Here is a 57,671-nt window from a genome sequence, read left to right on the forward strand (position 1 = left end):
CCCCGTCCGATCTTCTCGAAGTGGTCGTCGTAGGTGATGACCGTCCCCTCCGCGCTCTCGCCGATCAGGTCGATCCGTGGGTTCCACGAGTGGACGCTCACCTTCTCCTCGTACACGCCGTCCCTGACGAAGATGGAGATCCGCTCCCGGGGGAACGATTTCGCGCCGTCGATGGCCGCCTGGATACTCTCGTAGTCGCCGTCGCCGCCCGCATCGACGACGTAGTCGTAGTCGCGGTCGCCTGCGCTCATTGGACGGTAGACGACCCCCACCGATTGTAGACGCTTCGACTCCCTGTCGGAGATCCGCGGCCGCGAAGCGGTCGTTTCCGACAGCGAGCGGGACAACCAGGCAGAATGCGAGGACGATAGACCCGATCTCGGGGATCGCGTAGACGGCGTCGATGCCCGCGGCGCGCGCTCGCTCGCCCGCGGTCGTCCGGCAACGATGTGTGTGTGTGTGTTCCGCCGAGCACATCAGGCGCCGCGTTCCGCTCGTTCGGTAAGGGCCGATTATCCCCAGCGGCGCCGCTCTCCGGGCGCACCAGGGGTCTTCGCCGCTCGGTACGTACGGACTGAAGCGATCCCCGATTCCACCGGGGGGCTACACTCATAGCGTCGGTCGACACCAGGGGGGCAACAGGTATAGCAACGATCCTTACCCCCACGTAGGTCGTCCCTACAGATGAGAACTCGATGCACGAGACCGACGCCCCCCAGACACAGACCGACGCCTCTGCGCAGCGCTACATCACCACTCAGTACGGCGACGACGGCGAACAGATGACCCTCTTCCACGATACCGAGAACGAGCAGGCCTGGATCCAGTCTGACTACGCCGTCGACGTGGACCGGTAGACTCCTCCGACCCTCCAGCGAGTGACCTCTCCACAGAGTCGACGGCTTCGACCCGTGGCCGTGACTACCGTTCCCACTCCGGCCCCGGAGTCGTAACGTATTTCAATTCTACCCGGTTATCCCGATATGCCTCAATGAAGCGTGTCCGGGTTGGGGTAGTGGTTATCCTTCAGCCTTGTGGAGGCTGAGACGCGGGTTCGATTCTCGCACCCGGACTGACACTTTACCACCCTTTGTTTTCATGTTTCTTAGTGCCTTAAACGTGTAATATCTCGAAATCAGGTGTTAATTCATAAGAAGTATTATCAATTCGCGGGGCGATAGCGCCTTCATTGCTTTCGAGAATTCGCAGTTGGGAGTTGTCCAGGGCTGATTCCGATCTCTGCACAGAGTGTTTCAGTAGCGATTATGCCAAACTCTGCTTTCCGATGGCAGCTTGCGCAGAGTGAGATAACATTGTCGAGCGTATGTGCATCAGAGACCGAGTACCCGTCGGTGTCACGGAACCAACGCACTGGAACGATATGATGCACATCTGGATTTCGATCAAGTTCTTCGGCAGATACCCCGCAATATTGGCAGGTGTGAGAATCGCGCTTGAGGGCTTCACGCCGCGTCTGGTTCCACCCGGGACCGTACTCTACGTTTCCACCGCCGTTCCAGTTCGGGTGATCTTCGCCTGAGAAATTCTCTGCCAGCCACTCTTGCCGGCACGTTTCGCTGCAGACAGCGATCTCTGCCATTTCACTGGGCCATCGCTCGACTAAATCTCCACACACCGCGCAGGCGACTTTTCGTTTCCCGCCGCTCCAGTTTGGATTGGCGTCTCCAACCATACTGGGAGTCTCCTGCCATGTCTTGGCTTCAACGCACGACCCGCAGTACCGCCCTTCCTTCTCCGACGGGTAGAACTCGAATTCATCGCCGCATATCTCGCACGTCGTAGTTTGCCGTTTACCACTGTAGTTTGGATTGTCCTCGCCTTCAAACGAGACACCTTTGCTCCGGCAGGATTCTGAACAGTACTGCTTTTCATATTTTGAATAGAAATCCGTGCCACAGTTCTTACAAGACCGGTTTGGCAGCTGTTCTCCGTGAGATCGTGAATGATGAACCGCAACGCCCCGATGGGAAGCGAGGACCCGTCCGCACGTTGGGCATGCGTGCTCAGACATCGGTATCACCTGCAGTAAGCACAGAGCCTGAGTCACGGGGTCCCGAGAATTCCGTGGTCAGTTGTAACTCGATACTCCGTTCGAGACAGACTGGATAGTAGTTCATTTGTTGGAACTGCGGACTACCTGAAAGAGCCCGCACCCCTGCGGGGGCACGACAAAACGAACCGTTGCTTCAAATCTGGACTTGGAGCGCACCATCGGGCCAGGGCTGACCCCCTCTCATATTTGTATCTCAGTAGTCCCGGCCGCTGTGAGCCAATACGGAAATTCATCGTCGAGTGGCAGGTTACGACTTCGAGCCAGGACTACCGCCTCAAGGATGTCGAGGCTAACCGCAGCGGAGAGCAGAGGAAGGTAGTCTCACGGAACGACGTTGGCCACACTGAGCGGGGTGAGTATTCCGCGATCGCGGACATCGATTACTCGGGAGGGTCTTTCCTCCCTGTCCGGACACACTCCCAACATGGGAAGTCGTCGAAATACTCTGGACAGTCCTCGTCATCGGGCGCTGTGGGATCCGACTGGGAATCCGCTGGTCGAGTAGTGGTCACGGAGTCGTCTTCGTCGTCGGATTCGGCGACCGATGACGTGATCTTGCCACCGTCTACGGCGACTGGCTCTGGTTCGTCTTTGATTGCGATGGCGTCGAGAAGCGGTCGACGAATCGCCACCGCAACTCGGTGTTTGCACGCGCCTTCGTATTGTTCGTCAGCCGGGCACTCACACGCCGTCGGAAGCCCGTCTTCGACAGTGACGAGATATTCGTGCTCGGTTGGATTCGCGTGACTGCCATTCCGGACGACGACTCCTTCGGCTGAAAGGGTGAACTCGAATGCTTCGTACTGGGCGCGCTTTACGACTCGCGTCGGGAACTCGAGTTGTTGCAGTGGATGCATGGGTTACCGGAGCGCCCGATACTGAGCGCCCCGCCCATCGTGGTGCAGAAAAAACGTCCCCGCGACGCAGTTACCGGATTTCGTACGTCGCGATGGCCGACCGCCCACAGGCCGGACACGTAGTCGTCGACGCATCTACCGATGTCCCGCAGTAGCGACACTCGTGAACGCACTCGACACGCCGATCGAAACCTGGAACGCGCTCACGAAGCCAGACGAGTTTCATCGTCCCCCCTCCGTCCTGGTGGTCGCGATCGTATTGCGATGCTCGCGGACTGTCGCCGTGCTCACGTCGGCTTCAGCAGCGAGGTCGAGTTGGGTGATGTCTACGCCGTGGTCTCGACAGGCGACGGCGAGACACCCCGCTGCGAATCCCGCTGGATGCGAGCCGATGCTGGCCTCTGCTTCCCACGCCTGCTCGGCGAGCGACCGTGCATGCGACTCCGTTTCCGGTGGCACATCCATGGCCGAGGCCAGACTCGGGAGATACTCACGCGGTCGCTGTGGAGGTGCCGGCAGCCCGAGTTCGTCGTTGAGGACGTCGTAAGCGTTGGCGACACGGTCGCGGTTGACCTGTGCGACCGACGCGACTTCACCGAGTGTTCGGGTCGCGTTCGTACATCGGCAGATTGCGTAGATGACTGCTGCGGCGAACGCTTCGATCGAGCGTCCGTGGAGCAGGTTCTCGTTCTGGGCCGACCGGAATAGCGCACTGGCCTGTTCGCGGTCGTCCTGATCGAGGTCGAGCGCGCCAGTTATCCGCGCAATCTCCGTACAGCCGTGGGCGAGGTTGCGTTCGGCTTTCGACCGCCACTTCGCGCGAGTGTGTTCGCGGCGTAGCCGGCCCAGCTGCCGTCGCTTCTTTCCAGAGAGCTCGTTGCCCTGTCCGTCGGTCTTGCTTCCGATCTCCGTGGAAAGTCCCCGGTCGTGACGGGCTTCGGTGAGCGGCGCGCCTGTCCGTCTCCGATCAGTTTCGTCTTCCTCGAAGATGCGTGGGCCACGCCGGTCGAGCCGACAGGCCTCGACGACGAGCCCGCAATCCGTACACCGGGTTTCACCTCCATCTGTCGTGAGTCTGCCCTTACATTCTGGACATTCGTTGGCGAGAACGGAGCTGTCGTGCTGTTCGTCGAAGCCACACTCGTACGGATCTATGATTGCCATCAGTGATCAGCGCGAGGCGAGTCTGTGTTGCCCCCCGCACCCCTCTCGGGGGAAATAAACTCACCGTGGCAATAGACCGGTCTTCGAGCGAATCACGATGACCTATTCGACAATATGTGATCCACGGGCGATACACTCGCCCGTATACGTAACCCACTCGTCAATCTCCCACAGCAGGTCCTCAATCCCCTCGTCATGAAAGAAGACGCCGCAGTCGAGTATATCACTGTCCGTATCTTCTAGCCCACGGAGTTCACTCTGTGCATGATCGTCGCTAACTGGCTCGTCCTCGTACCACTCAACAGTTCTAAGCGTGCCGGTGACGCCGACGTTCCGTCGTCGACGATGTCGCAATAGTACTGCAAACCGAACTACTAGTTCGGCTCAATGACTCGGAAGCAGTGTTGACGATGTAGCACGCTTTGTGGTGGTGGAGATCGAGGTGTTCGCCGATGATATTGTCAATAGGGAGGCCAAGTGCCCACGGCTCGATATCGACTTGCCTAAATGAGGACGTTGGTTTCAAGGATAGGGCCGACAGTGTGACTGTTCGTCGCGTTACAGGCTCACTGGAGAACTGTTTGGAGCATCTCGTCCGGGACATTCCCACCGAGTAGTATCACTTCGAGAATGGTAGTTTAAGTCTGAGGTGCTGGGCGCCCAGTGCAGTAGTGAAATCTATATGTCTTGTCAGATAAATCACGGTATCGAATGCTCAACGTCCCATTTCAAATCCCTGAGAGTGTGCCTTGAGTCTCCCAAGTTCGAAAATCCATGGTCACAAATTTTGGGCCGTACTCAGTCGTCGGAAACGGCTTCATCAACGCCGGTGGAATCAGCCTCCACAGTCGGTGATTCTACAGCATCAACTACAGTGCTAAGCGCATTTCCGATCCGTTTTCCTGCAATGGGGGGAACCGCATTGCCGATCTGCCTGAACCAGCTCGTGAATGGACCGAGGAAAATATAGTCATCAGGGAACGACTGTAACCGAGCCGCCTCCCGGGGCGTAATGCCTCGGTTCCGCTCCGGATCGGCGCGAACAGGGTCAGGTCGGGCATGCTCGTAATAATCGGGCAGCACATAGCCATTCGCATCTTTGGCCAGATGGGCCACGATCGTCGGGGAGGGTTCTGACCATTCGAGCATCCGATATTTGTCGCCAAATCGCTGGTTCTTAGCTGTCCCAACATCATATTCAACATATTCTGCATATTCTCCATCGGAATCATATTTGACATCCCAGCCGGTATCGCCAGGGCTCAACGCTTCGTCAAACAGGATCTGATCTTTCTCCATTGGGTGTTCCCGTGCTTTGTGATTGAAGCAGAGATCGGTATTTGAATCGAGATCGTGTTCGTAGACGTAGTCACTCTTTGACCCCCTAACTGATTTCGACAGTACCCGACCACCAGCCCCACGTCGAAGGCGAAGGAGCCCGGATAGTCCCTGCTGGATGGTTCGTGCATTGTCTGCTACTGGAAGGTTAGTAAGCACCTCTTCAGCAGTCGATGAACCATCTACAAGATCTTCGCGGATCCCGACCAGAAGTACTCGTTCTCGTTTTTGCGGGATACCCAGTTCAGTCATGTCCTGTAACCGATACTCAACATCGTACCCGGGCCCCGTTTCACTGAGCAATTCAAGATCTTCGAGCACCCAGTCAATTACACGAATACCAGTATCTCCTACCTCGTTGACCATGCCCTCAACGTTCTCCATTACGATGGCTTTCGGGCGAAGCTCATCAACAGCATTTACATACTGGGTATAGAGGGTCGTCCGGTCGTCGTCGAGGATGCTATATTCATCGTCGTTTGCCCGACGTGATCGGTATCCCGCCTTCGAGAGGGACTGACATGGTGGCCCCCCGACGAGCAGGTCGGGCTCACCGGCGGCCTCCTGAATCCGTTCAGGCAGGTCGATCTCACGGACATCCTCGCAGACGACATTTTCATGGGGAATAGCTGGATGATTCAATCGGTAGGTGGCTACCGCGTCGGAGTCGATATCGATTGCCCACTGGACATTATATCCAGCTGCATCCAGCCCGCACGAGAGTCCACCAGCGCCCGCGAAGACATCCACTACTGTCGGACCTGTCTGCTCAATCTGCTGTTGTCGAAGACGATGTGTGAGCAGGAACTTTTTAATTTCACAGTCCTCCCCGCAGACGTCTGTCCCGGCAGCGACGGCGTGTGTTGCAAGTGCTCGAAACAGGGGGGCGATAAGACGGTCTATCAGCTCGTCCTCAAGGTCGTGCCGACGGTCAGCATCGTCGCGAAGATCGGCTGGTTCAATGAGGCCGAGAGAACATAGTAGCTCGTCAATCTGAGAGTCTACGGGCCATACCGGTTTGTCGAAAGCCGTCTGGAGCAACCACCAGCCGTCACCTTCCTGAATTCCCGGTATAGTGGTGAGGAATTCGACATAAGAACTGTACTGGACTCGAGAGAAGTCGCGAAGGGTAACTCCGTCCGTGTAGTGTGTTTCCTCAACAGCGTCAAGAAGATCTCGTAGCCGCGCGGCACGCACCCGTTCCTTGCCCTCGCTGCGGGTCATCTCCTGAAGGGAATCAACGAGTTGCTCATGGTCCATCAGGGCGATCTCCTCCCAGCTCCCGTGTTGATCTCGTAGCCTCCGGACGGTCTCTCGAGGATCTCGCTCGAAGAATCGCTCCGCTGGAAACTGGACATCCCCACTGAGCACAGCTGCAGCTACCGCGTCAAGTGGGTCGTCACTTTCACAGAGAGGGTCGTTGCATGGGCACGGAGAGTCACTGTCGACAGCGTATTCGCGGTCGAGCAGTGCGTAACGGCAGTTCGCTTCCTGGGTATTCCGCTTTCGTGCGAGCTCTTCCGGCGTCGCACTTGGACACCCGACCGGCGTTATCCGTTGTCTCCGCGAATGGGCAGCAGTCAGCGTATCAATAAGAAAATCGATATTCTCGAAAAGCAACTCTCGATGGAGATTCCGCTCCGTATTCGATGCTGAACGAATTAGGTGCAGTGGTAGATCGGAAGACGTGACCGGGTCTGGCATACCACCAGTTAAATCGGCACCAGGGATAAACTCCAGGGTGAGGAATTACTCGTTCCACTGGATACTACGTACAGCCACTCAATTGCCACTCTTGCAAGTATGATGGGAATGACAAACATTTTATCTCTCATTTGAGCAGATAGCTGAAGATGATGGCCGCGTAATTCGAACTCGATGGCCGATCCACTACTCCCATTCGGGCGGACACAGGTTACTTCCGAAGAAATTCGGGAGTACGTCGACGAGCACGCCGCACTCGACGTGCTTCAGGAGGTCGGCGTTGACTCGGCTCCAGAGAAGGTCGAGGAATTTCTGACGACACTACCTGCACTCCTTAGCTGGCTTGAGACCTACGGACGAGAGTATCCGTGGCGCTATACGACCGATCCCTGGCGGATTTATGCGACCGAGATACTGCTACAGCGAACCCGTGCCGACGCCGTGGAGGAGATCTACGATGAGTTTTTCTCAACTTTTTCGCGACCAGAAATAGTCCTCGAAAAGAGCGAAACAGAGCTTCGAGAGTGTGTCAGATCCCTCGGATTCATCAATCACCGTGTTCGTTCGATTCAGGAGGCTGCGGAACTCTGTGTCGTCGAACACAATGGAGCGGTCCCAGCTGACCTGGAGACGCTGCAGCAACCGTGGCGAGTCGGACCCTACACCGCTCGGGCATGCATGCTCTTTGCGTTCCAAGAACCGCTCGCACTCGTTGATGCAAACACTGCACGCATAATGGGGCGGGTGTTCGACTATCCATTACCAGATCAACCCCACAAGAGCAAGGTCGTCTACCGATTCCTCGACTCCCTTGTCCCTGCTGACGGGACCATGGCACGAGCGTTCAATCTCGCACTCCTCGATCTTGGCGCGCTTCGCTGTACACACGCGCACCCTAACTGTGAGGAATGTCCACTCAATAGTGGGTGTACGTATTCCTCGGTATAGCCGTTACCGCGGATAGTCCTGGTTTTGAAGGCCGAAACGCCCCGTGGTATTCCGCGGTTGCTGCACGCGAGCGTGCGCTCGACGCGCGCCGGCCCGCACGCGCGTAACGCGCCCGCGAGCGCGATAACCGAGATAGCCCAACCAGATGCCCGTCCGAAGTTTTATGAGGACGGGCATCTGTGTGGATAGATATGGCCACCACTCACAACGGCCACCACAGCGACGTAGAACCGCCGCACAGCCGACCGACCGACAATTCCGACTCCTACCCCGTGGGGCGAGGGGGCGCATGAGCGGGCCCGCACGCCTCTCTGGAGCCAGCTCCAAGAGGTTTGCTGAACAACTACTCACCGCAGATAGTCCAGACGAGGTCTGCGAGATCATCGCTGAGCTGGAGGACACCCTCCTCGAGCTGGGAGAATCGTACGAAATAAACTGGGTTCCTCTTGGCGAGGACGAGAACAACTACTCCGATGTCTACACGCAGGCGAGTTCGCCGATGGCGGCGTTCTCGGAACTGCCGCTGAATGCGGAGGACTCGCTTACCCTTCGCTTCTACGAGGAAGCCTGTGCTGTCGGCGACGATCCAAGTGCTTCCTCGATGAAAGAGGCCGCACAGTCGGACTGGGTTGATCTCGACGATGCCGAACTCGAAATCATCGCCGACGGCTACGCACCCCAAGAGGGGAACCAGCTCAATCTCACAGTCCGTGATAACGGAATTGGGAAGCCCCGCTCGGAGTTCGATGACTTCGTCGGGCTGCACGCACCCGGGCTGAAGAAGCAGGAGTACGACTTCCTGCAGGGACAGTACGGCATGGGGAGCACGGCCGTGATGAAGTTCGCGGGGAACATCGAAGAGGAGTACAACGAGCGTGCGTTCAAGTTCATCGCCAGTGCCTCCGTTCACGAGCCGGGCGAGTGGTCGTGGACGCTGATCCACGACAAGCCGCACAAGAGTCAGGTGGAGTACCTTACGGTGAACGGCGAGTTCCCCATCTTCGACGGGACGTTCGGCGGGGCTCTCACGGAGAAGTTCCGTGAGAGCTACCCCGAGAAGTACGACTTCGAGAAGAACACGACGACGCCAGATCCCCAGAGCCATGGTGCCTTCGTCAAGGTGTACGACTACCAGACGAACGCCTCGCGAACGATGATCAGCGGCGACGAGGGGTTCCGACACAAATTCGAGCGATCGGTCGTCGACTCGCCGTACCCCATCCAGCTGACAGACCTCCGGTACAACTCGAAGTTCCCACAGAGCTACACGCGGGGGTTCCGCCAGAAACTGGAGGATGACAACGAGCACCTCCTCGTGGACGACGAGCACCTCACCGTCGACACGGGCTCGGAGACGCTGGGCGAGCGCGACATCACCGTGTTGCTGTTCAAGGACGACGACGAGCTCGGAGAGAGCACCAGCGAAAAGCAAAAGTTTGTCTCCGGTACCTCGACACACAGGGACGCCCACGGCCGCACGGGGGTCCAGAAAGACCACGCCGTGATGCTCACGATCAACGGTCAGACCCACGCGAGCAAGGGTGAGTACTTCCTGAAGTCGCTGGGCTACTCGAAGATCGCATCTGATACCGTCGTCATCGCGGAGTTCGACGACCTCGCGAACCTCGGGATGGTGAGCATGTTCAGCCCGTCGCGAGATTCACTGGAGGACTCACCGCAGGCCAACAAGTTCCTCAGTGCGCTAGAGGATGCTCTCGAGGGAAGTGACCTGCTCACCGCGGAGGAGGAACGTCGACGAGCGCAACGTGGAAACGCCGAACCGGCGACCGACACCGAGACGTTCGCCGATTTCATCGAGCGGAATCCAGAAGTTGGGAACTTCATGGCCACTGGTGAGCGGATCCGCGCACCGCGCATCCGCCCAAGTGACGATGGGACCGAGTCTCCACCAGAGTCCACTGACGGTGACCTCTCCGACCACACGGATACCTCGGGTGGTGACGAGAGCGGAAGCGACGGCCCTCACGCGCCGAAACTCCCGACGTTCCTCACGCCGATCGAGGAGTACAACCCCGGGAGCGAGGAGCACGTCCTCTGGGACGACGACGAGCCCCTGCCCGTCGAGATACCTGTCAACGGGGCGACGACGATCCGGTTTGCGACGGATGCCCAGAGCGACTACCTTGCTCGGGACGTTCTCTCCGGCTCGCTGGAGGTCTCTAGCCCGGACCAGCGGCGTGCGGTCGAACTCCAGAACGACCTGCTCACGCTGACCGTCGATCCCGCTGAGGACGCCGACCCCGGGGACGAAACAACGCTCTCAGTCGAGCTGACCCGTCCGGACCCGCGCGACTGCCCGGAAATCGACGATCCAGCCGACGCCTATCCGAAACACACAGAGACCGACCTCGCCACCGATGGCGGCGTGGATGTCGACACCGGCGCACTCACTGCACGCTGCCAGCTCGAATACGTAGAGGCGACAGACGGTCGTCACTCTTCGACCGGAAGCGAGAGCGATGGCGACGGTGATACCGCCGACGCATCTGGTGACGATGATGGCAGTGCGAACGACCGCGATGGGGACGCAGGCGACAACGGTTCGACCGACGACTGGGGCTTCGAAATGCCCGACATCAGATACGTTCACGAAGAGAACTGGCGAACCGACGATGACGGAGATCCGATCGACCCTGAGAAGTTCAATGCAGCTGATGCGGAGCACTTCGACGAACATACGCTGATCCACCTCGACCCGAGTCAGGATGGCACGATCAGTGGCCTCTCGCTCACGATCAACATGGACGCCGCTGCGCTTCGGTCGTTCATCGTCGAGCGCAACGTCAAGGACAACTGGAAAGAATTCGTCGAACAGCACTACGAACTCGCGATGGTGTTCTACACCATCACGATGTACCGCCACTACGTCGACGAGTACGGCACGAGCTTCGAGGACACGGGCCTTATCACGGCCGAGGTTGTAGCTCGCAGCATCAACGCCCTCGCCCCCACGATCATGCCGACCATCATCCCGGATGATCAGCTCGACCGGATCACGGAGTGATCAGGATGTCAACAGAAGATACTACCGAGACTGAAACCCCGGCTGACGACGAACGTATCGCCCGGCACCTCCGCGAGACGGTGCTGAAACAGGCCCGTGGCGACATTGATGACCGGGTCCAGCGGGACTTTCCCAGCGAGCGGTTCTTCGCAGGTGCGCTGGCGCCTGAAAGTGAGGAGCAACTTGACGACCCGGACGACGACCTGCAGTCGAAAATGGAGCCGACCGGCCTCGGTGCCACCGTCCGCGTCCGGGGAGGCACCGATGACGACGCGCTGGTCCTCTCGGTTAACGCGAGCGTGTGGGTGCGCGTCAACCCCATGTACGACGAGATGGTGAACCGGGACTCCTTCGTCGCACTGGGAGACCGCGACGAGGACGACGAGGGCGACAACCTGCTCCCGGTGTTCGAGCGGATCGAACTCGACATCCCCCCGATCGAGATCCCGGCGCGAGTGCTCCAGACGCCGAGTCGGACCACCCCGGATGTCGTCCAGGAGCGTGCTCGCGACGCGTTCCAGACAGCCTTCGCTGACGCACGCGAGTACGCCCAGGAGAACTACGATCTCTACGCCGAGATAGAAGGCGACGACACTGTCCCGACGGCTGCCCTAGAGGACAAAGAGAGCTTTCGTGGTTACCTGGCTGAACGCGCTGCTGAGGGGAATCTGGCACTCCCCGACTGGCACGCCACACTGACCGTCGAGGTGATGGCTGACGAGGAGAACGATGACGACAGTACCATCGTTGATCTCGAAGTCGCGAACGAGGCGATACAGTCGCGCGACGACGCCATCTACACAATTCGCGACCCAACTCTGTTCGAGGTGGGGCTCGAACTGGAGACGACAGGGGATCTCGAGTTCGTCCCCTTCACTTTCGACCCACTTCCCGAGGACTTCCGCTATAACCGCGATCTCTGGGGCCACGGGCGTAACTGTACGGTGACTGCGCCCGAGCGCAACGATCAGCAGGTGGACAAAGACGGTGTCCCACCTGGCCGTCGCGCTCCTGCCGCAGCACCGACAGCCAATCGGCTGGAGACGCAGTTCATTCCACAGTACCGCCAGCTCGTCTACGAATCCGCAGATCGAAACGTCGACGCGGCGTTCGAGGCGCTCGCGGATCTAGAAGACGGTGGCCTTGATACCCTCGACGACATTGCCGCAGAGATGCGGCAGTACCTCCGCGAGGAGTACGACGCCGCGCTCGAACAGTATCGAGAGCGCGAAGACTGGGACGACGACCCCGAAACTGGCGATCTCGCTGACTTCAACAATGACCGTGATGCGTTCGAACGCGAAATCGAGCGCTTCGAACGCGGGATTGATTGTCTCCGTCAACACCCCGAGACAGTCGGGCGCGCGTTCGAGCTGATGAACGAGGCGATGGACCGGATGCACGAATTCCCCGGCTGGCGCCTCTTCCAGCTTGTATTCATCGTCATGGAGGTGCCCGATGTTGCAAGCCGTGAGTACGAGGAGTGGGCCGAGGTTAGCTGGCGCGATGGATCAACTGAAGACCGTGCAGAGGGCGCCGATTCACCCCTCGACGTTGTTGATGTGCTCTGGTTCCCGACAGGCGGTGGGAAGACCGAGGCGTTCCTCGGTGTCGCAGTCTGGAGCATGTTTTTCGACCGACTTCGTGGGAAGAACTTCGGGGTTACAGCCTGGACAAAGTTCCCGCTCCGGCTTCTCTCGCTCCAGCAATTCCAGCGGATGACAGAGACGGTGATGTATGCGGACCTCGTCCGCCGCGAGCAGTCCGATATCGGGACCCATCCTTCCCGCCCGTTCTCCATGGGCTACCTCGTCGGCAAGGCGAACACGCCGAACGCTCTCACCGGGTACGACAACAACAACCATCAGCGTTATCAGGGCCCATCTGGAGAGAGCCTCCGTCGCGAGGCGAAGGTCGTTCCCAGCTGCCCAGCCTGCGGCGCAGATGTTGAGGTCCGGGTCACCGAAGACGACCATCGGTTGACGCACTGCTGTACAGGCAGCAGCTTCGATTGCCCGTGGCAGTCGCGCTCGCTAGACTCCAGCGAAACCTACGCCGAGGCGGAACTCCCGGTCCACGTCGTCGACAACGAGCTCTACCGGTACGCGCCGACGATCATCGCCGGGACGATCGACAAGATCACCGCCGTCGGCTATCAGCGCAAGTTTGCCCACCTTATCACGGGCGAGATGGACCTAGAGTGTCCGATCCATGGGTTCGCTAGCCTCGGTGAATGCACCGAGAAATACGGCTGCCCGATCGACAAAGACGATTTCCCAGACATGGCGCGTCCGGTCGAGCCCTACGACCCTGCGCCGTCGCTGATGGTTCCCGACGAACTCCATTTGCTCGAAGAGAGCATGGGAAGCTTCGACGGTCACTACGAGACGGGGGTCGCCGAACTGCAGGAGCTCGTCGAGGCCGGGAAAACGAAGGTCATCGCCCCAACGGCGACGATCACCGGGTTCGAAGATCAGGTGCATAACCTGTTCATGCGGCCGGCTGAGCGTTTCCCCTCCCCCGGCCCGTACCTCCGTGAGAACTTCTACGCACAGGAGCGTGCAGAAACCCAGCGCCACTACATTGGGCTGGTTCCCCACGGGAAGACCCACATCAACTCCATCATCGATCTCCTGTTCTATTACCATCGGGAGATCCAGAACCTGTTCCGCAAGTCCCTGAACGAACCGACTCAGGTGCTGACAGGTGCTGCACTCGAAGGGACGGACACGACGGCCCCGCTCGAAGCAGACTCGATCGACGAAGTGCTGGCGCTGCTCAGCTACTACAGCACCAGCATCACCTATCTGCTGTCGAAGAAAGACGGTGACCGGCTGGATCAGTCTATCGTCTCACAGCTCGATGCCTATCTCCAGGAAGACGGACGGCCCCCGCTGGCCTCCGAGCGGATGACTGGAGGGACCGGCTTCGAGACAATCATGGAGGTGTTGGACATCGTTGAGGACCCCTGGGACGAGGAGGCCGATGAAAAAATTCTCAGCCGGTTAATTGAACGGGGAGTGCTCGAAGAGGAGGTGACAGAGTCCGTCCTCTCGCTCCGGAGCACACTCGAGAACAGCCTCGACGAGGAGAATGAGGTAGTCGACAGCGACCAGTTCGATGTCGAACGCGCCCGTGCGAGCGAGGACACGCGCGAAGCGCTTGCCTGGTTGCTTGCGAGTCGACTCAACACTATCACGGCAACGAACATGATCGCCCACGGGGTCGACGTCGACCGGTTCAACATGATGACGTTCTTCGGGATGCCCCGCGGGACCGCTGAGTACATCCAGGCGAGTTCCCGTGCAGGCCGGTCGCGCCCGGGTCTCGTGTTCAACGTGGCACACCCCATCCGGGAACGCGACCTGAGCCACTACCACTTCTTCGAGAAGTATCACGCGTTCCTCGACCGGCTAGTCGAGCCCGTCCCGATCAACCGCTGGGCGAAAAACAGCGTCAAACAGACCCATCCAGGGCTGTTCATGGGACTTCTGTTGAACCACTACATGTACCGCGAGGGTGCCGGGAACCTCTACTTCGGAGATAACGCCGAGGAGTTAGCCGACTCGATCGATGAAGGAGAACTACGCCAGCAGATGCTGGGAATGTTCGGCGATCCAGCCGACCACGAGGAGTTCCAGAGTGATATCGAGGACCTCACGAGAGAGGCGCTCTCGCAACTTCGCCTCGACGACGGCCAGTGGACGAGTGGGCGAATCAAGCGATCCCCGATGCGCAGCTTGCGGGACGTCGACGAGCAGCTTCCGATCCGAGCCGAGTACCGCTATCGAGAGATCTTCGAGACCCTGGACAACCGGTGATCAACAATGAGCATGGAACGTAGCCGCCATCAGATCCTGTATCAGTTCCTTCCCGGGAACACGTTCGACTACAGTGACAAGCGTGGCATCTGGCAGGTGAATCGCCTCGAAACAACTGACGCAAGCGGACAGGTCGACCGGGACTACATCGTCGACCGTGTGTTCGCCCGGGCAAAGAACTGGGACGGGGGTGAACAGGGCTTCACATCGAACAATCCCTCCCACTACGACTTCGCCGCGCCCGAGGAAGTTCGCGCTCGTCCATTCCCGACGACTTTCTACTGTACGAGCTGCCAGAAGGCCCACGGGTACTACTCCGCAGACGACCTCAGCGGGAAGAACCAGGCATTGAAGTGCCAGCGCTCGGGTTGCAACGGCGACCTGAAGCAGTATCAGTTCGCCAGCGTCCACAGCTGTGGTGAGATCAGGCGACTCTATACGCAGAAGTGTCCCGAGCATGGCGACCAGCACATCGTTCTCGATACGCAGGACAGCCAGCGCGCACAGAACTTCAAATGGCGCTGTAACATCTGCGGGTGGGACACCCGGGTGAGCTACTACCAGAGCTGTGGCTGTGACTACGTCCCGCCGGCCTATGAAGACAATCCGGACGATGACAACATGTACACCACCGTCCACCGCGCCGGCTCGACGTACTATCCGCACTACCTGACAACGGTGAACCTGCACACCTCAGGGATTGGGCACCTCCGAGGAAGCGAGGACGGGTCCCGGAAAGCACTCGCCAAACATCTCGGACTCACGGACTCCCCGCTCCAGGCCGTCGATATGAACGAGGGGATCGAGGGGGCTGAAATTGACGACGACCGGAAGATCGAGGTCTACCAGAGCGAACCTGAGGTCGAGTCGCTGGCTGAGGCTGAAGAGTGGCTCCGTGACCATGGCGAAATCGACAGCCAGACCATCGGCGAAGTCATCAGAGACCTGATCGACCTGGACGCTGGCGATGACGCTACAGAGATGACCAACGCTGGCGACGAGCTCCTCCAGTATGTACTCAGTCTCGAAGAACTCACCGCCCACACGATCGACGAACTGGAAGCGGACGCTCGCAAGGAGGGATTCCCACAGAAGGCCGACAAGATCTCGACCTACTTCGACGACCTCGAGCGTCTTGGATTCAGAGACGTTCGCGTCATCGAGGATTTCCCTGTCCAGACATTCGTCTACGGCTACACGCGAGGCGGGCGTGAGGAAGATGAGGCCCGGCTGAACGCTTTCTCCCAGAACGCAAGCAGCGGCGATGGAACTCCGATCTTCGTCGATACCTCGGAAACCGAGGCGACGCAGTTCGATCTCGACCCGGCCGCGGTGTTGCTCTGGCTCGCCGTCAATATCCCGGGAACCAGCGACGAAGATGCAGTTCGGGGGAGCATCACGCTTCCCGAGGTCCCGGAGAATCCGGAAGAGCCCGATATCGAGCGGGCCCAGGCTGCTATCGAAGACCTCTCAGAGGCCGAACAGTGGGCTTTCCTGCTGAATCACCTCGACCCCGTAGACCAGTATGGCCGGTTCGACACCACCACTGACGACACCGTCGAGGGGCAGGTGACGAAGTACGTCTTCGAGATGCTGCACACGCTCTCGCACATCCTGCTGAAGCAGGCAAGCACCATCAGTGGATTCGATCGGACAAATCTGAGCGAGTTCCTCTTCCCGCGTGCCCTGTCGCTGATGATCTACACCAACAACCGCGAGGAGTTCAACATCGGTGGGATGACCACCATGGTCGAACAGCAGCTGGACGATCTCCTCGGGCAGGCGAAAGCACATGGAAACGAATGCATGATGGACCCGGTGTGCTCACAGCGCGATGGGGCCTGTCTATCCTGTCTCCATGTGAGCGAGATCAGCTGTTCGTACTTCAACCAGGTCCTCTGTCGGGACTACCTCTTCGGCAGTCGGCCAAACACTGGCCGGTCTATCGAGGGCTTCTGGCGACTGTAACGAGCGGCAAGATATCCACCCCCTTTCGCACGATGGTTGAACACCGATCGACGACCGACCGACTGCTCGCAATCGCGGATATTGTCGACCAAGAGGACGAGCTCATCGATGAACTGGAGGGGCTCTTTCTCCTCGCCGCTGGTCGCTCGCAGTGGCTATCTCCCGCCGCAGTAGCACGCGATACGCGTCTGAGCCGCGAATCCGCGACTGATCTGTTCCGACAGCTGCTCGAGTGTGGCGCCGTCGAGCGGGAAAGCTATGATGCCGAAATCGTGGAAGCACGCTTCACTATCCACGGCACTCAGATGCGGGAGATATTCGACCGGACCCGTGAAGCAATCAAGATCGTGACCGCTCATCGTGACCGTGTGCCTACCACAGCGGTAACGCCGCTGGTCACGTTTCCCGACGATCCAGCGTTCAGTGATACGACAGCAGCCTCCTTCGGGATGGACGGCCTGCTCTCGACGCTCGCGACCCAAGTGAAACGCTGTGAGAGCGAGATTGTTCTGCTATCTCCGTTTTTCGAGGGCGAGGGGCTCGGTCGACTCGCGGATGTCCTGCTCGATGCCCTCGAACAAGGGATCGACCTGACGATCGTAACGCGGTACCTTACGGACACGCGTTCACATAACTACAGTGTCATCAAGTCGTTCGTCGACCGTGCTGCTGAGCGCGGTGTTTCTGCAGAAATTTCGCTCGTCGATTACACAGTCTGGGATGATAGTGTGCCAACCGAGGAGCGGAGACAGAACGGAGCGAACCCTCGATTCACCCTTCACGCGAAAGTGATGCTGTTCGATTCGGATGCAGCGTACGTCGGGAGCGCCAACGTCACCGACTACGGCTTCGACCGGTACCTCGAACTGGGCGTCTTACTGGAAGGCGCGAAAGTAGCTCCGTACCGCGATCTCTGCAGGTTCTTGCTCGAATCAGAGGGAGCGGTCTCAATCTCTCTCTGAAGCGCGATGGTCTCCAGAACCCGATAGTGCGCTAGGTGATTGGTCCTTAGAATCGCCTGAGGCGGGTCTACCCGGCATCCGGTGGGAAAGTACTAATTACGTGGAAGATACCCGGTACAGTATAGCTGTCGCACCCCGCCTGACGGGGCCCTCGCTAGCCATCAATGACGGACTCAACCATTTACCGGACGAATCGTGATCTGTTCTCGAATCATTACCTTAACGATCATCTCCGCGAAACCGAACCATGGAACGAGGTTCCTGATGCGGAGGTGAAAGCGGCCTTCAAAGAGATCAGTGGCCTCCTCGACGACAAGGGCGACCGTGTCGAGGACTACAACGAGGCCCAGCTTGAGCGAAACCTCATCCGTCCGATTTTCGATATCCTCGGCATCTCCTTCGAGATCGAGGAGACGGTCATGCGGAATGCTCGACGGCCGGATTACGGATTCTTCCCGGGAGAGGAGGCTGCCGATAAGGCGTTCGACCGTGAGAACTTCTATGAGGAGGCCATCGCGGTCGCTGACGCGAAACGATGGGGTCGAAAGCTCGACACCCGGGGTGAGGAAAAGCGAGACTTCGAAAACCCGAGCTACCAGATCCACCGCTATCTCCAGGAGACGCCGGCCCAGTGGGCAGTCCTTACGAACGGAGAGAAGTGGCGACTCTACTACGGACCAACGAGCCACCGCTTGGACTCGTTCTACGAGATCGACCTCCCGAAGCTCCTCGACGCCGTCAACGAGGATGGAGACCTTGAGGCGTTCAAGGAGTTCTACCTCTTCTTCCGGCAGGGCGCGTTCCTTCCAGACCAGTCGGGTGATTGCTTCCTCGACGATGTGTACGACGAATCGAGCGTTTTCGCCGAGGAGCTCGGTGAGGACCTGCAGGAAAATATCTACGAGGCGATTCGCGTCCTCGCAGAGGGCTTTCTCGATACCAACGACGACTTGGGCGAAGAGGATCTCGACCTGATCCATGACAGTTCGCTCATCTATCTCTACCGGCTCATCTTCGTACTCTACGCCGAGAGTGAGGGTCGGAACCTTCTCCCAACGGACAACGAGATCTACAGCGCCAGCTACAGCCTGAACGAGCTCAAACAGATCGTTGTCGAAAATCGGAGCAAGACCCAGCAGGAGTACCAGTCGTGGCAGACGAACCTCTGGGACCGGCTCGAGGAGCTGTTCGTCCTCATCGACCAGGGGAGCCAGGGCCAGGGAATCCCGAAGCAGGACCTCTACATCCCCGCGTACAACGGGGGGCTCTTCCGCACGGATCCGGACGAGGACGACAGCGTCGAATCCCAGTTCCTCTCGGAGTACGAGGTCGGTGACGCCTACATCGCGGAGGTCATCGAACTCCTCACGCGACACGAGGCCTCTGAAGGCCAGGGGAAGGTCTTCGTGGACTACTCCTCGCTGGACGAGCGGAACCTCGGCTCCATCTACGAGGGGCTGCTCGAGTACAAACTGGCCGTCGCCGACGAACCCCTGGCCGTTGATGACGGTGAGTACGTCGCTGCCGGTGAAGACGATACAGTCACCATCGAGACGGGAGAGGTCTATCTCCGTACTGACGACGGAGAACGAAAGGCGACGGGGTCGTACTACACGCCCGAATACGTCGTCGAATACATCGTCGATAAGACGCTCGGACCGCTCGTGGAGGAGATCCGGGCGGACCTCGTATCCCAGAGTGCAGATACGACTCACAGCCGTGACGGCGGATTCGCCGAGGAGTTTGCCGAGCAAATTTTCGATCTCACCGTGCTTGATCCGGCAATGGGGAGCGGTCATTTCCCGGTCAACGCTGTCGACTATCTTGCCCGCGAAATCATCGACGCCCAGGAACGCCAAGACCGACAGGCGCTCGACACCGAAGGCGAAGAAGTCCGTTCCCCGCGGACGGAGGAGGGGGAGCTGCGGGACATCAACTGGGCACGCCGGAAAGTCGCTCAGCGCTGTATCTACGGCGTCGACGTCAATCCGCTCGCGACCGAGCTGGCCAAGGTCTCTCTCTGGCTGCGGACGCTCGCGGCCGAGCAACCGCTTGCGTTTCTTGACCACCACCTCAAAACAGGTAACTCGCTCGTCGGGAGCGACATCGAGGACGTGCTGTCCAACGGTGATGACGAAACTACGGAAGACGGTCAGCTAACACTTCAGGAATCGCTCGACCACACGCGAAAGCGCGCAATGGAGCACGTCACCAATCGCTTCCAGGACCTGCTCAACATCGACAACGAGACGCTGGAGGATGCAAAGGAGATGGAGGCGGTTTACGATGACGTGCGCGATGACCCACTCTACAAGAAGCTCCTCGCGATGGCTAACGTCCACACCGCCGATACGTTCGGGCTTGATGTACCTGATGACGTTGACGAGCGAATGGCTAGAGCGCTACACAGTGAGTCGTGGGAGAACATTGAGGGGCAGGACTGGTTCAAGAGCGCGCAAGCGATGGCCGAGGAGGAACGCTTCTTCCACTGGGAACTGGAGTTCCCGATGGCGTTCTACGACCAAGACGGAGAGCGAAAATCGGATGCTGGGTTCGACGTGGTGATTGGGAATCCGCCGTATATCCGGATCCAAAATGTTCGTGAGTCGTCTCCAGAGACAGTCTCATATATTAATTCACAATATCAAACACCCCATCAAAACTATGATCTAGCAGTACCCTTTACAGAGCTTGGATATGAACTCCTGAGACCAAGCGGCCGATTCGGATATATAGAGACGAAGAAATGGCTTCAATCTGAATATGGTGAAAATCTACGAGAGTATCTTTCTGATAATAAGGCAGTCCACACCTTAGTTGACTTCGGCGACGAGCAAGTTTTCCCGGGGGTTGATACATATACTGTCATTTTATTCCTTGAAAAATCTAAAGAAGGGAATTTCAGATACACAAAGATTAACCAGCTATTGGGAAAAGTTGAACAGTTTCAGGATATTCCGCAGTCTGGGACTCTAAACCGGGAGGATATGTATAGCTATGAAGAATCCTATGACAATATCGACTCGCGTCCGTGGAAGTATGTGTTGCCAGGCGAAAGGGAAATATTAGATAAACTGAGTGAATTTCAGACAGTTGAAACCGTTGTGGACAGCACATTTGTTGGACTGCAAACGAGTGCTGACTCTGTATATATCGTGGAGGCCCTCGAAGAAGGAGACAAATATATACAAATATTTTCTGAAGAGCTGGAAGAGACGGCAAGAATAGAAAAGGAAATCACAAAGCCAGTCCTCCGAGGGAAAGATATGGAAAAATGGACGATAGCCAATTGTAAAAACCGCGTTATTTTCCCATATTCGGTGGATGCAGGGTCTGGTGATTACGAAATCTTATCAGAACATAGTATACGTTCCCAGTATCCGAAGTGCTGGGAGTACCTCCAAAAAAATAAAGAGAGATTGATGAACCGCGCTGATATAGACAGTAAGACGTGGTGGGCATACCCCTACCCCAAAAATCTTGAAAAATTCGAATCAAAGAAGCTGATGACTCAAGTTCTATCTGATTCTGCGTCATTTTCACTGGATCGTGAGGGTACTTATTCTTTTGTAGGGGGTGGCACCGCCGGGGGTTACGGGATGACTGTTGATGAAAAGAAAATACGATATGAGGCACTATTGGGCTTAATCAATAGTAACCTTCTAGACTGGATGCTCAAAAAGGAGAGCTCCCAGTTCAGAGGGGGATATTATTCATACGCAAAGAGATATCTTGAGAAACTACCTATTCTACTAGAAGGGCTGGATAACCATCCATCAAACAGCGTTAATCCGCAAATTGACCGTAGCAAAACTGTTGAAGAAATACTCTCAACAAGGGTTGCTAGTATTGTTGATAATGTCCGTGCAAGACGGAAGCTAAACCTCGATCTCCTCGAATACCTCAGCAACTACGCCAAAGGTCCCAATCTTCCCGATATCGGTCTCTTCCAGCCAACAGGCACGAACATTCTCGACGCCACCACAGAAGACTACGAGAAACTTCAAATCGAACGCGCCCACACAAAACGCGATGGACAAACCGTCACAGTCGAGGCGACAGCGCGCTACAAGCCCGAAGACGAGGACGAGTTCGAAACCGACACCTACGGCTATACGGAGACAGACTTCTTCGAAGCTTTCACACTCACAGACTTGACTGACGAGGAGGCTACACTGGTCGAGGCGTTTGTCCCCGTCGCCGTCGAAGAAGAGATCGGTGGTTTCCGGGACAACGCCACGAAGAATATCTCCCTGATCGATCGCTTGAAGCAGGTCACCCTGCCCGACCCCGACGACGTGGCCGACGATCTCCGGCGCTACATCGAGACGAAGGAGCGCGCTAACGAACTCGACGAAAAGATCGAGAAGACTGACCGGCTCATCGACGAGATCGTTTACGATCTCTATGATCTGACTGACGAGGAGATCGAGATCGTTGAGGAAGCAGTGGAATAGCAACCACCATTGAATTAATGGTTATTTGTCCAATTATTGCGAAACACTGATCAATGACTGGAGCGGAAGAAGATATCTGCGAATTGCTGTCGGAGGCACACATACCACATGAAGAGGTCGTAGAACATTCAGATCATATAGACAAACTCATCGAAATTGGGGAGCAGCTGCTAAAAGTCTCTGGTGTCGATGACGAGAAAATATATCGAAATGTAACGTACGATGTTCCTGGGCCTATCACAGCTGAGTCAGGTTGGGGAGAGATTGAAGTCGACATTGTAACTTCGAGTACAATATCCAGCGCTCCGCACGCTGCAATCTACGCTACAATAGATTCAGAATCAGATGGGATGGCACGCTACTCGGACGGGCTCGCATACGGCAATCAGCTACTACTGGGTACATGTGGTACGTCAACTGGTGCAAATATAGACGTGCTTCTTTCAAATGAGTATATTGCCGTCAGTATTGCCACGTCTGACAAGGCCAGCGCGCATGATTTGAGAATTTGCCCATTTGACGAAATTACTGAGCAATTTTATACGGAACTCGCTGAGTGGTTGTCTCCGCCGGATTCATATCCGTCTAGGGACCCAGGCCCGCTTCCTTCCACAATCGAAACGTGGAAGAATCATATTCCCAGCTATGAGAGACAGCGATACCCCGATCTTTTCGAGACATCAACGAATGAAGAATACTCCGCAGGGACTGACCCAAATCAATCAGAGATAGACGACTACTCGTCTACTCATCGTCTACCGAGCGAAATATCTACCCAGCACTACGAGCTCGATCTAGAAGAGTACAGAACGGAACTCAAGACCGCTGAAGGGGCAGAAACCTCCGCAGAAAAAGGGGGACTCGCTCGAAGAGTTCTCAACCGTCCTATTCTCTGGTCTGAACATGATCGAGGTGAGGGAAAGGAATCTCCGGACTAAAACCGGAGAAATCGACATAGTGTTGGAGCATACTGGATCCGAGACAAGGACACTATTCGACTCATATACCCGATTCATCCTCGTAGAGTGCAAAAACTGGGCAGGAAAGACGCCAGCAGAAGAGATCAGAAAACTCCAAAATAAAATGGCAGGGGTTGATTCTGACTTGGGGTTCTTCGTGACGACTAGTCAATTAACCGGTTATCAGTCAGATACTGATGCTTCTAGGCTGGCAAACAAATATTGTGGTACTCCCCGTATTGTCACGATAACGCCTGACGAACTCGATCAGATCTCTGCCGGAGTATCTCTCTACGAAATAATCGATGAAAAGCTATTCAGACAGCGCTTTGACTCTTATTAAGATGGTTTCGAGCCTGCCTCTTCTCTCGGACAGTACGTCTGTTTCCACTCGTCTGAAGCTCATTTGATTTTAACCGCGCTGTACAATGCCTATTTGATGGTATGTAGTAATATTCGGTTGGGGGATGAAGTCGTAACTGACAGGAAAGAGCGAGAATGAAACCAACTAATGAAATGATTTGAAGTTGGAGATCAGGTTCGGATCGATATTCCTGATGAAGATGATCCCGATTATGAGCGCCTGCATCGAAAACACGGGACAGTTATTGAAATATTCGAGGATGATGCCGGCCAAGAAACAGGAGATCCACGCGATTCGTATCTATTCAGGATTGAAATCGATGATGGCACAATTGAATCCCTTCGATGGAGAGATCTCCGACCAGCCGTAGACGGATAAACACAACTCGCATGGGAAATGGATCCCGTGGTACGCAGGGGATAGACTTTGGTTGCGTTGCTCTTGGTTTCAAAGGCATATACATTAAGTTCATACACCACATTTGGACTCAGCAGTGTCCGATTGCGCATGCGGCTTCGAGGTTGGTGATCGAGTAAGCTTCGCGGGCGGCGAAGGAGAACTCGTGAAGGCCACCCACCGACCGTCCGGGAATTGTCTGCTTCACATTCTGCCCGACGACGATGACTCGAAGAAACTCCCTGCTGCAGTTGTTGACCCGATAGACAGTAGCGATGCGCTGCTAGAGAAGGGGGAGTTCGACGACCCGGAGCGGTTCTACCTTCGTGCCCGGGCGGCCGAACTCGATCTCGCTCATCGGCAAGACCGATTCGTCGCACTCGAAAACAACCGAATCGACATTGCCCCTCACCAGGTAAAGGCTGCACACGAGATCCTCACCTCTTACGACCATCGCTACCTCATCGGTGACGAGGTGGGCCTTGGGAAGACGATCGAGGCAGCGATCGTCATCGAAGAACTCGCCGCCCGCGGGCAAGCTGACCGCGTACTCATCGTTGCCCCTGCGCCGCTCACAACTCAGTGGCAAGAAGAGCTCAGGGAGAAATTCGACACGAACTACGTCATCTACGACCGTGACTACGTCGAGGCGAAGAAAGACGCCTATCCTGCCGAGAACGTCTGGTCGCACGAAGACCGCATCATCACCTCCATCGACTTTGCCAAACAGGAGGACATGCTTTCGGCTCTGAAGAACGTCCAAGACGACTGGGACATCGCGCTTTTCGACGAGTCTCATCACCTCACTGCTCGCCGTGAGGGAAAACGTGGGGTTGAAAAGACCGACCGCTACCGGGTGGGTGAGGCGGTTTCCGAAACTTCCGACGGACTGCTGTTCCTCACTGGGACCCCGCACAATGGGAAGCGTGATCAGTTCTACTTCATGATCTCGCTACTCAATCCCTATCGGTTCCGCGACGAGCACGATGTCGATAAAGAGGGACTGCGAGACCTGATGATCCGTCGGTTGAAGGACGAAATGTACGAGGCCGACGGGTCGTCGATGTTTCCTGAGAAGAACATTCAGACACTCCCGGTCGAGTTTACAGAGGAGGAACGGCAACTCTACGATGATATCACGGAGTATATCACCGAACACTACAACCTCGCCAGCCAAGAGGAAAACGACGCTGCGGGGTTCGCAATGGTCCTCTACCAGAAACGCCTCGTCTCCTCGATCTACGCGATCCAGCAATCACTCAAGAATCGGATGGAGTCGATCAAGGCCGGTGGTGCCGACCCAGGCAATCTTTCTCCAGTCACGAAAAGCCTGCTCGATGAGTATCGGGAAGACTCCGAGATGCTCACGGAGGCACAGCGCGAGCACGTCGAAGAGGAGCTTGGTGGCGCCGTAGTCTCTAATGATCCGGACAAGATCGAAGAAGAGCTATCGATAGTCCGGGACCTCTACAACCAGGCAAAGGCCATCCAAGTCGACTCGAAGGCAGAACGACTGCGGGAGTACGTCGATGGGATTCTGGAAGAGGATCCTGACGAGAAAATCCTCATCTTTACTGAATATACAGACACGCTCGAATATCTCAAGGGGAGAGTGTTCGGAGACAGGGATATTGCGGAGATTTATGGCGACCTCTCCCAGTCGCAGCGCCAACAACAGTTCAAGAAGTTCGAAGGGCCTGCCAACGTGATGCTGGCAACGGACGCCGCGCGGGAAGGACTGAACCTCCAGTTCGCCCACATCATGGTGAACTACGACCTGCCCTGGAACCCGACACGGATCGACCAGCGTATCGGACGCCTCCACCGCTACGGCCAAGAGGAGACTGTCGAGATTCGAAACCTGTTCTTCAAAGATACCCGAGAGAGTATCATTCTCGAACGGCTTCTAGAGAAGATCGACGAGATCGAGGAAACCCTCGGAATGAGCTCGGATGTTCTCGGGCTCGTACTCGAAGATGTCGATCTAGAGGAGCAGATCATGTCCGCACTCGCAACTGGTGAGAATCCAGAAGCCGTCGTCGACGATCTCGAGACCATCGTGGAGGATCAAGAAGAGGCCGTCCGTCGCGTCGACGAAGAACTCCTCATTCGGGACAAGTTTGACCTGAGCGAGGAAGACCGGGATATCCTCGATATCGTCGAGGAGAGTACTACTGATACGGTCAGTGACGAAGACATCGAGTATCTCGTCAGAACCGTCTGTCGGGAGTTTGGTGGGGCCCTCGAAAACGTTCATCCCGGCCCCGCAGAAGACGGTGATGAGGTATTTGACTTAGTCGTTCCTGAGCGAGTCACTAGTGAGGATGTCGCAAGTAGATATGACGGTGCAACCTTCGACCGCAAGAACGCGCTTGTAGACGAGACGCTTGAATTCATCACACTCGACCACCCTGTAGTTCGGGCAATGATGTCATACTGTCTAGATACAGATGCTGTCGGTGGACAGACGGCTGTCCTCACTGGAGGGAAGGAACTGAAGACGCCGGGACTCCTCTGTCACTACCGAATTGGCTATCTCTCGGGCACGGGTGATACGGTGACTGAGAAACTCGTGAAGGTCTACGTCACCCCTGATGGCGCGACTCAGACTGAAAATATCCACATTACGGGTGGGCTGCCAACGTCAGCTATCGATGGACATCCTTCAATTGGCACTGTGACCGCGCAGGTTGAACAGCTCGTCTCGAAAGCAGATGATATGGCACGGGAGCTTGTTGATGACCTCGCACAGGAAGCACGCGAAGACCGAGAGCGAGAGGTTCGTATTCGTCGAGATCATGCCAAGAACTACTTCGAGTACCGGATGGAAGATCTCGAAGAGCGAATCGAGCAGTTCGAAAGCCGCGACCGTACGGGCGAGGATATGAGCGCAGTACTCGCGAAGCACCGTAGCGAGCTTGCCGAATTACGAGAGCAAAAAAATGCAGAGATGGCCCGGCTTGATGGAAAGGAACAGGTCGTTCCCGACGAACCCGACCTCGTGAATATGGCCGTCGTCGTCAACGCCTTCAAGAACTGATCACGGTTCCGAACGACTTTCGTCATTCCCGTTCTTCCGTTCGCACAATGGATTCGCGACCATCTGCGATCGATCTCTTTTGTGGGGCTGGGGGGCTCACTGAGGGACTCCGACAGGCCGGCTATGACGTACGATGGGCGATCGACGATGACGAGTCTGCGGTTGAAACCCACCGTGAAAACCACGGCGATTACGCTATTCAGGCGGATATCTGTGAAACCGACCCTGCAGAAGATGGACCCGATATCGATCCAGGAGATCTCGACCTCGTTGCCGGGGGACCACCCTGCCCATCATTCTCTACGATCGGTCGTTCAAAGCTCGGTTCTCTTGAGGATCGTTCCGTCGACGAGGACGATCGGAACGTTCTGTATCTTGATTTTCTCCGCTATGTCAAGCATTTCCAGCCACAGGCGTTCGTGATGGAAAATGTTCCCGGGATGCTGACCGACACAGTCATTGTCGAGTCAGATACAGTCCAGGAGTCTCTTCCGACTGGGGCAGGACAGGTGGTTGAACAGTTTCCGGTTGGTGAGGAGGTCCCTGTTCCGGAAATCATCCTTAAGGAAATGAGGGGGCTAGGATATACTGCAGACTGGTTCCTCGTCGACGCAGCGAAGTTCGGCGTTCCTCAGCATCGAGAACGGCTCTTCTTTATCGGCCGACGAACAGGAGAGACTCTACCGGAGTTCAGCCGGTGGTTTACCCACCGAGAGCCGACCGATCGAGAGAAAGACCAGCAGATGCAGGTTCGGGCAGAACTGAGAGATGACCATGATGAATCCCAGGAGACGCTTGAAACTGGTTCATCTTCTGTTCTCCCTTCCTTTGAGCCCGATCGGGACTACAGACATCCCTACCTCACGGTTGCAGACGCGATTATGGACTTGCCGCCGATTTCCCCCAAGGGGGAGATGCCACCGAACCAAGCGACTGAGTACACGCTTCCTCCCGTCTCCCCGTATCAGGAATGGGCTCGAGACATCGAGGATGGCGAGAAGTGGGAAGAGCAGCCTCTCCGTGACCATGAGGCCCGCTGGCACAATCATCTCGACCTCTCTATATACAAGCTGCTTGGTCACGGCGTCGGATGGAACATCGGTCAGGTAAGTACTGGGCTCCAGCCATACCGCGATGACGTTTTTTCTGATAAATATAAGAAGCAGAATCCTGCGGAACCGGCGTCGACGATCATCGCACATATTCAGAAGGATGGGCACATGTTCATCCACCCAACGGAGGCACGGTCGCTTTCTCCTCGAGAAGCGGCTCGTCTACAGTCTTTCAAAGATACATACTGGTTCCCAGAGGCCCGAACAAGCGCGTACCGTCTGATTGGAAATGCAGTACCGCCTCGGCTCGGGGAGGCAGTCGGTGTTGCGGTTCGGAAGACAATTCTTTCAGATGGACGCACACCGAATTTCGAGTGAATCGCGATGAATCACTCAACGACCTGCGGTCGCTTGATGATGAGTTCCTGTTCTTCGCCGACCCACTCGTCGAGTTTCTGCTCGAGATACTCGATGGCCTCGCAGTGTGTGAAGATACCACGGTCGAGAAGGTCGCCAGCGATATCTTTCAGCGCCCGGAACTCTCCCTGCGCGAACCCGTCGCCGACTGGCTCGCCGTCGTACCACCGGACGGTCCTGAGTGCCCCATTGCCGACTGTGGGTGCAGTTCCGACTGTAGCACAGTCGTACTTCAGGCCAAATCAGTGGGTTCGGTAGGCGGTCACCTCGAAGTCGCTGTTTACGACGTAGAACGCTTCGTGATGCAGGAAATCCAGCTGGTCGGTGATAATCTCCTCGAGTGTGAGCCGAGTCGCCCACGGATCGATACCGAATGGAAGCGACGGTGACTCACGGCCGTCTAGAGCGTCCTGAATCGCTGTCTCAGTCGCGGCTTCAAGGAGCTGGGTAGATGGATTGGCTCGTTTCGTTCGGTTGATCACCACCGAACGTCGTCTCGCTGCTGATGTCCTGCTTGAGCCTGAGATGCATCCCACCCCAGTGGTGTAGTGACAATTGTAAGTCCGATCCGGCCACTCGTAGGCGATGAGTGCACGATGTCCCATTGGTACTCGCGAGGGATTCAGTAGTGTCCCCGCACCCCTCAAGGGGCGAGACAATACACGACAAGGGACTATCTCCAGACACTAGCTTCGTACCGGAGCAATCCACCGAACTGTTTAGCTGCGCGCAGACACGAACACGGAGCGGAGGTTGGGGTGGGACGGTCCGGTGCCGAACAATGGAGATACTTTGTTTAGACGAGATATTGGCATGATCTGGCAAACTGGCTTGGACGATTTCTACTATCTGGGAGATATTTAGAGATCTACGATCACGAACCTGCTAGAGTATTGTGAACCCTCGTAGCGCTTACGAAGCTCGAATCCACCGACGTTTAGAGTTTCTGAAAATGGTCGCAAATATATTACCATAGATACGATTCATCGTATTCATGGAGAGTTCCATTAGAAAGACTTCTTTGCCCGAAACAGCGCCCAGTAGCGAATCTCCACTCACTCTACATAGTCAGTTGGTGACAAAGGAGCGCGGTGAGCCTGTCGATCCCCCCATCGTGATCCCAGCTCTGCAGCGAGAGTTCTGTTGGGACCGCAAACAGATCACCACTCTTTTTGACTCGCTCCTTCGCGGGCTCCCGATTGGATCGCTCCTGCTATGGCACGTTACTCGGGATTCACTCGCGGAGACGGAGGCGACCTACGAGTTCATCCAACGCTACGCGAACAGCTCGAAATTCCCTGCCTCGAAATGGACCCAATCAAACGACCGCAGGTACGTTCGAAATACGAGTGCGAAACTCGATGACGGTCGCATCAATGCTCCGGTTCAATTCGCACTCGACGGTCAGCAGCGGCTCACTGCACTCTTGATCGGCTTGTCCGGACGGTTCTACAAGCACAAAAAGAATCACAAATACCGAAAATGGGATTCCTACACTCCGATGCGGTTGTGTTTGGACTTACTTTCCGACCCGAACGCTGAGCGCGATGCACAGGATCACCACTACCAGTTCAAGTTTCGTGACGAGAGCTACGGTCGTCTCTCCGACAATGAAAAAGAGTACTGGTGGCCCGTCGAGGAGTTCCGTTCAATTATCAACGACGACACGACCGACAATGCGGGAATCGACCGGATCGTCAATGAGGTAATCTCCGAACGTTCAGTCGACGAACCGTCGGCCGACACAGTTGAGTCGAACGTCCGCGCGAATTTAGAACGCCTTGCGAAGACACTTACAGACGATACGCGACTCCAGTACGAGCGAGTCACGGGGATGGACAGCGAAACCGCCGTAGAACTCTTTGTCCGACGAAATGACGCCGGTGAACCGCTCGGGAATGAAGATATCGCCTTCTCGTTGATGTCTGTTTATTGGGACAATGTCGACACACTCGATATCGATAGTCCGAAAGAGGCTATCGAGGAGTTCAATACCGGATTGAGTCAGCAGTTCGGCGCCTATGGATTCGGGTTCGGTAAGCGGTTCACGATCCGAGCCCTGCTTACGCTCGCTGATGAGGAGCCGTCGTTCCGTCGACGCAACTTCTCTCCTGCCACAATGGAGAAAACCGGAAAAACATGGGAAAACTCATCGTTCCAGCGCGCTCTCAAAGACGCGTTTACTGTCATCACAGAAGATCTCCGGCTCAGCAGTAAGTGCCTCACATCGAAAACCGCAGTGCTTCCGATCTGTTATTACTTTCATCGTCATCACAAGAATGGTGGAACAGAACTCCCAACCGATCTGGTCTACCAGTTCGATCGCTGGCTGTGTGCGACGGTGTTCAACAACGTGCTGGAACAAGGACCGAAGCAGGTCTTAGAGCCCGCACAGGAGTTGATCGAGAAGCACTATCCACGATTCCCGACGACGGAGTTGCTCAACACAATCGAACGTGAGGACGATTCATTCGAATTGACCTACCAGCGACTCAGTACAATTCTTGCAGATACCGATTACCGCGGCAACAGTGCTCGGCTCCACCTTTTCCTATCACGGCTGTATACTGATCGGATTGGAGGTGTCGTTCCTCTAGAAAGGATCCACAACGAGGAAAACAACGCCCAGCCAGTACAAATCGACCATATCTATCCACAGGGTGAGCTCTCCTATGACCCCGAAAGTGATGACGAGGGATCGCTTGCCGATGTCGACGAAGAGGTCCGGGCAACTTGTTCTGAGTATAAGCATTCGCTCGTAAATTTACAGCTGATCCCGGAGAACCAAGAGAAATCTGACCGCAATCCATCTGACTGGCTTGCGCGAGATGACGACCAATTGAGCGAACGGATTGAGCGACACTACCTACCGTTCGATAATCCCGACGACTACGAGTATGCGAGATTCGATGAGTTCTGTCGGAAACGCGGGCGGGCGATCACATACCACTTTTTCCGAAAAAATCGCATTCCGATGTCCGCCGACGAACCAACTCTCGCCAGCACAGAATGAACTCCCTCAGCTCAGTACCCAATTGCTTTATTTCTGCCATATCTATTGGGCCGGTGGTTAGGGTCGTGGCTGCGCGCGCAGGAACGAGCACGGAGCGGTGGGTGGGGAGGCGGGGCCGGGCTGGTTCGGCACCGAATAAAAAGGGAGGGAGAGTCAGCCCGCTACTCGTCCCACCATCGCCCGCGATCCGGGAACTCGATGGTGCTCCAACCAGTGACGGCTACCGAGACGCGGCCCTCGTACCAGCTTTTCTCAACTTGGCGCAACTGGACGTGGTCACCTTCCTGAACGACCTTCGGGTCTGACCGCACCCAACTGGTGAATTTTGTTCGACCGCTGTCGTCTTCGATTAATCCAACTTGCTGAATCCGGGGATTCTCAGCATTCCACAACTGCACCACCTCACCTTCGATGTCGACCGTCGACCGTGGTACTTCCTCGAGTGTCCCGATTGGGACTGGCACTCCGGGTGAGGCGTGCATCTCTTCTTTCACTAGCAACGCTGCATTTAACATATCAACGCCTTCGTTGACCTTCTTTGCAATCCGGTACGCCGCCCCGGCCCTGGAACGTTCGTCGAGTTCGTCTGCAATCTGTGCTGCGCGCTTGTTCACCTCCGCGAGTTGCTCCTTGCTCAACTTGGTCCGTGGATCGGCTGGGGGATCTTCCTGGGCGTAGCGCGTCTGTGACTTCACCACCTCGCGCGTCCGATCCTCGCGATCCGAGGACTGCCGCCTGTCCAGCCGCTGCCGTGTACGTCGAATCTCGGCTTCCCGCGCTCGGAACGTCTCTTCGCCTTCCAGCGTCATGCCCTCCGGCCTGGCATCCGGGTGATTCGTATCGACCTTGCCCTGAATCTCCTGGTCGACCGACCGCCGCAGTTCCGGCTGCTCGTCGACCGCCGCTTCGACTTCTTGTTCATCTGTCTCTCCGTCCGAAACTTTACTATCGAATCGCGTCTCACTAGACATTGGAACTTACCTTGGTTCCGAAGGCGCTCACGGCGCCGCCACCGCGATGCTGCTACATCGCGGTTTTCCGACGTCACCGTCCGACACAGACTCATCTGCGCGCGCTCGCTCGCGCCTTCGGTCGCGCCCTCGGGCGCGACGAGCGCGCGCTGTCGAGGACACAATCATCCAGCACCGCGCGCCGACCCGCCCGGAACGGCGCGGCCAGCGCATTCCCCGTTTCGCCCGCGACGCAACCACGTCCGTCGCGGGTCCCCGAGTTCCGGAAGCCTCCGGAAGTCCGGAACCGAAACGGGAGAAGCGCTGGCCTGCGATATGAAGCGTGAGCGCCGTTCCGGGCGGTAAGCGGCGAGCGGGGCGGGCCGGTAGGAGACACTCGTCCATCCAGCTGCTCCACTCAGGGGAACAACCGCACTCCTGGCGGACTGAAAGGGCGAGGCGGGCTCGCGTTCATGGAGTCGTCTGCGCGGGCACTATCCGCGCGGGCAGTGCGGAGAGCGCGGATATCCCGCGCAGCGACCGCGAGCCCGCCGAGGGCTTTCACCGCTAACCGGTTGCCGCGGTGACTCTCCCTTGGATGCCCAAGTCGCAACTGGAACAACGGACCAACATCATTAGACTTTGATTCCACACACGCCAGTCACAAACCGGGAGACAGCGAGCGGATCCAAAGGATTCAATAAATAAACGAATTTCAGATAACACGTACGCTGCCACGTTGGGACACACACGGTGCAATCGAGGTGCGACAACCGATGGCGAGCGAACCAGACACAGCCGCAACGACTGGTCCCGGTGATGCCGAATCGCCCAGAGAACCACGCCCACTTCCCGTTCCCGTCGACGAGCAGGAACTCGACACGACCGACGACGAGATAGACCCACCCGAACCACGACCCTACGTCGAGATCCGGCCGACGGACACGCCACTCTCGCCACGGGCCGTCGAGCAAGCGATGGAGCAACTCCACGCAACGCTCGAACGCGCGACACAGACACGACTCCGCGACAAACTCCGCGGGCAAACCAAACGACCGAGCGTCGAGTGGCTGCTCGTCGCCGACGGCAACGAAGACACGGCCATCCGCTATCTCGTCGGCATCACCGACGACGAGCGCCACGACGAACTCAAACGGATTCTCCGAACCACATTCCCGAACACCTACGAACTCCAGACGGTCGCGTGGCATCCGAGCGACCTCAGGAGTCTCGCGACACCGACCGATCTCACCGACCTCTACACAGCGGACACCGAAGCAGATTCGTCGACCGACACGGAGACGCCACCGCTGGCCGCTGTCGACTTCCACGGCCACGGCGAGCGTCCCTGTGACTGGCAGACGCCGCTGACGCCGTTCGAGGAACTGACGACCGAGCGGCATCCAAACGACGAGAGCCACCGCCTGCCGCTGACGACCCTCGTCGAGACGATGCGTGACGCCGACGTCCCGGTCGTCTATCAGGCGCTCTGTCGACCCTACAGGGATATCACACCCGACGTCGAAGAGTACCGACTCGCGCTCGAAGACGGCACGGCTACGCTCGGCGGGAAACTCCGGGAAGCGCTGTTCCCCCGCCCGGTCGACGCGGACCATACGTACGACCCGCCCGCCGCCGACCAGGCGCGCATCGACGGCCTCGACGACCGCGAGACCCATCGCACGTTCCAGGTGACCGCTCGTGCCGTCGTCTTCCCCGACGAGCGCGGCCGACCACCCACCGAGATCGCCGAGAGTCTCGCCTCGGCACTCAGTCCACTCGACGGGACAGCCCATCGCGTCGAAGGGAGAGTCGAGACGGACGGCGACGCCGATGAGGGCCCGGGCACGGAATGCTTCGCAGCGCTGTGTGACCGCACGCACGGTCCTGTCGCGTACGAACGGACGTGGAATCGCCTGCGACGCACTTTCACCAGCCCAGGCATCGTCACTACCCCGGCCGAACTCCCGGGCCTGTGCCTGCTCGACGGGGGCGCGCTCACCCACACAGGACAACGGGCAGTCGGCGTCCGCAACCGCGAACGGACGGGGATCGCACTGCCCGAACCGGGGAAGCTCGCCCGCTACCGGCCGCCGGGGATGGCACTCGCCCGGCCGCTCACGAGCGACCGCCAGCCCGTCGACGACCCGCTGGTCTTGCCACCCGACTACCAGCCCCGCCACCAGGTGATCGTCGGCGACACCGGGTCGGGGAAATCCGTCCTGACGATCGGGGCGATGCTCTCGAATCTCGACGCCACCGACGGGCCGGACATCCTCTTCGACTACAAGGGCGGGGGCACCGCCCAGGAGTACCTGCAGGCCCACTACGCGACACGGGGCGACCTCGAAGACGTCCTGTACTTCGACCTGACCAGCGTGCTCCCCGCGTTCTCCTTCTTCGATATCGAACCGCTCCTTGACGCGGGCCTCCCACGCGAAGAGGCCCGCTCGCGGAAGACTGGCCACTACGAGGAGATCCTCCGCAGCACCATGCCCGCCGGCCAGTACGACGACGCCACCGAATCACCCCGCGTCATCCGCAACCACCTGCGGGCACTCTACGACCCTGTCCACGGCGCAGACGCCTTCCCCCACTCCCGCCTCTACGATGCCCTCCAGCGCACGCAAGGCAGTGAGTCGCCACCTTCGGTCTCGGAGGACACCTTCGAACGATACTTCTCGGGCCTGCTCGAACGCGACCGCGACGTCTTCACGAAGATCATGGGTGGGGCCATCTCCCGCGTCGAGACCATCGCCACCGACGCCCGCCTCGCGCCATTGTTCGACCACGTCCCCAGCGAGACTGACCCCAGCTTCGACTTCGGCGAGATCGTCGACGAGGACACCGTCGTCATCTTCGACTTCGGCGGGATGGAAACCCGTGTGAAGCGGACGCTATCGATGGTCCTGCTGTCGAACCTCTGGACCGCGCTCAAGGCCCGCGAGGAACGCACTTCCAGCGATGCGGACAACCCACAGGTCAACCTCTACCTCGAGGAAGCCAAGGACGTCGCCGATACGGAACTGGTCGACACGCTGCTCGCCCAGGGCCGCAGTTTCGACCTGTCGGTCACACTCGGCGTGCAGTTCCTCGAACAGCTGGACTCGCCCGACCCCGCCGACGACACCTACCGTGAGGCACTCAACGAGACGGCCACGTTCGTCGTCGGGAACGTCTCGGTCGACCGCCACCTGCCAGATGTCCTTGCGACGGACGAGATGCCGCCGAGCGAGGTGGAGCGCCGTCTCGGCGCACTCGGCCGCGGAGAGTGGCTCGTCCGCCCGGGTGCGGGCTTCGGCGATGCACCCACCCGGCCGCTGCTCGGGGAGTCGTTGCCAGCGCCACCGGGCCACCCCGCGAGCGACAGCCCGCTTCGGGGCCGTGACCGACGCGAATTCGAGGAGGCGATGGAACGTCTTCAGGCACGCACTGCCGCAGCAGGCGGGATCGAGCTCGGCGAGCCGGCGACGACCGACTTCGACGTCACCGTCGACGACGAGAGCGACGACCTGCCACACGTGGCGACGCTGTTGCCCTACACGAAGCGCTTGCCCGACCCTGTTGAGTACGATACCGAGGCCCACGCGCTGTGCTGTGGGGACTGTGAGACCCGCTACAACGCAACCCTCCGGGGACTGCATCATGCCGTCGAGTGCTGTCACTCGATGGCCGAGGTCGACCCGGACGACGTTCCGATCGTCGACTCGAACCTCACCCGTTCGCCCGCGGACGTCGCCGACGCCGAGTACTCCCCGCAGCAGGTGCTGTTCTTGCAAGCGGTCTACAACGTCCAGCAGCGCGTCTACGAACGCCCCGAGTACGATATCGTCCGCGATTCGATGGCTCGCATCCAGGAGTACGCCGGTCTGGAGGACGACGCCGTCGACGAACTCCTTGAGGACGGCCTGCTCCGGGAGGACACGAACCATCCGCACAAGCTCTATTCGGTGACGCCCGATGGCCGGGACGTCCTGCAGGAGTCGCACAGCCACGGCGTCGCCTACGGCCACGGGCAGGGCGACCTCGACGAGACCGCCCAGCACGTCCTCGGCGTCGAGGTCGCCGTCCGCTGGCTGCGCCAGACGTACGTGAACGACCCGGAGTCCGATGTCGTGACCGTCCACCCGTACTTCGATCTCCGGGAGGGACGCGTCGACGCCGCCGGCTTCTTCGGGGACGAGGACGATGCCGCCGATGCTGCCGACGGGTTCGAGCATCATCGGCTGGATGTCGTCGGCCTCAATGACGACGGCGAGATCGTCGTCACTGTCGAGGTCGAACGCATCAACCACGACACTCGACGCGCAGTACCGGACGACTACGACAAGATGGCTGCCTGTGAGCCCGACGAGGCGATCTGGCTGGCGATGTCGAACACGAAGGCCCACGAGGTCCTCGCCGCGCTCAACGACCCGCTGGAGGGCGAACCCCGCGTCGAGAAGACCTACGCGGAGTCCACACCGGTGACCTCGTTCCGGATCGACGAGCCCGGTTGTACCGACATCTACACGCTCGCGCAACTGCGGAGCGAGATTCTCGAACCGGGCGAGGAGTAGACGATCCGGTGATTCCGGGAACTCGGCTCTCGTCCCACCCGGTGACTGGAACCAATACCCGTCAGACTGGGTTCGTGCTGGGCTCTCGTTGTGTTGGCTGGTGCGGCTTGACGGCCCGTGACTGGCACTCGCTTGTCACCCGCGATCACGACCCCTACCTGAATCGATGCCACGGGCGAGAGCGGGACCTACCCCGTTCACGAATTCTTTTCGGATACCGATCGTGTTTGGATACTTTGGATTAGCCATTCGAGGCAGTTCGGTTTGTAACTCTATGTGATAGGTGTCGATCGTGGTTGCATCAGTAGTTCACGGACCATCGGGTGGAGTGGGTGACACCCGAACGAGACAAGTATGACAGTCTCAGGATAAATTTGGTACTTCTCGGGCCGCAGTGCGATCGAGCACACGGAGTGCTTGGCCGTCAACCGGGTGCACCTGAGCGGCTTCGTCACCCGCCCACCCCGCGTGAGCGCGTCGATCGGGAGGAACACCCGGTTCAGATCCCGGAATTCGGCGCCGACAACTCGGCCACAGCACCGCTACAATATGGATAGCTGGAGCGGAGCGGGGGGAGTACACTGGTGAGTGGTTGGATTTTTCAGGGGGTATCACAGCGCCGAATAGTGGAGATTTCGCCATCGAACGGCCACCAGACGTGGAGATTCACTTCGGTCATTGCCGAGGAGAAATATCAGTATTCGTTTGTCAGTATTCGGTACGTCGTCTCCACCCCACCTGCACCCCGGGTTTTACCCCCAATCTCGACATTCTCTTTCTCGTACTATTACGCACTCCAGCCCCGGTCGTCGACGCGTTCGCGGTGGTTTTCACGGGATGCAGCCGCAGTCGTGGGTCGGCTGGGGCTGGTCCCCATATGATGGATTGTCTAGGCGAGTGATCGGTACTCTCACATATATTGTAGCGGTCGGTTCGTACACCTGTATCGTCAAGAAATCGGAGTAATGTCTGTTTAGGACCGATATTTTTCGATTTAAACGGGGTTGGATACGAAAGGATGGCGTCGTCTTAATCTGAAGCTATTGGTGGGTATTTTCAGTTTCAACCGGTGCTATCCGACCCTATATAGAAGGGTAATATATTTGTTAATCTTGTCCCTCGGTGGCGTCCCAACCAGTCGATACTATACGGGAGATGAATTTCGGGATCGAAATCGGAACCAGAGGAATGATAAAATAACTGGCCAAAATCGAAGAATACGAGATCCAATGTCTTCAAATCTTATTCGGGTTGGAATTATAACACAAATTACTATTTCACTACCCTCCGATAGCTAGATCACGAGCCGGCATTTTATCGGTCCACAGGATCAGTCGGTCCATCGTCAATAAGTGAGCAAAATCGCTTCGCACTGACCCCGCCGTGATCGGTTCGTTGTAGTACTCGGTGCCGAAGGTTGTTCTCCATATGTATTAAATAAGTAATGGTTCTGGGGATTGAGCCAATTACTGTTGCAACACCAATGAGCCGGTCGGGTTCCCAGGGTGAGAGAGTTGTCTGCCTCGTTTTCAATATGGAGGGACGGCAAGAGTCGCTCGAAAAGCGGGGACGGTCCACGCGAGTTCAGATCGCCCTGCTGTAGAATTGTCGTAACCCGATAGTTCACCGCCGCGGTACCACCACCGACCCGCAACGGGGTCGGCTATTCGAACGAATTCCACTCAGTTTCAGTGCCGAGGATTTCCGCGAGCGAGGTGACCATCGATTGTAATTCGTCGATCTGTGCCTGCTGGTGCTCGATAACGTCCTGTAACTCGGCGATGTCCGTTTCAGTCTCGTCGTACTGTTGGTTGATGTCGTCGACGGCCTCGGAGTACTTCTCCATCGCCTCGGAGAGATGGGCGATGTCCTCGTCCGTTGCTAGCCCGTGTTCGTCCGGCTCACGGAGCATCTCTCTGTGCGTGACGATGGCGTCGGACACGCTCTCGCTTCCCTCCGGAAGCGCGATTTTCAGTCCGTTCGACGCTGTTGCGTTCTTGCTCGACGACTCGCCATCGGATTCAGCGGCCTGCTCCTGTTCGGGTGTATTCGAGTTCGACGGTTTACTGCTCATGTGAAAACAGGGGGGTCGCAATAGCATAAATCATCGTCAGACATATGATTTGAGGATGAAAGGACACGATCGCCTTCCACTATTTCGTGCGTCATCGGTCCTCTTCAGGTGGGCGAGATGCCGATTGTGGCCGTCGAGTACTACATCATCTGGTGAATCACTTGAGGAAGTCCCGAAACACCCGGTCTTCCCCGCCTGTGGAATCTGGTGTGGTGTATTGAAAGTCTGAAACGAACAGCCTTTTTACAAGGAACCAGATCTGGAGGAGAGTGCTTCAATCGAGCCAGAGCATCCGCTTAGGGCAATTCCTTGCGACCGGTCCGGACGCACTCCCAGCAGCGGAACTCACCGAGACACCCCTCGCAGTCCTCCCCGACTCGTCTGAATCACCTGTTCCACTGCGTTGGTCCGTCACTTCCTCAAAGTCCGACAGCGTCGTGGACGAGTCGAGTCGTCCACCGTCCGCGACGACGGACGCCAGTCGCCAGCCTCGACACAGTCCGAACAGTACAGTCCCGCTTTTTCTGACGGATAATACTCGAATTCTGTTCCGCACCGAGTAGATCTTCACAGAATGCATAGATGTCGTACTCGATGCCAAGGCTCGGAGAAAGCGTCGGATATCGTCGTGCCCTCGTAGAAGACTGCGGCAGGTTCGACCAGAAAGCAGGTGGTTTAGTCGCTCTGGGACGACTCCGGCAGGACGGAATTCCGGGCGACAGACCGTTCAACGCGCTCTGGGAGTTCAGTTACCTGACCCGTCTGTATCTGCCAGAGTGCGGCGTAGAGGCCATCGTCCTCCAGTAGTTCGTCGTGTGTGCCCCCCTCGACGATGCGACCGTCTTCGACGACCAAGACCCGGTTGGCATTCTTAATCGTCGAAAGTCGATGAGCGATCGCGATCGTGGTTCTGTCGGTAGTGAGTTCTTCCAGCCGTTGGCGTATCAACAGTTCCGTCTCGGTATCGACACTCGCCGTAGCCTCGTCAAGCAGGACGACATCGGGATCCTGAAGGAACACTCGGGCAAGGGCGATCCGCTGGCGCTGTCCACCAGACAGTTTTACGCCGCGCTCGCCGACCTCCGTGTCGTACCCCTGTGGGAGCGACTCGATAAACTCGTGAGCGCGAGCGGCTCGGGCCGCCTGCCTGATCGCTTCGTCGCTCGCGTCGAACTGTCCATACCGGATGTTCTCGGTGACTGTGCCATCGAACAGGAAAGATTCCTGGCCAACGTATCCGATCGAGGTACGCAAGCTTTCGAGAGTCACACTGCGGAGGTCGTGGCCATCGATCCGGACAGCCCCACCCGTCACGTCGTAGAGACGTAACAGAAGTTTCGCGACAGTCGATTTCCCCGCGCCCGTCGGACCGACAAGTGCGACTGTCTCACCGGATTCGACCGTGAAGGAGAGCCCGTCGAAGACACGGTCCTCGTTGGGGGCGACGCTGTCGGCTCCATAGGCGAACGACACCTCATCGAACTCGATGCGGCCGTCGATATCATCGAGGTGCGTCGCATCGGGTGCATCAGTGATGCGGACGGGGGCGTCTAACAGTCCGCAGACGCGCTTCCCGGATGCCTTCGCGTTCTCGTAGCGGGTCACAATGTCCGAGAGCTTCGCGAGGGGAGCAGTAAGCCGCTGAGTAAGGAGAACGAACACGACGAACGTGCCAACTGTCAAGTCATCCGAGAACGGACCCGGCGGGCCGTTAATTACCCAGATACCACCGACAACGAACGTTACGAATAGACTGATGCCTGTGAGTAGTCGCGTCCCGGGACGATAGAAGACACTCAGGCTGATAGCGCCCATAGCGCTGTCGAGGAGGTCTTGAGCGGCTCGTTCGATTCGCTCGGCTTCGTGGTCCTCGGCGGCTGTGGTCTTGACAAGGTGGTTGCCACTGATAGCGTTCTGGAGCCGTGTATTTAGGGATCCGACTGCCGAACGCCAGCTCGCGAACCGCGGTTCGACGGCTCGCGTGAACCACCACGTGAATCCGGCAAGCAACGGGACTACGAGAAGCGTGATCGTAGCCAGCTGCCAGTTGAGATGGACCAACAGCGCCGTGATCCCAACAGTCACGATACAGATTCGGGCACTTTCGCGGAGGGCAGTATCGAAGAACCGCTCGAGATTCGTCGTGTCGTTGTTCAGTATCGACATTGCCTCTCCTGTCTCCACTTCGTCGAGCAACCCCGTGTCGAGCCGTTGGAGTTGCCGGTAGGCGTCCGCCCGGACCTCGTACATGACGCCGTGTGCGAAGTAATTCATGGCAAAGTCGCGAAGCCAGCCCGTCGTTGCTGCCAGTACGATAGACCCACCGACCAGCGCTGCAGAGAGCCGAAACTGGTCTGGCGCGCTCTTCGGAAGCCACGAACCAGGGACCAACGGGAGGGTGTAGGCCGATTCGCCGGTGAACACGGCGTCGATAGTCGTGCCCAGGACAAAGGGCGTAACGAGCCCTGCACCGTGGGAGAGAATACTCGCAAGCAGTCCGACGGCGAGCCATGCGCGTTCGGATCGACCATATCGAGCGAACAGACGTCGCAACGGCTGGGATACTTCCTGGCCGTAGGTATCGAACGGAGATTCGTCCGAACTCCGATCGCCGGAAGTCATACGGCGGGTGCACCCCCGTTTTGTGACCCGGAGCCCACCAAGCAGCGACCACAGGACCAGTTACAGATGTCTAAAGTGGTCGCGCACAAGCCCGATATGGCCCTGTGAACCCACAGAGCAGTCATGTGAACTCCTGAAGCGGGTTCGGGACGGTTCCGTGGTGGCGAACTTTCGGACGTGTGTGGGTATCTTCGTACCCATGGTCGACCAGTCGGTTGCGATTGAGACAGTAGTTTCTGAATCGCGGTCTGAATAGATCGAACGCGGCGTAGCGCTCCTCGTATTCGGGGAATCGCTCGTGATACCGTTCAATAGTCCGCCGCACGTGTCCCCAGAATGCTGCCTCGGAGAGCCCGACAGAGCGTTCGAGAGCATCCGAGACGAAACGGAACACCCCGTCGAACAGCGTCCCGACTATCCGGTGACAGAGAAGCACCGGCGGTTTGCGCTTGACAATGTTGTGTGTATAGCGGTCGTCATCCCGAAGGGGAGCCGGGAGCTTCGCCATGAGTTCCGGGAAGTCCCGGTCGACGACAGCCACCTCGTCGACAAAATCCGTGATAGCGATCCGCTCCGGCGCGCCGTCGTCGTGGAAGAGGGTGACGTTGGTTCCATGAGGCATGAATACTAGCCCGTACCGATAGAGACAGTGTAGGATCGGGTCCAGTACTGTCTCGAGGAACGCGTCGAGCCACGCTTCCACCGCCATCCCTGACCGATCGACGAGCTTCGTGACGACTGGCGTCCCGTCGAAGTCATCCTGGAGGAGCGCGGCCAGTGCGAGCGGCGACTCCCCGGGCCCGAGAGCGTCGGTGACGCTTTCGCGCCAGACGCACCCGAGGAGTTCGTGATACTGGTACGGCGCTCGCTCGAGTTGCGTGAACTTCGGGTGTTCGTAACTGACACCTGCGATCTCTCCCGGGAGGGCGAGTTCACACGCTGAATGAAGGAACTGGTCGTCGTCACGGATCGATTTGACGAACCCCGTGACCAGCGGCGCGGCCTCGGCCTGTTCGTTCAGGATCCCGCGATAGACGTTCGTGTTCAGCACCCGGATCGGGAGTTTCACGTGAGCCTTCGACGGGTCGGTCACGTTCGAGAACGTGCGAATCGACTGCTGGGGAAGATACGTATCCGGCCCTTCGCCAAGTGGGACAAGCATGTCCGCCGCGATGTCCTCGGCGAACAGCTGGACCACGCTGTCGGCCCACTGCCAGTCGTGGACTGGAAAGAGAATGTACTTCTCCGGGTCGAGTCCGTCGTCTACCAACTGGGCACGGAAGGTGTCGTAGTGGTCACCGAGCTCCGTACTGAGTAACGCTGACTCCGAAAGCCCATCCACCGACCGGAACGTTGCCCGATCTCGGTGAGCGGCGATCCACGACAGGGATCGGCGCTGCTTCGCCTCCGGAGCATACTTGCGACAGTCGTCGTAGTCGAATCCTACCCGTCCCTTGTTGTACGTGTACTTTGGATGGCCACGCAGCTCTCCCTCAACTTCCGCGTACGACAGATCAAGTATCGATTCGTCGCCGCGATTAGCCTGCGTTTCACGGATGTGTGTATCTGCAACTAACGTGTTGTAGTACTCTCGCAGGAGTCGGGCAAGCGTCGTCTCATCCGTACCGAGATACCCCTGTGCGTCGACGAGAAACTGGATCGGGTCGTCAGTGGTCCGCCATCCGTCGTCCCCATAGCGCTGTACCGACCCAGGTCGAACTCGATAGGTCCCCAGCGCGCGCTGGTGGACGTCGAACCGATACTCGATCCCACCGGTTAGCAATAGCGCATACCGGTCCCACGTTTCACGCGGTTCTTCCGGATCCGCAGCAACGGTTTCGACCCGTGTTGGTGAAAGAAGTCCTTCCCGCATGAACGCGGCGAGAATCTTCCGCAACATCGTCCGGTTCGCCTCGTCCCAGCAGCGCCCTCCGAGCGTCGATTGTACTGTTTCTGCTCGATCCATCGGTTATCGGCCCCCGCTGTGAGCATGGCCGGTTCGCTTGTTCATCGAACCGCAACTGGACGCTATCATCAGTACTTCCTCGTGATTTAGGCTAGCCTAAAACCATAAAAACGTTTCTCCTAGATAGCATGAAACGACGATAATAATAACTGCACATGGTATTACCCCTATCTGTGTGATCACCGTCATTTTTTTAGGCTGGCCTAATAATAGTGGGGTGAACGATATGAAGGGATCACAAGCGCTCGAGGATCGATGTGCCGACCAAGACGTCGACCTCGTCCGGCTTCTGTTTGTAACCCAGAGCGGAGCGATCCGGGCTCAGACGGTCGAAGCATCGAAAGTTGAGGAGGCCGTCGAACGAGGGACGACCGTTTCGCAACTGATTCAGATGTACAACGCAGTCGGTGGACGGGACAAGGACGGCCGACTCACGACGGTCGGTGAAGCCCGGTTACGTCCGGATCCAGAGACGTTCCGAGAGCTTCCCTATGCAGACCGCACAGGCGCAATGCTCTGTGACATCGAGACGCTCGACGGGACACCTTGGGACGTCGACGCCCGCTCGTCACTGCGGTCCGCGCTGAAAGATTTCCAGAGTGAGGGTCTCAACCCGGAGGTGGCCTTTGAAAGCGAGTTCCACCTGTTCGAGCGCGAACCAGACGGCGACGATCGGACGATCGGATCGGCTGGCGCGTATCTGACCGAGAGCATGCGCGAGACGCACAACACAGTCGTCGAAACTATCGACGCACTGGCCGACCAGGACATCGGCGTCGAGAAGTATCACCCGGAGTACGCTCCTGGGAAACACGAGATCGTCACTCGGCATCGACCGGGATTGCGGGCGGCCGACGAACACGTTCTCCTTCGAGAGACAGTCGACAGCGTCGCACGGGCCAACGGATACCGAGCTACGTTCCTCCCACGACCGTTCGAGAACGCAACCAACGGGTGTCATCTCCACGTGTCGCTATGGAATGGGGAGGCGAATGCGTTTCACGACGCGGAGACGGGCGAGCTGAGTATCACCGGTCGACAGTTTGTCGCCGGGATCCTCGACCATGCGCCGGCGCTCGTGGCACTGACCGCACCAACTGCGAACTCCTTCGTACGACTTCGCCCGCAAAACGGTGCCACCGGCTATGCTTGCTGGGGACGGGAGAATCGGGAGGCGTTCGTACGCATCCCTGCGCCCGCGTCCGCTGACCAGACGGAGTCGTCTCTCCGTCTGGAGTTCCGCGGCGCCGACAACACTGCAAATCCATATCTTGCCCTTCTTGGGCTGCTCGGTGCGGGATATGACGGCATCGATCGGGAACTGGAACCACCCGCGCCCCTGTCGGTCGATCCGGGGAATCTCACTGACGACGAGCGGAACGAGGCCGGCGTTGAGCGGTTACCACGCACGCTAGGCCAGGCACTGGATGCCCTCGAAGCAAACGAGACGATGAGAGACCTACTCGGTGACCCGCTGATCGAGACGTATCTGTCCGTCAAACGAAGTCACTGGGAGCAGTTCGTCCGCGACAGTGCGCAGTCGTGGGAACTCGACCATCTTCGGAGTGTGTACTGACGCCTGATGGCCCAGTGACCGAGCCGGTAGATCTGCCGGTTAGTTGCATCTCTACCTGTATATTTCACTATACCCACCGATAATATTTTATGCTTTTAGGCCAGCCTAAAACACGCACCTATGTATCACGGTTCAGACCCCACCGCGGAAGACCGTTCGAGATACGACCAGTCGAATGAGGAGTTACGGCAGAGCCAACAGCGTCGAGAGTCCAACGCGCGGACGTATCCGCGGTCGCTGCCGTTTGCAGTTTCGTACGCTCGGGGCGCCGAGCTTGTGGACGCCGATGGCAACGAGTACATCGACTGTCTGGCCGGCGCGGGAACGCTCGCCCTCGGACACAATCACCCGGCGGTGACGGACGAGATAGAGCGATTGCTGGCAGAGGAGCGTCCCCTCCACACGCTCGACATTACAACACCCGAGAAGGAGGAGTTCGTCGACGTGCTGTTAGAGAGTTTCCCCGACGCCTTCGCTGAGCGAGCGAAGATACAGTTCTGCTCACCGGCTGGGACGGATGCCGTCGAGGCGGCTCTGAAGCTTGCAAAGACGGCGACTGGAAACCGAAGTGTCCTCGGGTTCCAGGGCGGGTACCACGGGATGACGAGCGGTTCGCTCAGTCTAATGGGTGATACAGAAGCAAAGGAGCCGATTCCCGGACTGATGTCGAACGTCCATCATCTGCCGTTTCCGGAGACGTATCGTCATCCGTTCGGGCTCGGCCCAGACGACCATGAACCGATCAGCCGGTTCGTTGAGCGGGTGATTGCCGGCCCAGAGAGCGGCGTCACTGATCCTGCAGCGGTGATTCTCGAACTCGTTCAGGGGGAGGGCGGCGTTAACCCGGCCCCGGACGAGTGGGTTCGAGAGGTCCGGCGAATCACCCGGGAGCACGACGTCCCGATGATCGTCGACGAGATCCAGACAGGAATGGGTCGAACTGGCGAAACCTGGGCCTTCGAACACGCGGGCGTGACCCCTGACATCGTCACTTGCTCGAAGGCCATCGGTGGGGGGCTACCGCTCGCGGTCGTCGTCTACGACGAGGAACTCGACGAGTGGGACCCCGGAGCGCACGCGGGCACCTTTCGCGGTCACCAGCTCGCCATGGCCGCCGGGAAAGTCACGATCCGCCACGTTCTAGAACACGACCTCGACGAACACGCCGCCGAGATGGGCGAGCGTCTCCGCGAGGAACTGGAATCCATCGAAGCGCGATACGACGCGGTTGGAGACGTACGCGGTCGCGGGCTCATGCTCGGCGTCGAATTCATCGAGACCGCCGCTACCGACGACGACGCTACACCACCACCGGATGGTGACCTTTCTTCGGCGGTAAAAGCCGAATGTTTCGACCGCGGGCTCGTCGTCGAAACTGGTGGTCGGGATAGTGCGGTCGTTCGATTCCTTCCGCCACTGAACGTCGACCGAACGCAGATCGACGAAATCGCAGCCCGATTCGGCGAAGCAGTCGCGGCCGCTACCGACGCGTCACGGGAGGTGAGACCGTGACTGACCAGACACGAGTGCGATCACTGGGTGTCGGCTGCGAGACGCCAGAGGAACACGCCGAATCGGCGACGGTTCACGGGCTGGTGAACTGTTATCACCGGGAAGCCGACACGGGATGCATCGTCCCCCCGTCCGAGGCACCAGCAGCTGTCACCGACAACAGAGATGTACTCCGTCTGGAGCTCTCCGAGCAGGAGGTGACGTTGTTCGCACCTCTCCGGTACGTGTCCGCGACCGATCGGCACACGTTCTCTCTGCCAGTTTACGTTCGTCGCGGAAGCGAACCTGAGCCCATCGACGCGGCGACACTCGCCGCGCTCGTCCGTCGCGAACTCGTCCTCTCGACCGATGCAACCGCGACGGCAGCCACGGATCTATTGCGACGAGTGTTGCTCTCGCGGCGGGAAATCAAACGGTTCTTCAGCGATCGTAACGGCGGTATACCGTCGTTTCACGAGGGGCTGTCGTTCGTCGACGCCGAGCAGTCCCTCCTTTATGGTCACCTACTGCATCCGACACCCAAGAGCCGGGAGGGGATCGCAGCATACGATACGGCAGACTACGCGCCGGAACTTCGCGGGTCCATGCGGCTTCGGTACTTCGCTGTCGACCCGAAATTGGTCTCGGAGTGGTCGGCGAAGGAGACGAGTGCTACCGACTGGGTCGCGGCCGGACTTCGGGAGGCGGACACCGAACTCCCGGCGAGATGTAAGGCCGCAATTGACGATGGTCGACGGCTGATACCAGTTCATCCATGGCAGGCCGATTCGCTCCGGTCCCAGGAATACGTCCGAGAAGCGATCTCCGACGGACACCTGGCGGACCTCGGGACGTTCGGCCCCTCTTTCTACCCGACTTCGTCGGTCCGGACACTGTGGAGTCCGGAAACGCCGTACATGGTGAAATCCTCCCTGGGTGTGGAAATCACGAACGCCAAACGAACGACCCCACGCTCGAAACTTCGGCTGGCTGTCGCCGTCGCAGAACTACTCGACACCGGATACGGCGACCGGCTCGCAGCCGCGTATCCGCGGTTCTCACTGCTTGCCGATCCTGCCGCAGTAACTGTCGACGTGGGGCCCGGGGTTGAATCAGGGTTCGAGACCGTGCTTCGCGAGAACCCGTTCGCGGGGAGTCGGGCGGAGAACGTCGCCGCTGTCGTCGCACTGTGTCAGGACAGACCGAACGGACCGCCCCTTCTCTCGGAGATCGTTCGACAGATTGCCGAACGGGAGGGACGGTCAACGGCGACCGTCGCCCGAGAGTGGTTCCGCAAGTACCTCGCGGTGACCGTGCGTCCGGCAGTGTGGTCGTACTTCGAACTCGGGGTCGGGTTCGAGGCTCACCAGCAAAACACCGTTGTCAAGTTAGACACTGATGGCTGGCCGAAGGCGGGCTTCTACCGCGACAACGGCGGCTATTGCTTCCCCGAGTCCCGCTACGACCGTGTCGATACGTGGGTACCCGGCCTCGACGAGCGGGTGGAAACGGTCTGCGCCGACGCAGTCACTGACCGGTGTCTCAGATACTACCTGTTCATCAACAATGCGTTCGGGGTCGTCAATGCCCTCGGTGTCGGCGGGGTCGTCGAGGAATCGACACTGCTGGCCGACCTCCGGAGCGAGGTTTCCTCGCTAGCCGAGGACGAACCGCCGGCCTCCAATCTGGTGTCGGCACTGCTCGAAGATCGGCAGATACCCTGCAAGGGGAATCTCCGAACCCGTTTTGCGGGATGTGATGAACTCGCTTCGAGTCTCGACGCCGAATCTGTCTACATCGACATCGAAAACCCATTGGTGACCAAGGTATCACCTCGTTGCAAATAGTTACTGTTAAGTATTTTTAGGTTAGCCTAAAACTATGGTCGAGGAAAGTGGTAACCACACGGGAGAGACGAGGCGGAAGGTGCTCAAGTACAGTAGTGGAGTCGCGCTTAGCGGCGTATTAGCGGGGTGTACGGGCGGATTGGGAACCAACGGCACGTCTGCCGCCCCAGAAGAGACGGCTGTCGAATCGCCGACTCCGACGCCTGCAGAGACGACGGCCGAAACGACCGACAACGCGGACGCGACCGTGACGGGGGGCTCCGGCGAGTACTCCGTGACGATGGAGCCGGCAGGCGAGGTGACGTTCGATTCGATTCCCGAACGGTGGATCGCCTACTGTGGCGAGTTCGCCGACATGGGCGTCGCACTCGGACAGGCCGACGGTATGACGGGAATCGGCGGCGCAGACCGCTATTACACCGACGTCTACGACGAACTACCGGGAGTCGAAGTAGATCCGGAACCCCTCGAATCGTACCCGGAAGTCCGAACGAAAGAAGAGTTCTACGAGCTCGAAAACGACGTTCACCTGTACGATCCGCAGATGCTGATCAACTGGTTCGACTGGGACCAGTCCGATCTCGACGAGATCGCCGACAACGTCGCTCCGTTCATCGGAAACTTGATCTTCCGCCGGTCGGACAAATGGCACGACTACCGGTACTACACGCTGTATCAGGCTTTCGAGAAAGTCGCCGAAGTGTTCCAGGAGCGGGAACGCTACGAGGCGTTCAAGGAACTTCACGACGAGTTCATCGCGGATATTCAGTCACGGCTCCCCCCGACCGAGGAACGGCCGAACGTCTTTCTCACCTACGGGGTGAGCAATGAACCGGAGGAGTTCACGCCCTACCGCCTCATCGACAAGGGGACGAGCAAGAAACAGTGGCGTGACCTCGGTGTCGGAGACGCACTCAGCGGGACCGACATCCAGAACCAGAGTTCGGTCGACAACGTCGACCTGGACTACGAGGCCCTGCTCGAACTGGACCCGGACGTCATCCTGATCCGCAATCACGCCCAAAAGTCCGTGGCCGAGTTCCGCGATACTGTGGTCGCGTTCATGGAAGATCATCCCATCGGCGGGGAGTTGACTGCCGTCCAGAACGGCCGGGTCTACCGCGGCGGCTACCTCCACCAGGGGCCGATTCACAACCTCTTCCTGACCGAACAAGCCGCCAAGCAACTCTTCCCCGACGAGTTCGGAGACGTCACGAGCGACACGGAACTGTTCGACCGCCAGCGCGTCGCCGACATCATCACCGGCGACTTCTGAGGTCGCCGGAATCTCCGGCAAACCTCCGGTCTGAATAGGTCGGTCTTACCAACTTGCGGGTTCGACGCTCCGTGGTATAATGTCGTCCACAGTAGATATGGACGTTGTGAGCCGCTGATTCGCTTTTGGCGAGTTCCTACGTCGAGGAGCCTTCCGTTTCGATCTCGCGAGCGCGTTCGACTATCAGGTCGTCGTCGATGGCTTCGAGGAGGCGGCGATGACCGCAACGCTGTCGCTCACGCTGTTCGCTCGGCGTGACGGTCTGGTCCGTCTTCTCTGCGACCCACTGGTCGCGCAACTCGTCGATGCGTGACTCGGAAAGGTCGGCGTCGGCGATTCGATCGGCGAACCGGTCGCGGACGTGGGTTTCCCAGTCGCCACCGGCAACTGACCCTTCGACGAATACCCAGTCGGTGTAGTGGGTCGCCAGCTCTTCGGGATATCCCGCTTCACGTCGGACATCGTGGATGACACCCAGTGCAGCCTCGGCAGCCTGTCCGGCGGCGATAACCGCCTGGTCCTCGGCGGTTCCGAGCCGACCGGCGAAGTAGAGCCCGTCGACGCTGGTTCGCCCATAGCGCTTGCGTTCCGACCAGTCGATGTCGACCGCCCCGTCGGCGTCGAGAAACTCCCCCACGTCGAGACTCCCGAGCCACTCTCGACCGTATTTGGCCGCTGCGACGAGACGATCTGTCGCGTAGGCGTTGCCGGTCGCTGTCTCGACGCGGAACCCATCCGCTGTGCGGTTCGCGGCCACGACCTTCTCACGCTCAACCGTCGCCCCCGCGCGATCTAACTGCGCGTGCAAATACTCGTAGAACGTCGGTGTATCGATCCCGGCCGGGAACCCCGGAAAGTTCTCCAGATGTGCGATCCGACCCAGCGACGAGCGCCCGCGGTCGAGAACGAGCGTCGAGAGCCCGTATCTGCTCGCGAACGTTCCAACCGTCGTCCCTGCTACTCCGCCACCGACGACGATGAGGTCGTACGATCCAGCGCCAGAACCGCTCGATCCGTCGGTCATTGGTCTTCTAGGCGGACCTAGAACATAAGTGATTTTGGGAGGCCGAATCGATAGTGTCTCAACCGAGAAACAGAGGAACCAGTGGGTAATTGTCTCTGGGCCAGGTCGCTGAAGCAGTCCAAGACGATGGGGACTAGATCATTTGGAACCCGTGGTGAGTTGATTCGTCTCGAACTCACTCGCCCGGACCCGTAGCGGACCATTCTTCTTCGTCGATCCCGAGCAACGCTTCGGAAACCCGTCTTCGTCGTTGCCCGCTCTGACCGTCCGAATCCACTCTACTTCACGTCGCTCAGTCCGAACCAGTCGGCCAGTTTGCCGGTTTCTTCCCGAACCTGACGAAACAGTGTGAGCGAGCAGAGGTTTACGCTCTCCGAGCTCCGTTGTCTTGACCGACTCACTCCGTACGCGCTGGATGACCGCATCACTGTTACCTTCGGAGCAGATCCGCGAAGTGGTGAGGACCTGGACACGCCCACGGGATTTCGACCGATAGAGATGAGGTGGACACCGACGAGAGTGCCGGCGGAATAGAGCGTGCCGGCCAGGACGAGCGCCAGCCCCGTCGGATTCAGGCCGAGGAGCAGGAGGTCGCGCAAGCGCCACTCGCCATCAGTCATGCTTGCCCTCACCGCTCGACGAGAGACGTTCGTCGAAGAAGTCCGCAACGGTACGCGCAACTCGCTTGCGGTACCGGTGTGCGATGAGCGCAGGCATCTCGATCTGGATACCTGACTCGGAATCGGTAGTAAGCCGGTTGACGATATTCTCCTGGGTCTTCCCGGCATATCTCATCTCCGAGCGTTCGGTCTCGACGTGGCGCTTGCCGTTGATCGCCTCGGAGATGCGCTCGCCCAGTTCGTCTCGAAGCGTCTTATCAGCGAGTCCCCCGACGAGGACGTCATCGCCCCTGAAAACGTGGAAGCTGATGCAGTAGTCGAACCCACGGTCTGCGACTGTCGCCAGCCCGGGGTAGGACGCGGGGGAGATGTTGGCCGACGTGATGTGAAATCTATCGAACGCGTCGGGACCAAACGCGTGTACGAACCAGGCCGACGCTCGCTCGTCGCCGATGCGCTTGCGGACGATGCCCGCGGCCTGCGCCGTATTGCTCTCGAATCCGTCGTGAGGGGCGCACACGAGGACCGACTCCTGACCTGTATCCCAGAGCGTTTCAGTCACATTGTTACTCTCGAAGGCTTCCATCCGAGTCAGCTCGTGGACCGGGACGATGGAAGATGCGCGGACCGCTGCCGAAGCGTTGAGAGCAAGCCGCTCTCGCCCGTTCCTGGCTATGCGTATCTCTGCATCGCTGTCGTGAATGTCGTGTACGGTGAACGCCGCACTTCGTCCTTCGTCGCCCTCAGGCTTGAGGCGGACCTGTTCGCCTGGGAAACTACCGATCTCTTGAGCGATGTCCCGGCGAAGCGTACAGTATTCGCCATCGCAGAGGAGGGTCGACTGGTCGGACTTCGCCTTGCTGATAGTATACGTCTGCGTCGCGGACGGGATTGCTGATGGGGTCATGTCTGGTCGAAGAGTGTTGCATCGGCGTAGCCGCGCCCGTCGGTGCCGAGTGAGTCTCTCGACCGACTTTGCTGACGGGCGCCTCTGGTTAGGGGAGGGGAACGGGTGGAGGGCCGTGGATGAGCGGAGCAGGTCAGCGGGAGCCAGGTCGGTCGACCGTCACGGTGCGAGTGGGCGTTCGTCGAGTTCGTCGAGAACGTCCCGGCCGACCAGGACATTCGTACTCATGTCCTCGCGATCGCTCAGGCCTGCTTCGACGAGGTGGTGGTGCCCGTCTACTTCGATCCAGACGGGGACGACCGGACGTCGCTCGGAGCCGCTCGCTTGCTTCGTCTTGACGCTCGTGGCGACCGGGCCAGCGCCGACTTCTGCCGCCGTCTTGTGGTCGATAGCCGTCCGAACTGCGCCGGTATCGAATTTCGCTTCGACTTCGGTACTCCCTTCGAGTCCACGAATCGTGACTGATGGTTGCTTCATAACTAATGTTGGTCGTCTGTTCGAATATCTCGTTGTTCGACACCTCACTCGTCCATCCCGAGGATGTCGCGGATGCCGTCGGGAACGTACTCGCGTGGGGCGGGTGAGATGTCGTGGGGGCCTGCGTCAGCGGGGTCCTCGGTCGAGTGGTTTCTGGTGGCCGGCGAAACCGCATCGCCACGGTCGTCGGCGATGTCGTCCTCGCGGCGTGTGGGGTCTGTCGTGGAGGGCTGGTCCCTGCCGTCGACCTGGCGCGTCCGCGGCGCCGGGTCGATGACAGAGTCCGTCGCCGACTCTGCCGGCTGGCTATCCCGCTCGCTGGGACTCAGTTTCCCGAAGAGTCCCCCCCCGACCTGGCTTCGCTGGGCGAAGGTTGGCTGTCCATCCCGACACCGCCGGACTTCTCCGTCTCAGTGAGATCGGTATCCGACGAGTTCTGGATACCCGCCTGGCCAGATTCAGCATTGCCGCGTCCGGTTTCACGGCTGGACTCGTCCTGACCCAGAAGGACGGGGTTGTCACGGTCCCCGCGCTCCATCGGGTCCGCATCGCCGTCCAGGCCGCTCCGCTCGGCCGTCTCCAGACCACCGATGTCCTCGTCGCGCTCCCGGCTCTGGTCGGCGACCTCGTCGTCTTCGTCGCTGGTGGTCGCGTCCGCCTCATCTGCGTTTGTGGCCAGGAAGTGCCGCTTGATGAGCCAGATCGCCAGCGAAGAGACGAGCACACCGAGCAACGCCAGCAGCCCGATGACGGTCAGCGGTGAGACCTCATCGCCGATGGTCGGCGAGAAGCCCGTGCTGACGATCGCCCAGGCGCCGATACCGGCACTCACGACCAGGAACACGCCGAGCGCGGACATCAGCCAGCGGGCGACCTGTTCGACGCCCGACTCCGCCGAAGACGAGGCCGAGTCTGCGGTCGCGTCAGAGTCCGTCGACCTCATCGAATCACCCCCGCAACGGTGGTGAAGGCGTCCGCGGCGACCTCGTCGGCGACGTCGATGACGACGCCGAGCGCCTGTGCGTTCGAACCGCCAAACGTGGCGGATTCCGAGTGTCGTTCGTGATGTTCGTGTTCGTACATTGGATTATCTGTTGGAATAGTGGTAGATGGGGTCTCGTTTACCCGAACTGCTTGAAGGAGTCGACCGCGTTGTCGATGCCGAAGAACCCGCCGAGGGAGATCCAACTCGGACCCCCGACCACATCGTACTCCGTTGCGCCCTCGACGATCATCGTCGTGATCATGGATTTGTCGACGCCGAGCTCGGCGGCCAGGTTGGACTCGACGATGTCGATATCGGCCATGATAGGGTCTTGCGAGCCCCCGACGACGAGCACGACGAAGATATCCGTCAGCGCCTCCGTGTTGACCGGCCCCCGAGCGTGATACGGCAGCAGGCGCGACGCGATGGTCAGCGATTCCTCGTAGCCGTCCGGCTGCGCGATGGCCGGGTGGCGGCCGGCGAGGTCGTCTTCGGAGCGCACGAGCAGCGACGCCGGCACGAACGTCTCACCTGCCAGGTGGGTCGCGTCGATGTCTGCCGGGTCCATGTCGGCCTCACGGCCGTTCGTATACAGATCTTCGGGCTGATCCCGCGCGATGTGTTCGAGCGAGAAGGTTTCAGCCAGCGTCAGATTGGCCCAGCCCGGCTCGCGCATTTCACGGATCTCGCGGTTCGTCGAGACGGTGCGGTCGATCTGGGTCCAGTCGGTCGACTCGTGGATCGACCCCCGGTGTTTGACGATCTCGTCGACCGTCCAGTCGAACCGGGCCGCCGCACCCGAGATGGCCATGTGGTCCTTCGAGACGACGTAGTTGCGCGAGACAAGCCTGTCCTCGCGGAGGCCCTCGAGGGACCGGAAGGTTTCGAAGGCCTGCTGCTGGTTCGTCATCAGCGACCCGTCGACGGTCTGGACCTCCTGGCTGTCCGTGATGCTGGGCATCTGGATCTCCAGGGTGATCGAATGGCCGCCCATCTCGGCCGAGGGGATAGCTCCGTCGCGGAGCCCCGCGTCGAAGGTCGCGGCGAACGCGGTTGACGTCCCGCCGCCGAGTTTCAAGGGGACGAATGCGTCGAAGACGGTGTTTCCGTTCAGGGTCTCAGCGACCGGCTCGAAGTTCTCCGCGTAGCGAGCGAACGAAGCCAGTCCAAGGTGCTGGTTCGTACCCCGACCGTCCCCGATGACGAACGTCTCGATGACGTTCTCGAGGACGTAGTCGACCATCTCGGCCGCCTTCTCGTCCTCGTCGACGTTGATCGCTTCACTCTGTTTGATGGCGTGCTCGAGGATGCCCCGCAGGCGGTCCTCGCCGGTCGAGTCCATGATCAGGAACTCGAACCCGTCGAAGGCCCTGCCCTGCGGGTCGAACTTGCCGCCGGCCGGGGGGATCCGCTCGAACTTGATGAGCTCCCTGCCGATGAAGTTCAACAGCATCGTCAACGCGAACCGGGAAGCGCCCGTCCCGAGCCCGGGGATCACCCGGCGCCGGTGGTTCGGGTTCGCCGCTCTGAGGTCCGAACTCATCTGATCGCGAACGTTCGATTCTGCGTCCGTGAGCATCCCCGAGACCGTGTCGTACTCTCCGTAGCCGTGGAGAGCGTCGTTACCCCTGCTCCCGGTGCTCTCGCTCTCACGAGACTTCCCATCGCTTCCATTGCCCGGCTTCTCGCCGCGCTTGTCTTGTCTGGTCGTCATCTGTTGTCTACCTCGCCCCTCGCTGGGCGTACTCGATTGTATGGTGGTGTTGTATAAGGAGATACCCTCCTAACTGAATGAGTGTTTGATTTGATGGCCAATTCCGGATTAAAATCGAATTCCGATTCCGAAGTCAGTTTGAACTCCCCACAAACCACTCATGTAGCTCCCCGGAATGTCGGGCGATGCCCTCCAAGACAACGAATTACGATCGAGATGCCTTCAAGACGCTTGTAGAGACAGTAAAGGGAGCAGGTTGGGAGTTTTCAGGCGGACAAGTCGTCCAGAGATTCACCAATGCCGCCCGAGACGAGAGAGGAGAAGAGACTGTCACGTTCACTCTCCCCGGGACCGGTGCACGACTTCGAGTCACTTGTCCGGACCGTACACGCCGCTGTTTGTGCCGGTTCGGTCTCGTCGTGCCGCTAGATGAGGGTCTCGGATTCGGGTGTGATAACCTGACGTTCGTAGGCGATCTCTGTGACGTCCATCACGCTATCGCACGCCGGCACGTGAGTCCGTATCTGACGCCGGAGGCCGAGCCGAACCTGATCCTTCATGGCAGAGTTCCCCGCGACTTCGACGAAAACGATCTCGTAGAGGCGTTTACTGCGTGTGAACGGGCCGGGCGTGAAGCCGACCGCTGTCATACGCTCATCTACGACATTTTCAAGCGATTCGGCGATCCCGATTCCGACCGGATCAGTGACTGAATTCCGGAACGGCATCGACGCTGGCCATCGACGAGTACCGCGGTCCCCCGAAAGATCTGTCGCCCGATGGCTACCACTAGGAATCCCGCCGTGAGCAAGAGTGTAAGGTAGAATCCGCCTCGAGAACCGTTTAGTGAAATATTCTCTCCCGATAGGTTACAGGAATCGTGGGCCGCCCCTCTCCGGTTCGTCGTCGAAGAGGCTCTCGATGCTCTCGTTGGTCATGTCTTGGAACCCGTCCACCAAGACGACGATATCGTCCTCCGGGCGCACGACCGACGTGATGAACTGATTGATCTCGCCGTTTCGCCGCAGGAAGTAACAGGAGTATGGGCTGTCGACTACCATCTCGTCGTGGAAAACGACCCATCCACTGGTGTCTTCGTTTAGGGCCGCTTTGTCCTCCACCGGCCTCGAAGCCTTTGCGGGGCCCTCATATTTCTCTGGGAAGAACTTCTTCGGGACAGTGAGCTTCCAGGAAGAGATCGAGCCGCTTTCGTTCATCGGCTTGGGCCCGTAGGACCCTTGTCCGACGTGTTGGTAGCGTTTCTCCTCGGTTTTGGGGCCCCTCGGGTTCGCTTTCGACTCCTCCAGTTGCGGATACGACATCACGATCAACCCGCTGTCGGTCTGGTAGTGCCAATCAATTTCATCGCTCTCGCGGAACGGTGGAGTGAGATCGTCCGGGAGGCTCCCCGCCACTGTACGGTCGGATTCATCGGGGTCAATGAGTATCGAGGGGAGCCCGATGTACGCCTGGTCTCCACTACCGTTGACCGACGCCTCCCCCGCAAGATACCAAGTCACTCCATCAGAACTCTCGGAACCCATAGCGGAACAGATCACCGAGAGTATAAATATGTTTGAGGAAGGGTTTGCGCTCGAAGTCGGACATGAACCACTCTAGGATAGTCCCGGCCCAGCGAGAGCCCGATTACCGCTGATATACGAATCTGGATAGCAGAGGCCTGTGCCGGCCGCCGATATCTACAACATTGTTGACAAGACTACAATACAGGTCACCGGTCGTCTAACTTCGGTAACCCAACGTCGGCCGCATCCTCGGGAATCGGTCGATCCGGGTCGATTGCACGTTTTCGCTCCTCCAAGAGCGGATGTGCGGTCACACTGAAGGACGAGAACATCGGATGGAAGAACCCACTACCGTCTCTCGGATCCGTCACCGCCGACACACCCGATGTCATAGCGTCACGCGTCACAAGACCCTGACCATCGTCTGTCGACTCTCCCGCATCATCCGTCGTCTTCTCCGATGTGTCCGTACCCCTGTCACCGTCTTCGGACAGTGTA

Annotated in this window: 38 protein-coding genes, 1 tRNA gene and 2 pseudogenes (2 of these 41 running past the window's edge); 20 read left to right on the forward strand and 21 right to left on the reverse strand. The window is 58.6% G+C overall.

The features are described 5' to 3' along the window. Window positions 1-251, reverse strand: partial view of a pectinesterase family protein gene (locus tag AB2U09_RS13020; protein ID WP_459193153.1) — the start only. It extends 688 nt beyond the left edge of the window; only the first 251 of its 939 coding nucleotides appear in the window; it begins with the start codon at window positions 249-251; the stop codon falls past the left edge of the window. Window positions 252-695: 444 nt separating this feature from the next. Between AB2U09_RS13020 and AB2U09_RS13025 the strand changes: the two genes are divergently transcribed. Together AB2U09_RS13025 and AB2U09_RS13030 are read left to right on the forward strand one after the other, a co-directional pair. Beyond that, window positions 696-857, forward strand: coding sequence for a DUF7331 family protein (locus AB2U09_RS13025; RefSeq protein ID WP_459193154.1), 162 nt, complete (start codon window positions 696-698; stop codon window positions 855-857). Between the two features lie 144 nt (window positions 858-1,001). After that, window positions 1,002-1,073: transfer RNA gene (locus AB2U09_RS13030), tRNA-His, on the forward strand. A gap of 113 nt (window positions 1,074-1,186) precedes the next feature. On the opposite strand, the gene AB2U09_RS13035 is transcribed toward AB2U09_RS13030, so the two are convergent. The 6 genes from AB2U09_RS13035 to dcm form a co-directional block, all read right to left on the reverse strand. Then, entirely contained in the window at window positions 1,187-2,032 is an 846-nt protein-coding gene (locus AB2U09_RS13035; RefSeq protein ID WP_459193155.1) for an HNH endonuclease, read from the reverse strand. Window positions 2,033-2,454: 422 nt separating this feature from the next. Continuing rightward, window positions 2,455-2,931, reverse strand: a complete 477-nt coding sequence (locus AB2U09_RS13040) for an SWIM zinc finger family protein (protein WP_459193156.1) — start codon at window positions 2,929-2,931, stop codon at window positions 2,455-2,457. Between the two features lie 222 nt (window positions 2,932-3,153). Continuing rightward, entirely contained in the window at window positions 3,154-4,095 is a 942-nt protein-coding gene (locus AB2U09_RS13045; protein WP_459193157.1) for a transcription initiation factor IIB, read from the reverse strand. Window positions 4,096-4,197: 102 nt separating this feature from the next. Then, window positions 4,198-4,449, reverse strand: coding sequence for a DUF6735 family protein (locus AB2U09_RS13050; RefSeq protein ID WP_459193158.1), 252 nt, complete (start codon window positions 4,447-4,449; stop codon window positions 4,198-4,200). Then, complete coding sequence (locus AB2U09_RS13055) at window positions 4,403-4,699, reverse strand: DUF6735 family protein (RefSeq protein WP_459193159.1); 297 nt, start codon at window positions 4,697-4,699, stop codon at window positions 4,403-4,405. Before AB2U09_RS13055 ends, AB2U09_RS13050 begins: the two co-directional genes overlap by 47 nt. A 194-nt stretch (window positions 4,700-4,893) precedes the next feature. Continuing rightward, the gene (gene dcm, locus AB2U09_RS13060; RefSeq protein ID WP_459193160.1) at window positions 4,894-7,137 is read right to left on the reverse strand and encodes a DNA (cytosine-5-)-methyltransferase; all 2,244 of its coding nucleotides are present in this window, start codon (window positions 7,135-7,137) and stop codon (window positions 4,894-4,896) included. A 174-nt stretch (window positions 7,138-7,311) separates the two neighbouring features. On the opposite strand from dcm, the gene AB2U09_RS13065 reads away from it, so the two are divergent. The 11 genes and pseudogenes from AB2U09_RS13065 (at window position 7,312) to AB2U09_RS13110 (ending at window position 28,507) form a co-directional block, all read left to right on the forward strand. Beyond that, entirely contained in the window at window positions 7,312-8,085 is a 774-nt protein-coding gene (locus AB2U09_RS13065; RefSeq protein WP_459193161.1) for an HhH-GPD family protein, read from the forward strand. A gap of 163 nt (window positions 8,086-8,248) precedes the next feature. Next, window positions 8,249-11,110 (forward strand): hypothetical protein, encoded by a 2,862-nt coding sequence (locus tag AB2U09_RS13070; protein WP_459193162.1) that lies wholly within the window; start codon window positions 8,249-8,251, stop codon window positions 11,108-11,110. Window positions 11,111-11,115: 5 nt separating this feature from the next. Next, window positions 11,116-14,931 carry a helicase-related protein gene (locus AB2U09_RS13075; protein ID WP_459193163.1) on the forward strand — a complete coding sequence of 1,272 codons (3,816 nt, stop codon included), beginning with the start codon at window positions 11,116-11,118 and terminating at the stop codon, window positions 14,929-14,931. Between the two features lie 6 nt (window positions 14,932-14,937). After that, window positions 14,938-16,899, forward strand: coding sequence for a DUF8724 domain-containing protein (locus tag AB2U09_RS13080; protein ID WP_459193164.1), 1,962 nt, complete (start codon window positions 14,938-14,940; stop codon window positions 16,897-16,899). A gap of 32 nt (window positions 16,900-16,931) precedes the next feature. Further along, window positions 16,932-17,861 (forward strand): phospholipase D-like domain-containing protein, encoded by a 930-nt coding sequence (locus AB2U09_RS13085; RefSeq protein ID WP_459193165.1) that lies wholly within the window; start codon window positions 16,932-16,934, stop codon window positions 17,859-17,861. A gap of 164 nt (window positions 17,862-18,025) precedes the next feature. Further along, complete coding sequence (locus AB2U09_RS13090; protein WP_459193166.1) at window positions 18,026-22,318, forward strand: Eco57I restriction-modification methylase domain-containing protein; 4,293 nt, start codon at window positions 18,026-18,028, stop codon at window positions 22,316-22,318. Window positions 22,319-22,371: 53 nt separating this feature from the next. Next, entirely contained in the window at window positions 22,372-23,256 is an 885-nt protein-coding gene (locus AB2U09_RS13095) for a hypothetical protein (RefSeq protein WP_459193167.1), read from the forward strand. Continuing rightward, on the forward strand, window positions 23,222-23,620 hold the full coding sequence (locus AB2U09_RS13100) for a restriction endonuclease (RefSeq protein WP_459193168.1): 399 nt from the start codon (window positions 23,222-23,224) through the stop codon (window positions 23,618-23,620). The genes AB2U09_RS13095 and AB2U09_RS13100 overlap by 35 nt, the downstream gene beginning before the upstream one ends. Before the next feature lie 189 nt (window positions 23,621-23,809). Further along, window positions 23,810-24,019, forward strand: a pseudogene (locus AB2U09_RS23255) (DUF8139 family protein); the annotation flags it as partial. Between the two features lie 115 nt (window positions 24,020-24,134). After that, window positions 24,135-27,077 carry a helicase-related protein gene (locus AB2U09_RS13105; RefSeq protein WP_459193169.1) on the forward strand — a complete coding sequence of 981 codons (2,943 nt, stop codon included), beginning with the start codon at window positions 24,135-24,137 and terminating at the stop codon, window positions 27,075-27,077. 47 nt (window positions 27,078-27,124) lie between these two features. Beyond that, entirely contained in the window at window positions 27,125-28,507 is a 1,383-nt protein-coding gene (locus AB2U09_RS13110) for a DNA cytosine methyltransferase (protein ID WP_459193170.1), read from the forward strand. 11 nt (window positions 28,508-28,518) lie between these two features. On the opposite strand, the pseudogene AB2U09_RS13115 reads toward AB2U09_RS13110, so the two are convergent. Continuing rightward, window positions 28,519-29,151, reverse strand: a pseudogene (locus AB2U09_RS13115) (DUF6735 family protein). A 470-nt stretch (window positions 29,152-29,621) separates the two neighbouring features. On the opposite strand from AB2U09_RS13115, the gene AB2U09_RS13120 reads away from it, so the two are divergent. After that, window positions 29,622-31,559 (forward strand): DUF262 domain-containing protein, encoded by a 1,938-nt coding sequence (locus AB2U09_RS13120; protein ID WP_459193171.1) that lies wholly within the window; start codon window positions 29,622-29,624, stop codon window positions 31,557-31,559. 161 nt (window positions 31,560-31,720) lie between these two features. On the opposite strand, the gene AB2U09_RS13125 is transcribed toward AB2U09_RS13120, so the two are convergent. Next, window positions 31,721-32,530 (reverse strand): DNA-binding protein, encoded by an 810-nt coding sequence (locus tag AB2U09_RS13125; RefSeq protein ID WP_459193172.1) that lies wholly within the window; start codon window positions 32,528-32,530, stop codon window positions 31,721-31,723. Window positions 32,531-33,285: 755 nt separating this feature from the next. Here AB2U09_RS13125 and AB2U09_RS13130 point away from each other — a divergent pair. Beyond that, a complete protein-coding gene (locus AB2U09_RS13130; protein ID WP_459193173.1) occupies window positions 33,286-37,068 on the forward strand; it encodes an ATP-binding protein in 3,783 nt (1,260 codons plus the stop codon). Between the two features lie 1,663 nt (window positions 37,069-38,731). On the opposite strand, the gene AB2U09_RS13135 is transcribed toward AB2U09_RS13130, so the two are convergent. From AB2U09_RS13135 to AB2U09_RS13145, 3 genes are all read right to left on the reverse strand, one after another. Continuing rightward, window positions 38,732-39,142 carry a hypothetical protein gene (locus AB2U09_RS13135; protein WP_459193174.1) on the reverse strand — a complete coding sequence of 137 codons (411 nt, stop codon included), beginning with the start codon at window positions 39,140-39,142 and terminating at the stop codon, window positions 38,732-38,734. A gap of 675 nt (window positions 39,143-39,817) precedes the next feature. Continuing rightward, window positions 39,818-41,764, reverse strand: coding sequence for an ABC transporter ATP-binding protein (locus AB2U09_RS13140; RefSeq protein WP_459193175.1), 1,947 nt, complete (start codon window positions 41,762-41,764; stop codon window positions 39,818-39,820). A gap of 121 nt (window positions 41,765-41,885) precedes the next feature. Further along, window positions 41,886-43,730 carry an IucA/IucC family protein gene (locus AB2U09_RS13145; protein ID WP_459193176.1) on the reverse strand — a complete coding sequence of 615 codons (1,845 nt, stop codon included), beginning with the start codon at window positions 43,728-43,730 and terminating at the stop codon, window positions 41,886-41,888. 175 nt (window positions 43,731-43,905) lie between these two features. On the opposite strand from AB2U09_RS13145, the gene glnA2 reads away from it, so the two are divergent. From glnA2 to AB2U09_RS13165, 4 genes are all read left to right on the forward strand, one after another. Beyond that, entirely contained in the window at window positions 43,906-45,306 is a 1,401-nt protein-coding gene (gene glnA2, locus AB2U09_RS13150; protein ID WP_459193177.1) for a gamma-glutamylputrescine synthetase, read from the forward strand. 120 nt (window positions 45,307-45,426) lie between these two features. Beyond that, window positions 45,427-46,818, forward strand: coding sequence for a diaminobutyrate--2-oxoglutarate transaminase (locus AB2U09_RS13155; protein ID WP_459193178.1), 1,392 nt, complete (start codon window positions 45,427-45,429; stop codon window positions 46,816-46,818). After that, the gene (locus tag AB2U09_RS13160; RefSeq protein ID WP_459193179.1) at window positions 46,815-48,644 is read left to right on the forward strand and encodes an IucA/IucC family protein; all 1,830 of its coding nucleotides are present in this window, start codon (window positions 46,815-46,817) and stop codon (window positions 48,642-48,644) included. Before AB2U09_RS13155 ends, AB2U09_RS13160 begins: the two co-directional genes overlap by 4 nt. A gap of 34 nt (window positions 48,645-48,678) precedes the next feature. Further along, on the forward strand, window positions 48,679-49,920 hold the full coding sequence (locus tag AB2U09_RS13165; RefSeq protein WP_459193180.1) for an ABC transporter substrate-binding protein: 1,242 nt from the start codon (window positions 48,679-48,681) through the stop codon (window positions 49,918-49,920). 136 nt (window positions 49,921-50,056) lie between these two features. Here AB2U09_RS13165 and AB2U09_RS13170 read toward each other — a convergent pair whose 3' ends face one another. The 7 genes from AB2U09_RS13170 to AB2U09_RS13200 all read right to left on the reverse strand — a co-directional run bounded on the left by AB2U09_RS13170 (window position 50,057) and on the right by AB2U09_RS13200 (window position 55,647). Further along, window positions 50,057-50,944, reverse strand: coding sequence for an NAD(P)/FAD-dependent oxidoreductase (locus AB2U09_RS13170; protein ID WP_459193181.1), 888 nt, complete (start codon window positions 50,942-50,944; stop codon window positions 50,057-50,059). A gap of 278 nt (window positions 50,945-51,222) precedes the next feature. After that, window positions 51,223-51,564 (reverse strand): hypothetical protein, encoded by a 342-nt coding sequence (locus AB2U09_RS13175; RefSeq protein WP_459193182.1) that lies wholly within the window; start codon window positions 51,562-51,564, stop codon window positions 51,223-51,225. Then, entirely contained in the window at window positions 51,557-52,126 is a 570-nt protein-coding gene (locus tag AB2U09_RS13180) for a poly-gamma-glutamate hydrolase family protein (protein WP_459193183.1), read from the reverse strand. Before AB2U09_RS13180 ends, AB2U09_RS13175 begins: the two co-directional genes overlap by 8 nt. Window positions 52,127-52,630: 504 nt before the next feature. Then, entirely contained in the window at window positions 52,631-52,948 is a 318-nt protein-coding gene (locus AB2U09_RS13185; RefSeq protein ID WP_459193184.1) for an aspartyl protease family protein, read from the reverse strand. Window positions 52,949-53,273: 325 nt separating this feature from the next. Next, window positions 53,274-53,891, reverse strand: a complete 618-nt coding sequence (locus AB2U09_RS13190) for a hypothetical protein (RefSeq protein WP_459193185.1) — start codon at window positions 53,889-53,891, stop codon at window positions 53,274-53,276. Beyond that, window positions 53,888-54,031, reverse strand: a complete 144-nt coding sequence (locus AB2U09_RS13195; RefSeq protein WP_459193186.1) for a hypothetical protein — start codon at window positions 54,029-54,031, stop codon at window positions 53,888-53,890. Before AB2U09_RS13195 ends, AB2U09_RS13190 begins: the two co-directional genes overlap by 4 nt. A gap of 38 nt (window positions 54,032-54,069) precedes the next feature. After that, window positions 54,070-55,647, reverse strand: a complete 1,578-nt coding sequence (locus tag AB2U09_RS13200; protein ID WP_459193187.1) for a hypothetical protein — start codon at window positions 55,645-55,647, stop codon at window positions 54,070-54,072. Between the two features lie 185 nt (window positions 55,648-55,832). Here AB2U09_RS13200 and AB2U09_RS13205 point away from each other — a divergent pair, with 185 nt between their 5' ends. Further along, window positions 55,833-56,360 (forward strand): hypothetical protein, encoded by a 528-nt coding sequence (locus AB2U09_RS13205; RefSeq protein ID WP_459193188.1) that lies wholly within the window; start codon window positions 55,833-55,835, stop codon window positions 56,358-56,360. A gap of 156 nt (window positions 56,361-56,516) precedes the next feature. Here AB2U09_RS13205 and AB2U09_RS13210 read toward each other — a convergent pair whose 3' ends face one another. Both AB2U09_RS13210 and AB2U09_RS13215 read right to left on the reverse strand, forming a co-directional pair. Then, a complete protein-coding gene (locus tag AB2U09_RS13210) occupies window positions 56,517-57,191 on the reverse strand; it encodes a hypothetical protein (RefSeq protein ID WP_459193189.1) in 675 nt (224 codons plus the stop codon). Between the two features lie 188 nt (window positions 57,192-57,379). Then, a protein-coding gene (locus AB2U09_RS13215; protein WP_459193190.1) for a M48 family metalloprotease crosses the window boundary here: on the reverse strand, window positions 57,380-57,671 show its 3' portion. Its footprint extends 1,604 nt past the window's final position; only the last 292 of its 1,896 coding nucleotides appear in the window; its start codon lies off the right edge, out of view — the gene reads right to left on this strand; its stop codon occupies window positions 57,380-57,382.

This window comes from Halosimplex yunnanense (assembly GCF_054504345.1).

Coding starts and splice junctions, on each gene's coding strand:
- AB2U09_RS13025 (WP_459193154.1), top strand. CDS start 696: ATGCACGAGACCGACGCCCCCCAGACACAGACCGACGCCTCTGCGCAG.
- AB2U09_RS13035 (WP_459193155.1), bottom strand. CDS start 2,032: ATGTCTGAGCACGCATGCCCAACGTGCGGACGGGTCCTCGCTTCCCAT.
- AB2U09_RS13040 (WP_459193156.1), bottom strand. CDS start 2,931: ATGCATCCACTGCAACAACTCGAGTTCCCGACGCGAGTCGTAAAGCGC.
- AB2U09_RS13045 (WP_459193157.1), bottom strand. CDS start 4,095: ATGGCAATCATAGATCCGTACGAGTGTGGCTTCGACGAACAGCACGAC.
- AB2U09_RS13055 (WP_459193159.1), bottom strand. CDS start 4,699: ATGTCCCGGACGAGATGCTCCAAACAGTTCTCCAGTGAGCCTGTAACG.
- dcm (WP_459193160.1), bottom strand. CDS start 7,137: ATGCCAGACCCGGTCACGTCTTCCGATCTACCACTGCACCTAATTCGT.
- AB2U09_RS13065 (WP_459193161.1), top strand. CDS start 7,312: ATGGCCGATCCACTACTCCCATTCGGGCGGACACAGGTTACTTCCGAA.
- AB2U09_RS13070 (WP_459193162.1), top strand. CDS start 8,249: ATGAGGACGGGCATCTGTGTGGATAGATATGGCCACCACTCACAACGG.
- AB2U09_RS13075 (WP_459193163.1), top strand. CDS start 11,116: ATGTCAACAGAAGATACTACCGAGACTGAAACCCCGGCTGACGACGAA.
- AB2U09_RS13080 (WP_459193164.1), top strand. CDS start 14,938: ATGAGCATGGAACGTAGCCGCCATCAGATCCTGTATCAGTTCCTTCCC.
- AB2U09_RS13085 (WP_459193165.1), top strand. CDS start 16,932: ATGGTTGAACACCGATCGACGACCGACCGACTGCTCGCAATCGCGGAT.
- AB2U09_RS13090 (WP_459193166.1), top strand. CDS start 18,026: ATGACGGACTCAACCATTTACCGGACGAATCGTGATCTGTTCTCGAAT.
- AB2U09_RS13095 (WP_459193167.1), top strand. CDS start 22,372: ATGACTGGAGCGGAAGAAGATATCTGCGAATTGCTGTCGGAGGCACAC.
- AB2U09_RS13100 (WP_459193168.1), top strand. CDS start 23,222: ATGATCGAGGTGAGGGAAAGGAATCTCCGGACTAAAACCGGAGAAATC.
- AB2U09_RS13110 (WP_459193170.1), top strand. CDS start 27,125: ATGGATTCGCGACCATCTGCGATCGATCTCTTTTGTGGGGCTGGGGGG.
- AB2U09_RS13125 (WP_459193172.1), bottom strand. CDS start 32,530: ATGTCTAGTGAGACGCGATTCGATAGTAAAGTTTCGGACGGAGAGACA.
- AB2U09_RS13130 (WP_459193173.1), top strand. CDS start 33,286: ATGGCGAGCGAACCAGACACAGCCGCAACGACTGGTCCCGGTGATGCC.
- AB2U09_RS13135 (WP_459193174.1), bottom strand. CDS start 39,142: ATGAGCAGTAAACCGTCGAACTCGAATACACCCGAACAGGAGCAGGCC.
- AB2U09_RS13140 (WP_459193175.1), bottom strand. CDS start 41,764: ATGACTTCCGGCGATCGGAGTTCGGACGAATCTCCGTTCGATACCTAC.
- AB2U09_RS13145 (WP_459193176.1), bottom strand. CDS start 43,730: ATGGATCGAGCAGAAACAGTACAATCGACGCTCGGAGGGCGCTGCTGG.
- AB2U09_RS13155 (WP_459193178.1), top strand. CDS start 45,427: ATGTATCACGGTTCAGACCCCACCGCGGAAGACCGTTCGAGATACGAC.
- AB2U09_RS13165 (WP_459193180.1), top strand. CDS start 48,679: ATGGTCGAGGAAAGTGGTAACCACACGGGAGAGACGAGGCGGAAGGTG.
- AB2U09_RS13170 (WP_459193181.1), bottom strand. CDS start 50,944: ATGACCGACGGATCGAGCGGTTCTGGCGCTGGATCGTACGACCTCATC.
- AB2U09_RS13175 (WP_459193182.1), bottom strand. CDS start 51,564: ATGACTGATGGCGAGTGGCGCTTGCGCGACCTCCTGCTCCTCGGCCTG.
- AB2U09_RS13185 (WP_459193184.1), bottom strand. CDS start 52,948: ATGAAGCAACCATCAGTCACGATTCGTGGACTCGAAGGGAGTACCGAA.
- AB2U09_RS13190 (WP_459193185.1), bottom strand. CDS start 53,891: ATGAGGTCGACGGACTCTGACGCGACCGCAGACTCGGCCTCGTCTTCG.
- AB2U09_RS13195 (WP_459193186.1), bottom strand. CDS start 54,031: ATGTACGAACACGAACATCACGAACGACACTCGGAATCCGCCACGTTT.
- AB2U09_RS13200 (WP_459193187.1), bottom strand. CDS start 55,647: ATGACGACCAGACAAGACAAGCGCGGCGAGAAGCCGGGCAATGGAAGC.
- AB2U09_RS13205 (WP_459193188.1), top strand. CDS start 55,833: ATGCCCTCCAAGACAACGAATTACGATCGAGATGCCTTCAAGACGCTT.
- AB2U09_RS13210 (WP_459193189.1), bottom strand. CDS start 57,191: ATGGGTTCCGAGAGTTCTGATGGAGTGACTTGGTATCTTGCGGGGGAG.